The organism is Methanoculleus sediminis, assembly GCF_001017125.1.
GTDB classification, from domain to species: domain Archaea; phylum Halobacteriota; class Methanomicrobia; order Methanomicrobiales; family Methanoculleaceae; genus Methanoculleus; species Methanoculleus sediminis.
In genome coordinates, this window is record NZ_JXOJ01000002.1 from 547,136 (window position 1) to 604,278 (window position 57,143).

General features: G+C 55.2%; 56 protein-coding genes and 3 tRNA genes (2 of these 59 running past the window's edge). 38 read left to right on the forward strand and 21 right to left on the reverse strand.

Features of this window, described 5'->3' with window-relative positions:
• Together SZ63_RS05500 and SZ63_RS05505 are read left to right on the forward strand one after the other, a co-directional pair.
• A protein-coding gene (locus SZ63_RS05500) for an oligosaccharyl transferase, archaeosortase A system-associated (RefSeq protein WP_048182374.1) crosses the window boundary here: on the forward strand, window positions 1-224 show its final stretch. 2,422 nt of this gene lie to the left of the window's left edge; the window shows 224 of its 2,646 coding nt (coding positions 2,423-2,646); its start codon lies beyond the left edge, outside the window; the stop codon is at window positions 222-224.
• A gap of 5 nt (window positions 225-229) precedes the next feature.
• Window positions 230-1,198, forward strand: coding sequence for a histone deacetylase family protein (locus SZ63_RS05505; RefSeq protein WP_048182377.1), 969 nt, complete (start codon window positions 230-232; stop codon window positions 1,196-1,198).
• 145 nt (window positions 1,199-1,343) lie between these two features.
• Here SZ63_RS05505 and SZ63_RS05510 read toward each other — a convergent pair whose 3' ends face one another.
• Window positions 1,344-2,537, reverse strand: a complete 1,194-nt coding sequence (locus SZ63_RS05510; RefSeq protein ID WP_048182380.1) for a YcaO-related McrA-glycine thioamidation protein — start codon at window positions 2,535-2,537, stop codon at window positions 1,344-1,346.
• A 53-nt stretch (window positions 2,538-2,590) separates the two neighbouring features.
• Between SZ63_RS05510 and SZ63_RS05515 the strand changes: the two genes are divergently transcribed.
• The gene (locus SZ63_RS05515) at window positions 2,591-2,881 is read left to right on the forward strand and encodes a DUF2098 domain-containing protein (protein ID WP_048182383.1); all 291 of its coding nucleotides are present in this window, start codon (window positions 2,591-2,593) and stop codon (window positions 2,879-2,881) included.
• Here the strand turns inward: SZ63_RS05515 and nikR are convergent.
• On the reverse strand, window positions 2,878-3,300 hold the full coding sequence (gene nikR, locus SZ63_RS05520) for a nickel-responsive transcriptional regulator NikR (RefSeq protein ID WP_048182386.1): 423 nt from the start codon (window positions 3,298-3,300) through the stop codon (window positions 2,878-2,880). The genes SZ63_RS05515 and nikR overlap by 4 nt on opposite strands.
• A 208-nt stretch (window positions 3,301-3,508) precedes the next feature.
• On the opposite strand from nikR, the gene SZ63_RS05525 reads away from it, so the two are divergent.
• From SZ63_RS05525 to SZ63_RS05570, 10 genes are all read left to right on the forward strand, one after another.
• On the forward strand, window positions 3,509-4,744 hold the full coding sequence (locus SZ63_RS05525) for a translation initiation factor IF-2 subunit gamma (RefSeq protein WP_048182389.1): 1,236 nt from the start codon (window positions 3,509-3,511) through the stop codon (window positions 4,742-4,744).
• Window positions 4,741-5,121 (forward strand): type II toxin-antitoxin system VapC family toxin, encoded by a 381-nt coding sequence (locus SZ63_RS05530; RefSeq protein ID WP_241481253.1) that lies wholly within the window; start codon window positions 4,741-4,743, stop codon window positions 5,119-5,121. The genes SZ63_RS05525 and SZ63_RS05530 overlap by 4 nt, the downstream gene beginning before the upstream one ends.
• A gap of 8 nt (window positions 5,122-5,129) precedes the next feature.
• Complete coding sequence (locus SZ63_RS05535) at window positions 5,130-5,696, forward strand: DNA-directed RNA polymerase (RefSeq protein ID WP_048182395.1); 567 nt, start codon at window positions 5,130-5,132, stop codon at window positions 5,694-5,696.
• A gap of 1 nt (window position 5,697) precedes the next feature.
• Window positions 5,698-5,898 carry a transcription elongation factor subunit Spt4 gene (gene spt4, locus SZ63_RS05540; RefSeq protein WP_048182397.1) on the forward strand — a complete coding sequence of 67 codons (201 nt, stop codon included), beginning with the start codon at window positions 5,698-5,700 and terminating at the stop codon, window positions 5,896-5,898.
• On the forward strand, window positions 5,898-6,383 hold the full coding sequence (locus tag SZ63_RS05545) for a GTP-dependent dephospho-CoA kinase family protein (protein WP_048182400.1): 486 nt from the start codon (window positions 5,898-5,900) through the stop codon (window positions 6,381-6,383). The genes spt4 and SZ63_RS05545 overlap by 1 nt, the downstream gene beginning before the upstream one ends.
• 76 nt (window positions 6,384-6,459) lie before the next feature.
• Window positions 6,460-6,753: a 30S ribosomal protein S24e gene (locus SZ63_RS05550; RefSeq protein WP_048182402.1), complete on the forward strand. Its 294-nt coding sequence runs from the start codon at window positions 6,460-6,462 to the stop codon at window positions 6,751-6,753.
• Window positions 6,754-6,756: 3 nt separating this feature from the next.
• Window positions 6,757-6,912, forward strand: coding sequence for a 30S ribosomal protein S27ae (locus tag SZ63_RS05555; RefSeq protein WP_048182405.1), 156 nt, complete (start codon window positions 6,757-6,759; stop codon window positions 6,910-6,912).
• 79 nt (window positions 6,913-6,991) lie between these two features.
• Window positions 6,992-8,575, forward strand: coding sequence for a bifunctional N(6)-L-threonylcarbamoyladenine synthase/serine/threonine protein kinase (locus tag SZ63_RS05560; RefSeq protein WP_048182407.1), 1,584 nt, complete (start codon window positions 6,992-6,994; stop codon window positions 8,573-8,575).
• Entirely contained in the window at window positions 8,572-9,150 is a 579-nt protein-coding gene (gene rdgB, locus SZ63_RS05565) for an RdgB/HAM1 family non-canonical purine NTP pyrophosphatase (protein ID WP_048182410.1), read from the forward strand. The genes SZ63_RS05560 and rdgB overlap by 4 nt, the downstream gene beginning before the upstream one ends.
• Before the next feature lie 28 nt (window positions 9,151-9,178).
• The gene (locus SZ63_RS05570) at window positions 9,179-9,325 is read left to right on the forward strand and encodes a 50S ribosomal protein L40e (RefSeq protein WP_048182412.1); all 147 of its coding nucleotides are present in this window, start codon (window positions 9,179-9,181) and stop codon (window positions 9,323-9,325) included.
• Window positions 9,326-9,395: 70 nt separating this feature from the next.
• Here the strand turns inward: SZ63_RS05570 and SZ63_RS05575 are convergent, their stop codons facing one another.
• Window positions 9,396-10,046: a putative phosphothreonine lyase domain-containing protein gene (locus SZ63_RS05575; RefSeq protein WP_048182415.1), complete on the reverse strand. Its 651-nt coding sequence runs from the start codon at window positions 10,044-10,046 to the stop codon at window positions 9,396-9,398.
• Window positions 10,047-10,089: 43 nt separating this feature from the next.
• Window positions 10,090-10,854 (reverse strand): sulfide-dependent adenosine diphosphate thiazole synthase, encoded by a 765-nt coding sequence (locus SZ63_RS05580; RefSeq protein ID WP_048182418.1) that lies wholly within the window; start codon window positions 10,852-10,854, stop codon window positions 10,090-10,092.
• A 138-nt stretch (window positions 10,855-10,992) separates the two neighbouring features.
• On the opposite strand from SZ63_RS05580, the gene htpX reads away from it, so the two are divergent.
• The 5 genes from htpX (at window position 10,993) to SZ63_RS05605 (ending at window position 18,452) form a co-directional block, all read left to right on the forward strand.
• Window positions 10,993-11,883 carry a zinc metalloprotease HtpX gene (gene htpX, locus SZ63_RS05585; RefSeq protein ID WP_048182421.1) on the forward strand — a complete coding sequence of 297 codons (891 nt, stop codon included), beginning with the start codon at window positions 10,993-10,995 and terminating at the stop codon, window positions 11,881-11,883.
• A 73-nt stretch (window positions 11,884-11,956) separates the two neighbouring features.
• Window positions 11,957-12,027 (forward strand) — tRNA-Gly (locus SZ63_RS05590).
• A gap of 2 nt (window positions 12,028-12,029) precedes the next feature.
• A tRNA-Val gene (locus tag SZ63_RS05595) sits at window positions 12,030-12,103 on the forward strand.
• A gap of 969 nt (window positions 12,104-13,072) precedes the next feature.
• Window positions 13,073-14,308, forward strand: a complete 1,236-nt coding sequence (locus SZ63_RS12920) for a bifunctional DNA primase/polymerase (protein WP_156168387.1) — start codon at window positions 13,073-13,075, stop codon at window positions 14,306-14,308.
• A gap of 322 nt (window positions 14,309-14,630) precedes the next feature.
• The gene (locus tag SZ63_RS05605) at window positions 14,631-18,452 is read left to right on the forward strand and encodes a bifunctional DNA primase/polymerase (protein ID WP_156168389.1); all 3,822 of its coding nucleotides are present in this window, start codon (window positions 14,631-14,633) and stop codon (window positions 18,450-18,452) included.
• Window positions 18,453-19,044: 592 nt separating this feature from the next.
• Here the strand turns inward: SZ63_RS05605 and SZ63_RS05610 are convergent.
• Window positions 19,045-20,853 (reverse strand): hypothetical protein, encoded by a 1,809-nt coding sequence (locus tag SZ63_RS05610; RefSeq protein ID WP_048182431.1) that lies wholly within the window; start codon window positions 20,851-20,853, stop codon window positions 19,045-19,047.
• Between the two features lie 1,520 nt (window positions 20,854-22,373).
• Here SZ63_RS05610 and SZ63_RS05620 point away from each other — a divergent pair.
• Both SZ63_RS05620 and SZ63_RS05625 read left to right on the forward strand, forming a co-directional pair.
• Window positions 22,374-23,240, forward strand: coding sequence for a hypothetical protein (locus tag SZ63_RS05620; RefSeq protein ID WP_052959068.1), 867 nt, complete (start codon window positions 22,374-22,376; stop codon window positions 23,238-23,240).
• A 324-nt stretch (window positions 23,241-23,564) separates the two neighbouring features.
• Entirely contained in the window at window positions 23,565-24,020 is a 456-nt protein-coding gene (locus SZ63_RS05625) for a hypothetical protein (protein ID WP_156168391.1), read from the forward strand.
• 314 nt (window positions 24,021-24,334) lie between these two features.
• Here the strand turns inward: SZ63_RS05625 and SZ63_RS12635 are convergent, their stop codons facing one another.
• Window positions 24,335-25,315: a PEGA domain-containing protein gene (locus SZ63_RS12635; RefSeq protein WP_082122661.1), complete on the reverse strand. Its 981-nt coding sequence runs from the start codon at window positions 25,313-25,315 to the stop codon at window positions 24,335-24,337.
• Between the two features lie 333 nt (window positions 25,316-25,648).
• Window positions 25,649-26,689: a hypothetical protein gene (locus tag SZ63_RS05630; RefSeq protein ID WP_156168393.1), complete on the reverse strand. Its 1,041-nt coding sequence runs from the start codon at window positions 26,687-26,689 to the stop codon at window positions 25,649-25,651.
• A gap of 117 nt (window positions 26,690-26,806) precedes the next feature.
• On the opposite strand from SZ63_RS05630, the gene SZ63_RS05635 reads away from it, so the two are divergent.
• Window positions 26,807-26,876: transfer RNA gene (locus SZ63_RS05635), tRNA-OTHER, on the forward strand.
• A 508-nt stretch (window positions 26,877-27,384) separates the two neighbouring features.
• Window positions 27,385-28,254, forward strand: a complete 870-nt coding sequence (locus SZ63_RS05640; protein ID WP_048182440.1) for a M48 family metalloprotease — start codon at window positions 27,385-27,387, stop codon at window positions 28,252-28,254.
• A 362-nt stretch (window positions 28,255-28,616) separates the two neighbouring features.
• On the opposite strand, the gene SZ63_RS13225 is transcribed toward SZ63_RS05640, so the two are convergent.
• Window positions 28,617-28,742 (reverse strand): hypothetical protein, encoded by a 126-nt coding sequence (locus SZ63_RS13225; protein ID WP_277619443.1) that lies wholly within the window; start codon window positions 28,740-28,742, stop codon window positions 28,617-28,619.
• Between the two features lie 142 nt (window positions 28,743-28,884).
• Between SZ63_RS13225 and SZ63_RS05645 the strand changes: the two genes are divergently transcribed.
• Window positions 28,885-29,526 (forward strand): hypothetical protein, encoded by a 642-nt coding sequence (locus SZ63_RS05645; RefSeq protein ID WP_048182442.1) that lies wholly within the window; start codon window positions 28,885-28,887, stop codon window positions 29,524-29,526.
• Window positions 29,527-29,654: 128 nt separating this feature from the next.
• Here the strand turns inward: SZ63_RS05645 and SZ63_RS12925 are convergent, their stop codons facing one another.
• The 4 genes from SZ63_RS12925 to SZ63_RS05660 all read right to left on the reverse strand — a co-directional run bounded on the left by SZ63_RS12925 (window position 29,655) and on the right by SZ63_RS05660 (window position 32,898).
• Window positions 29,655-29,813, reverse strand: a complete 159-nt coding sequence (locus tag SZ63_RS12925; protein ID WP_156168395.1) for a hypothetical protein — start codon at window positions 29,811-29,813, stop codon at window positions 29,655-29,657.
• Between the two features lie 101 nt (window positions 29,814-29,914).
• Entirely contained in the window at window positions 29,915-30,469 is a 555-nt protein-coding gene (locus SZ63_RS05650) for a DUF3795 domain-containing protein (protein WP_048182446.1), read from the reverse strand.
• A 213-nt stretch (window positions 30,470-30,682) separates the two neighbouring features.
• Window positions 30,683-31,183, reverse strand: a complete 501-nt coding sequence (locus SZ63_RS05655; RefSeq protein WP_048182448.1) for a shikimate kinase — start codon at window positions 31,181-31,183, stop codon at window positions 30,683-30,685.
• A 464-nt stretch (window positions 31,184-31,647) separates the two neighbouring features.
• Window positions 31,648-32,898: a cation diffusion facilitator family transporter gene (locus SZ63_RS05660; protein ID WP_048182451.1), complete on the reverse strand. Its 1,251-nt coding sequence runs from the start codon at window positions 32,896-32,898 to the stop codon at window positions 31,648-31,650.
• Between the two features lie 411 nt (window positions 32,899-33,309).
• On the opposite strand from SZ63_RS05660, the gene SZ63_RS05665 reads away from it, so the two are divergent.
• The 3 genes from SZ63_RS05665 to SZ63_RS05670 all read left to right on the forward strand — a co-directional run bounded on the left by SZ63_RS05665 (window position 33,310) and on the right by SZ63_RS05670 (window position 36,252).
• Complete coding sequence (locus tag SZ63_RS05665) at window positions 33,310-34,122, forward strand: flavodoxin family protein (RefSeq protein WP_048182455.1); 813 nt, start codon at window positions 33,310-33,312, stop codon at window positions 34,120-34,122.
• A 343-nt stretch (window positions 34,123-34,465) separates the two neighbouring features.
• Window positions 34,466-34,969 carry an HNH endonuclease signature motif containing protein gene (locus SZ63_RS12645; protein WP_082122662.1) on the forward strand — a complete coding sequence of 168 codons (504 nt, stop codon included), beginning with the start codon at window positions 34,466-34,468 and terminating at the stop codon, window positions 34,967-34,969.
• Between the two features lie 149 nt (window positions 34,970-35,118).
• Window positions 35,119-36,252 (forward strand): hypothetical protein, encoded by a 1,134-nt coding sequence (locus tag SZ63_RS05670; RefSeq protein ID WP_156168397.1) that lies wholly within the window; start codon window positions 35,119-35,121, stop codon window positions 36,250-36,252.
• Between the two features lie 169 nt (window positions 36,253-36,421).
• Here the strand turns inward: SZ63_RS05670 and SZ63_RS05675 are convergent, their stop codons facing one another.
• Entirely contained in the window at window positions 36,422-36,913 is a 492-nt protein-coding gene (locus SZ63_RS05675; RefSeq protein WP_048182460.1) for a putative immunity protein, read from the reverse strand.
• Window positions 36,914-37,290: 377 nt separating this feature from the next.
• Between SZ63_RS05675 and SZ63_RS05680 the strand changes: the two genes are divergently transcribed.
• From SZ63_RS05680 to SZ63_RS05695, 4 genes are all read left to right on the forward strand, one after another.
• The gene (locus SZ63_RS05680) at window positions 37,291-37,773 is read left to right on the forward strand and encodes a GNAT family N-acetyltransferase (RefSeq protein WP_048182464.1); all 483 of its coding nucleotides are present in this window, start codon (window positions 37,291-37,293) and stop codon (window positions 37,771-37,773) included.
• Complete coding sequence (locus SZ63_RS05685) at window positions 37,770-38,333, forward strand: cysteine hydrolase family protein (RefSeq protein ID WP_206539409.1); 564 nt, start codon at window positions 37,770-37,772, stop codon at window positions 38,331-38,333. Before SZ63_RS05680 ends, SZ63_RS05685 begins: the two co-directional genes overlap by 4 nt.
• Window positions 38,334-38,600: 267 nt before the next feature.
• Window positions 38,601-38,873: an ACT domain-containing protein gene (locus SZ63_RS05690; protein ID WP_048183692.1), complete on the forward strand. Its 273-nt coding sequence runs from the start codon at window positions 38,601-38,603 to the stop codon at window positions 38,871-38,873.
• Window positions 38,874-38,882: 9 nt separating this feature from the next.
• Complete coding sequence (locus SZ63_RS05695; RefSeq protein WP_048182468.1) at window positions 38,883-40,247, forward strand: PFL family protein; 1,365 nt, start codon at window positions 38,883-38,885, stop codon at window positions 40,245-40,247.
• Window positions 40,248-40,263: 16 nt separating this feature from the next.
• Here SZ63_RS05695 and SZ63_RS05700 read toward each other — a convergent pair whose 3' ends face one another.
• Window positions 40,264-41,109, reverse strand: coding sequence for a GNAT family N-acetyltransferase (locus SZ63_RS05700; RefSeq protein ID WP_048182471.1), 846 nt, complete (start codon window positions 41,107-41,109; stop codon window positions 40,264-40,266).
• 159 nt (window positions 41,110-41,268) lie between these two features.
• On the opposite strand from SZ63_RS05700, the gene SZ63_RS05705 reads away from it, so the two are divergent.
• Window positions 41,269-41,661, forward strand: coding sequence for a VOC family protein (locus SZ63_RS05705; protein ID WP_048183696.1), 393 nt, complete (start codon window positions 41,269-41,271; stop codon window positions 41,659-41,661).
• A gap of 177 nt (window positions 41,662-41,838) precedes the next feature.
• Here SZ63_RS05705 and SZ63_RS05710 read toward each other — a convergent pair whose 3' ends face one another.
• The 5 genes from SZ63_RS05710 to SZ63_RS05730 all read right to left on the reverse strand — a co-directional run bounded on the left by SZ63_RS05710 (window position 41,839) and on the right by SZ63_RS05730 (window position 46,688).
• Window positions 41,839-42,762 (reverse strand): C1 family peptidase, encoded by a 924-nt coding sequence (locus SZ63_RS05710; RefSeq protein ID WP_048182473.1) that lies wholly within the window; start codon window positions 42,760-42,762, stop codon window positions 41,839-41,841.
• Window positions 42,763-43,144: 382 nt separating this feature from the next.
• On the reverse strand, window positions 43,145-43,756 hold the full coding sequence (locus tag SZ63_RS05715) for a hypothetical protein (protein ID WP_048182476.1): 612 nt from the start codon (window positions 43,754-43,756) through the stop codon (window positions 43,145-43,147).
• Complete coding sequence (locus SZ63_RS05720) at window positions 43,753-45,537, reverse strand: Ig-like domain-containing protein (protein WP_048182479.1); 1,785 nt, start codon at window positions 45,535-45,537, stop codon at window positions 43,753-43,755. The genes SZ63_RS05715 and SZ63_RS05720 overlap by 4 nt, the downstream gene beginning before the upstream one ends.
• A gap of 145 nt (window positions 45,538-45,682) precedes the next feature.
• Window positions 45,683-46,276, reverse strand: a complete 594-nt coding sequence (locus SZ63_RS05725) for a flavodoxin family protein (protein ID WP_048182481.1) — start codon at window positions 46,274-46,276, stop codon at window positions 45,683-45,685.
• A gap of 61 nt (window positions 46,277-46,337) precedes the next feature.
• Window positions 46,338-46,688, reverse strand: a complete 351-nt coding sequence (locus SZ63_RS05730; protein ID WP_048183700.1) for a cupin domain-containing protein — start codon at window positions 46,686-46,688, stop codon at window positions 46,338-46,340.
• A gap of 109 nt (window positions 46,689-46,797) precedes the next feature.
• Between SZ63_RS05730 and SZ63_RS05735 the strand changes: the two genes are divergently transcribed.
• On the forward strand, window positions 46,798-47,802 hold the full coding sequence (locus SZ63_RS05735; protein ID WP_048182484.1) for a YbgA family protein: 1,005 nt from the start codon (window positions 46,798-46,800) through the stop codon (window positions 47,800-47,802).
• A 103-nt stretch (window positions 47,803-47,905) separates the two neighbouring features.
• Here SZ63_RS05735 and SZ63_RS05740 read toward each other — a convergent pair whose 3' ends face one another.
• Window positions 47,906-49,354, reverse strand: coding sequence for an oligosaccharide flippase family protein (locus SZ63_RS05740; protein WP_048182487.1), 1,449 nt, complete (start codon window positions 49,352-49,354; stop codon window positions 47,906-47,908).
• A gap of 246 nt (window positions 49,355-49,600) precedes the next feature.
• Window positions 49,601-50,716 (reverse strand): carboxylate--amine ligase, encoded by a 1,116-nt coding sequence (locus tag SZ63_RS05745; protein ID WP_156168399.1) that lies wholly within the window; start codon window positions 50,714-50,716, stop codon window positions 49,601-49,603.
• Window positions 50,717-51,230: 514 nt separating this feature from the next.
• On the opposite strand from SZ63_RS05745, the gene SZ63_RS05750 reads away from it, so the two are divergent.
• From SZ63_RS05750 to SZ63_RS05775, 6 genes are all read left to right on the forward strand, one after another.
• Window positions 51,231-52,070 carry a class I SAM-dependent methyltransferase gene (locus SZ63_RS05750; RefSeq protein WP_048183707.1) on the forward strand — a complete coding sequence of 280 codons (840 nt, stop codon included), beginning with the start codon at window positions 51,231-51,233 and terminating at the stop codon, window positions 52,068-52,070.
• 147 nt (window positions 52,071-52,217) lie between these two features.
• On the forward strand, window positions 52,218-53,075 hold the full coding sequence (locus SZ63_RS05755) for a phosphate ABC transporter substrate-binding protein (RefSeq protein WP_048182490.1): 858 nt from the start codon (window positions 52,218-52,220) through the stop codon (window positions 53,073-53,075).
• A gap of 32 nt (window positions 53,076-53,107) precedes the next feature.
• Window positions 53,108-54,994, forward strand: a complete 1,887-nt coding sequence (gene pstC, locus SZ63_RS05760; protein ID WP_082122664.1) for a phosphate ABC transporter permease subunit PstC — start codon at window positions 53,108-53,110, stop codon at window positions 54,992-54,994.
• Window positions 54,995-54,997: 3 nt separating this feature from the next.
• Window positions 54,998-55,759 (forward strand): phosphate ABC transporter ATP-binding protein PstB, encoded by a 762-nt coding sequence (gene pstB, locus SZ63_RS05765; RefSeq protein WP_048182493.1) that lies wholly within the window; start codon window positions 54,998-55,000, stop codon window positions 55,757-55,759.
• Window positions 55,760-55,766: 7 nt separating this feature from the next.
• Window positions 55,767-56,417, forward strand: coding sequence for a phosphate signaling complex protein PhoU (gene phoU, locus SZ63_RS05770; RefSeq protein ID WP_048182496.1), 651 nt, complete (start codon window positions 55,767-55,769; stop codon window positions 56,415-56,417).
• A gap of 99 nt (window positions 56,418-56,516) precedes the next feature.
• Window positions 56,517-57,143: the beginning of an RNB domain-containing ribonuclease gene (locus SZ63_RS05775; protein WP_048182501.1), read on the forward strand. The gene runs 843 nt beyond the window's last position; only the first 627 of its 1,470 coding nucleotides appear in the window; its start codon is at window positions 56,517-56,519; its stop codon lies off the right edge, out of view.

A 57,143-nucleotide genomic window follows, 5' to 3' on the forward strand; every position in this document is an offset into this window, starting at 1 on the left:
CCACGATCAGGGGCGAGGGGATCATCGAAGTCCCCATCGTCACGAACACCGGCCGGGAGTTTACCTACCGGCAGGAGAGCGTGAACGGTACGTTCGTCGTCCCGTACGCGACGTCCGGGTGGTCGGGCGAGGTGAAGGCGACCGGGCAGTACCGGATTGCGGGCACCGGCCAGGCGTTCGACGTCACCGAAGAGGATATCCAGCAGGGACGCACCATCAACTGACAAGGATGCGGTCTTCAGTCATCTACGGTGACGTCTTTACCAGGCACGACATGGAGGCTCACCCCGAGTCGGGTGCCCGGTTACGGGCGGCCCTCTCGGGAATCCCGGAAAGCGTGCGGTGGCGTGCTCCCGTCCGCGCCACCGAGAGCGATCTCGAGCGGGTTCACGACCCCCGGTACGTCCGGTGGGTGCGGGAGATGGCGACGGGAACCTGTTTCCTGGACGTGAACACCTACGTCACCTGCCACTCCTTCGATGCCGCATCCTATGCCGCCGGGTCGACCTTCGCGGCGGTGGAGCGCACGCTCGAGGGCGAGCACCTCTTCGCACTGGTCCGCCCGCCGGGCCATCATGCCGAGCCCGATCGCGCAATGGGGTTCTGCATCTTCAACAACGCCGCCGTCGCGGCGGCGAAAGCACTTCAGTCGGTCGACCGGGTCGCGATCCTCGACTGGGACCTGCACCACGGCAACGGCACCCAGACGGCTTTCTACGGGAGCGACCGGGTGCTCTACTGCTCGGTGCACGAGGAGAACAGTTTCCCGAAGACCGGGTGGGTGGACGAGATCGGCACCGGGAGAGGCCGGGGCTACACCCTCAACGCCCCGATTGCGCCGGGCTCAACGATCTCCGATTACCAGTATGTCTTCGAGGAGGTCTTCGTCCCGGCGATCGCCCGGTTCCGCCCCGACGTCCTGATCATCTCGGCCGGGCAGGACGGCCTCGCCGACGACGAGCACGGCCGGATGAACCTCGAACCCGACGATTATGGGGTCCTCGCCGGGATACTGATCGACGGCACGGATCTCCCCCTTGCGCTGACGCTCGAAGGGGGCTACGGCCCGTCGATCGGGGAGGCGATTTACGCAATATTCAGGGCTCTATCAGGGAAGCGGTTTGAGCCCGGGGAGAAACCACTGAACCGTGGGACGAAAAGGGTTGTGGACCTCCTGAAGAAGGTCCGGTTCTGTTGAGTGCGACGCTCCGCAAGGAGCGGAGCTTGAGAAAACGCAAAGCGTTTTCGAGTTGCGACGCTCCGCAAGGAGCGGAGCTTGAGCACCGTCAGGTGCGAACGGAGTTCGATCGCGCCGCGGAGGTGGGGGGCAGGAACCTCCGGGACTAAAACCCGGGGAAATTCTCGCCCTGCGTGGATCGCCTCCGGTCGGGGTCCATGTGCGACACCTCAAACCCGGGGGCGACAACACGCACCACCGGCACCGCGGTCCTCGAAAGGTCGCAGACGCAGACCCGGTCGGTGTAGGGGCCCATCTCCTCGAGCCCCCGCTGGATATCGAGGTCGAACCGCCGGGTGCTCGCGTCGGGGACGGCGGCGATATCGACGGTATCCGCGTCGGCAAACCACATTCTGTTGATCCGCTTCAGCCGCTCGTATCCGGCCTTCCTGATGATCATCTCCCGCTGGGGATCGTTCGCGCCGCCCTGGAGGTAACTCCCCCGGCTCTGGGCGACCTCGGTCAGGGCACGGAGTGCCGCGATCTCCGGGGAGAGATGCGTCCCCGACCCCATGACGAGCATCGCCGGATCCTTCGTGACGGTGTCGTCCGCGGCCGCCGCGACCGTGGGGATACCGGTCTTCCCGTCGAGCAGCCAGAGGTGGATATCGATCCCGTTCTCCTCGAACCGGTCGAGAACCTCGCGGGCGGCGCACTCCTTCTCGATGATGAGACGGCGGCCGAGGTCGCGTTTCTGCTCGGCGATGCTGAGCGCGTCCCGCTCGATCACCTCGAGGAGAGCGTGCAGGATCGCCTCCTCGATGACGTTCCCTGATGCCAGCCCGTTCGTATCGCTCCGAAAGAGAGGAACCGCCATGCCGAGCGAGTCGTAGGGGTGGAAGACGGCGTTGCTCGGGACGCAGATCTCCTCGTCGTTTAAGATATCCCATGCCGGCGTCCAGTGAACCTTCTCCCCCTGCTCGAGTTTGCGCGGGAGAAGGAGGTCTTCGGGATGCACCGCCCGCCCCGGGCCGAGCTCCTCGTAGGTTGCGTACTCCATCCGGTCGCCCCGGTACTCGGCGCAGTAACGCTCGAGCGCCTCCATCATCGCCGAGACCCGGGCGTGAACCGGCTCCTTACCCTTTCCTGCGTGGACGCGAGCCGCTCCCCGCGCCGCTCCCGGCCGGACCGCCGCAAAAACCGGGATCCCGATACGGTCGAGAGGGGTGACGTCGATGATCTCGGTGACACCGATCTCCGTCATCAGCGGCTCCACGACGGCACGGGTCTCCTCCGGAGACCGCGAACGATGGGTTCCATCAAAGTACAGCTTCTCTACCGGGCGAATCGTGATTGCCATTGAAGATACCTTGGAGGTGATACCTTAATAGTATGGCAGATATACTACCTCGTATGAGCACGGATGACGTAGCAGTGGGCGCAGTCGTCCGGTACCCACGCACCGGCACGACCGGGAAAGTCGTGCGGATCGAGGAGATCGACGGTCGGAGGTACGCCGAGATCGACAGCACCGGACTCTATTACCGGGTGGACGAACTCATCGGCGCCGACAAAACGACCGGGAAGGTAGAGAGAGAGGACCGCTCTCTTGAGGAGTACCTCAAGGAGCACAGGGAACTCCAGGAGCAGCTCGAAGAAGTCTGGAGTAAAGGAACCGATCAGAGCTGCGAGGGCGGCGGTTAACCCTCGACCGGTATGGTGGTGAGTTTCACCGCCTCAACGCCTTTTTGCGCCATCAGTCTCTCGGTAATATCCTTCAGTACGGCTCCGTCCCCCCGGATCAGGATCACTTCGAGGCACTTGTTGTGGGTCACGTGCGAGTGCAGGGATGCCTGAATGCTGCTGGCATACTGGTGCTGGATCTCGGTGAGCGTCTGGAGCAGCCCACGCTGGTCATGGTCGTAGACCATGGTGATGACGCCCTGGCGCTCGCCTTTTACATCGGATATCCACTGGTAGTGAGTGATATAACTTCGTATTGAATCCCGTATTCCTTCGGAACGGGAGGAGTACCCCCGGAGGGTCAGGATCTCGTCGAACTTATCGAGGAGGTTCTTGGGGAGAGAGATCCCGATACGTGAAAGTTCAGTATCGCCTGGCATTGCGATCAATTTTCATATCTCTCTTCATAGAGTATAAATATTCGCTAACAACCAGGTTATTATTCATACTTCGTATGCCGAACCGGGGGTGACAGCCGGGAGATCGTCCGCGCGTAGTATGAAAGCGCGGTACCGGGCGGCAGAATAATCCCTACTGATTATGTATAAGTAGTGTCACTATATATTGGATAAGGAGGTTCGAAAACTTTTGCGAGATGCATTCATTCCCGGTGTCAATATTGGGCTCGTAGGTCATGTCGATCACGGCAAGACCACTCTGGTCAGCGCGCTGACCGGTACCTGGACGGACAGGCACAGCGAGGAGATCAAGCGCGGCATCTCCATCCGGCTCGGCTACGCGGACACGACTTTTTACCGGTGCGAGAACTGTGAGGGGGCTGATGCCTATACCTCCCAGCCGGAATGCCTGAGCTGTGGAGAAAAGGCGGTTCCATTCCGGACGGTCTCGTTCGTTGACGCTCCCGGCCACGAGACGCTGATGGCGACGATGCTCTCGGGTTCCGCGCTGATGGACGGCGCGATGCTCGTCATCGCTGCAAACGAGGTCTGCCCGCAGCCCCAGACCAAGGAGCACCTGATGGCGCTCGAGCTGATCGGCATCAAGAGGATCGTCATCGTCCAGAACAAGATCGACGTGGTTACGCAGGCCGAGGCACTGGAGCACTACAAGCAGATCAAGCGGTTCGTCAAGGGCACCATTGCCGAGAACGCACCCATCATCCCGGTCTCCGCGCAGAAGGGAGTCAATATCGGTGCCCTGATCCAGACCCTCGATGAGGTCATCCCGGAGCCCGAACGCGATCCGGAGGTCGACCCGCTGCTGCTCATCGCACGGTCGTTCGACGTCAACAAACCCGGCTGCAGCTGGCGGGACGTGAAGGGCGGCGTCATCGGCGGTTCGCTCATCCGGGGAGTGCTGCGCGAGGGAGACGACATCGAGATCCGCCCCGGCAGGCAGGTCCAGATCGAGAACCGGACGAAGTGGGAGTCGATCGAGACGAAGATCACCTCCATCAACGCAGGCAGGATCGGCGTGACCGAGGCAGCGCCCGGGGGCCTCCTCGGCGTCGCGACAAAACTCGATCCGGCACTGACGAAGAGCGACGCACTCGCCGGGCAGGTTGCCGGGCTCGCGGGGAAACTCCCGCCGGTCTGGGAACGGCTGAAGTTCGACGTGACGCTCATGGACCGGGTGGTCGGCGCGGACAGCGAGCAGATCATCGAGCCCTTAAAGCACAAGGAGCCGCTGATGCTCTCGGTCGGCACCGCCGTCACCGTCGGCGTGATCGTGAACACGAAGAAGAACCAGGTGGAGGTTCAGCTGAAACGGGCGGTCTGCGCGGAGGTCGGCGCACGGATCGCCATCAGCAGGCAGGTCGGCGGACGATGGCGGCTGATCGGCATGGGTGTTCTGGTCGAGTGAGGGTGCTCCTCGACACGAACGCCCTGCTGATGCCGGCCCAGTTCGGGATCGACCTGTATGATGAGCTTATGGGCCTCTTCGGGGATTTCGAACCGGTAACGCTCGAAGAGGTGGTCGGTGAGCTCTCGGGGCTCGCCCGGGGCCGCGGCCGCGATGCGGCTGCCGCCCGCGTGGGCCTTGCAATGGCCCGGCGATCGACGGTCGTCCCGAGCGGGAGTGCCGCGGAGCATGTGGACGACCGGGTGATCGAGTACGCCCGGCGGGAAGGATGCATCGTGGTGACGAATGATCGGGAGCTCCGGAACGCTCTCCTCCGCGAGGGGATCGACGTTGTTTCGATGCGGAGAGGGAGAACACTGGAGCTGATGAGGGGATAAGTGAAACCATGTATTATAAGATGACGCTGGAGGACAAGGTGCGCGTTCCGCCGCACCGCCTCGGGGAAGACCTGGAGAAGGTTATCCTCAACGTACTGCAGGAACAGCTGGAAGGCAGCATCGCGAAGGAGATCGGCATCTTCATTGCGGTGACGAATATTCTCAACGTCGGCGAGGGGGAGTTGATCCCCGGAGACGGTGCCGTCTACTACGACGTCAGGTTCGAGGCGGCGGTGCTCCGCCTGGCGCTCCAGGAAGTGATCGAGGGCCAGGTGGTGGAGACGACGAGTTTCGGCGCCTTCGTCAGCCTCGGGCCTATCGATGCCATGCTCCACGTGAGCCAGATATCGGACGAATACATCAACTACGACGAGAAGAACGGCAGGCTGATCTGCCAGGACTCGAAGCGGTCGATTGCCGTCGGCGACGGTGTCCGGGCCCGGATCGTTGCGCTTTCGCTGAACGAGCGCGAGCCGAGGGAGAGCAAGATCGGCCTCACCATGCGCCAGTCGGGCCTCGGAACCACGACCTGGCTGGAAGAGGAACTCGAAGAGGAGAAGAAGGGGGCGGCATAAGATGGTCGTCCGCAAGAAGGTGCTCAAGGTCTGCCGCGAATGCCACCGGGTCGTCGAAGGCGAGGCTTGCGTGATCTGCGGCACGTCGAATCTGAGCGATGACTGGGCGGGCTACGTCGTGATCATCGACCCGGAGCATTCGGAGATCGCAAAGAAGATGAACATTACCATGGCCGGCAGGTACGCGCTGAAGGTCCGCTGATGCTCCGGCTTCCCGAAGCGCACCGGGGTCTTTTCAAAAAACCGTTCGGCACCCTTTATGCGAGTGTCGACGAACTCCTCCCCCGGCTCGAAGGCCGGGCGGTCTACGCCGTCGGCGACGTGGTGACCCATAACCTCCTCGCCGCAGGGATCGTCCCCGACATCGCCATCATCGACGGCTACACGATGCGCATACCCTGCACCCGTTCGCCCCTGCTCCAGGCGAGACGATTGACGGTGAAGAACCCTCCCGGCACGATCACCGGCGAACTTGAGGATGCGATCGCGGAGGTCGTCGGACATCCTCCCGGGGTGATCTTCGTCGACGGCGAGGAGGATCTCGCGGTCATCCCGCTGGTCCTCGCCGCGCCGGACGGGGCCGCCGTCCTCTACGGCCAGCCGGGAGAGGGGGTCGTCCTCCGGCTCGTGGACGCGGCGGCGAAACAGGAAGCCGCATCGATGCTGAGTGTCTTCGTGCGCGGGTGAGGGATGCGGCAAAAGGAGTTCCCGCACCCCATCCCAGAGTATAAATAAACCGCCCAACAATATTTTAGGGATATCGATGGACTTCGAAATTACCCGTGATGTGAGGAACGAGCTGTTGAAGAGGAGAGAACTCGAGTTTACTCTCACTTTCGACGGACCGACGCCCTCGCGGAAGAGCATTCAGGAGAAGCTCGCCGCACTGCAGAACAAGAATGAGAACCTCCTCGTGCTGGACCTGGAGAGAACCCGGTTCGGGAAGATGGAACTCTTCGGCCGTGCCCGGATCTACGACGACGAGGAGACCAGGAAGTCGACCGAGCGGGAGTACCTGCTCAAGCGCGGCGAGCCAAAGGCGGAGAGCGAGGCGTAAAGCATGGCGGTCAAGAGATACGAGTGCTATGAAGTCAAGGGCGACGCGGCGGTTCTGCAGAAGCGGCACTGCCCCCGGTGTGGCCCCGGCGTGCTGATGGCCGCGCACAAGGACCGGGTAGCCTGCGGCAAGTGCGGCTACACCGAGTTCCAGAAGTAGATCCTCACCCGGATACAAGATACGGACGCGGCATCGGCCGCGGCCGGCCTTTTTCTCGTAACGGAGCGATACCTGTTTTATGCCTGATACGATACCCGACGACGGGCTGGTGCTGGGGCTCGAAGGAACCGCGTGGAACCTCAGTGCCGCTCTCTTCGGGGACGAACTCATCGCCCTCCATTCGTCGCCGTACGTCCCGCCGAAGGGCGGGATCCACCCGCGGGAGGCCGCGCAGCACCACGCCTCGGCGATGAAGGAGGTCGTCTCCCGGGTGCTCACGGAGCCGGAGCGAATCCGGGCGATTGCCTTCTCGCAGGGGCCCGGGCTCGGGCCGTCGCTCCGGACGGTGGCGACCGCCGCACGCGCCCTCTCGATCGCCCTCGGCGTGCCGCTCGTCGGCGTCAATCACTGCGTGGCGCACGTCGAGATCGGGAGGTGGGCGACCGGGTTTTCCGACCCGATCGTTTTGTATGCGAGCGGCGCGAACACGCAGGTGCTTGGTTACTTAAACGGCCGCTACCGGATATTCGGGGAGACGCTGGATATCGGACTCGGGAACGGGCTCGACAAGTTCGCCCGGAGCCACGATCTCCCGCACCCGGGCGGGCCCGCCATCGAGAGGCTTGCGCGGCAGGGGAACTACATCGAGCTCCCCTACACGGTGAAAGGGATGGATCTCGCCTTTTCGGGGCTCGTCAGCGCCGCCCAGGAGAGCGGCGCGCCGCTCGAGGACGTCTGCTTCGGCCTGCAGGAGACTGCGTTCGCGATGTGCGTCGAGGTGACGGAGCGCGCGCTCGCCCACGCGGGCAAGGACGAGGTGCTGCTGGTCGGCGGGGTCGGGGCGAACGGGCGGCTGCAGGAGATGCTCCGCGTGATGTGCGAGGAGCGGGGGGCGGCGTTCGCCGTTCCCGAACGGACGTTCCTCGGCGACAACGGCGCGATGATCGCCTATACGGGCAAGATCATGCTGGAGCACGGTGTGACGCTCCCCCTCGAAGAGTCACAGATCCGCCCCGGCTACCGGGCGAACGAGGTCGAGGTGGCCTGGCGGACTGAGCCCGGCGAGGTCTTTTCTATCGGGCCGCACGAGGGCGGCGTCGCCCGGGGTGCGGAGGCGGTCGTGGAGATCGGTGAGGAGGACGTCGTCAAGCGCCGGCCGAGCAAGCGCTACCGCAACCCGGCCCTCGACCGGCGCCTGATTGCGGAGCGGACCCGGGCGGAGGCGCGGCTGATCGCGACGGCGCGGCGGGCGGGCGTTCCCACTCCGGTGATCCGCGACGTCACCGCGGACACGATCGTGATGGAGCGCATAAAGGGCGAGGTGCTGAAGTACGTCGCCGCGCCCGAGACTATCCGGCTCGCGGGCGAGGCGGTCGGGAGGCTGCACGGGACGGGGATCGTCCACGGCGACCTGACGACGAGCAACATGATCGTCCGCGACGGCCAGTGCGCCCTGATCGACTTCGGGCTTGCGTCGACGTCGTCCGAGGTCGAGAGCCGCGGGGTCGATCTCCACGTATTCTTCCAGACGCTCGAGAGCACGACGGAGAACTTCGAGGAGCTGAAAGCGGCCTTCGTGGAGGGTTACACGGCCGTCTTCCCGGGGGCGGACGAGGCTCTTGCCCGGGAGCACGAGGTCGAACTGCGGGGGCGGTACCTGTGAAGGTCGCGGTGGTGACGAGCAACGCCAATAAGGCGCGGGAGGTGGCGGCCTACTTTGCGGGGGTGCTCACGGTCGAGCACGTGCCGCTCGCGTGCCCGGAGTTCCGTCACGCCGACGTGGGGGAGATCGCCCGGGGGAAGGCGGAGTTTGCCTATAAAACGCTCTCCCGGCCGCTGATCGTCGACGATACCGGGCTTTTCGTCGACGCGCTCGGCGGGTTCCCGGGGCCGTACGCCGCCTACGTCCACGACACCATCGGCAACGCCGGGGTCCTGAAACTCATGGAGGGCGTGGAGGACCGGAGCGCCCGCTTCGAGACGGCGATCGCCTTCGCACGCGAGGACGGCATCCGGGTCTTCCGGGGAATCCTGCCCGGGACGATCGTCCCCCCCCGGGGGGAGGAAGGGTTCGGCTACGACCCGATCTTCGAGCACGCGGGGCGGACGCTCGCCGAGATCCCGCTATCCGAGAAGAGCAGGATCTCTCACCGGGCACGGGCGCTCGAGGCGTTCCGCGCCTGGGTCGAGCGGGAGGCCGGAGACGACAGAACTGTTAATATGAGCAAGAACGAATAGTACCCAACTGACAAGTGGTGTTTTTAACATGGCGAGATTTCCCGAAGCTGAAGCACGTCTGCTCAACGTAAAGATCTGTATGAAATGCAACGCCCGGAACGCAATCCGCGCGACCCACTGCCGCAAGTGCGGCTCGGACGAACTCCGCGCCAAGTCCAAGGAACGGAAGGCGTAACGCTGCTCGTCCGGCCCCCGGCATACTCTTTTTTGGTGCTGTTTACGGGTGAGCGGGAGCGCCCGGTTATTCAGGCGCTGTAATAGGTGACTTTTCTGCCCTCTTCGCTGTACTCGCCCCGGTAGGTCTCGATGTTGCGCTTGTAGCCGATCCGCTCCTCGAATCCGAGTTCGCGGAGCCGTTCGCGAACCCGCATCACGTCGGCCTCGTCCGCCCAGTCCCGGGTGTAGACGTAGATGACCGACCGCTCGTCGCGCGAGTCCGGGTTCGGTTTGGCGGTGCTGACCTTCGCAGATATCCCGAGAGATCCCTTCACCGTTTCGTCCCGGATCTTCCGCCACGCCTCGTCCACCTCATCCGCGGCGACGAATATGAGCCATTTCCCCACCTGGTCGTCGTCGAGGCCTCTCCCCGAGGGCTCGGGGGCGTCCTGGACGATCCAGTACATCCGGGTCGTCTTCGAGGGGAGGACTCCTTCGCCTTCCCGGAGGGGGGCATAGATCGCGTCGATCCCGCCGAACCGGCTGAGGAGGGCTTCTGCGAGCTCCGGGTAGTCTTCCTCGAACCGCCCGAAGGTCTCGCGGACGTCGGCCTCGAAATCAGCTCCCCGTTCGACGAGTTCGAACAGGTACGGGCCGCGGGCGTGGAGTTCACGGTTGAGGTAGACCTCAAAGATCCCGTACGCGACCCCGGCCAGGGACTCCGGATCGATCTCTTCCATACCTAATGGTAACCGCCGGGAGAGTAAAAAGAATTTTGAAGTGTTACCGGCGGAGTCTTTCTGCGACAAGCTCCGCTGCCCGCTCTCCGGACAGAAGCATCCCCCCGAAGATCGGGCCCATGCGGCACTCCCCGGCAACGGCGTTCGCCGCCATACCGGTGACAAAGAGGCCGGGGAAGACCTCTTTTGTGTGGTCGAGGATCCGGGACTCGGCACGCTCGGCCCACATGAAACTCTCGCCCTTCACTTTGAGTGCGCCGCCTTTCTTCTCGACCATCCGGGCGATCATGGCGTCGTGGCCGGTGGCATCCACGGTGCAGGTGCAGGCCATGGTGAGCGGGTCGACGTGCAGCCCGGCCATATCGACCGGCGTCCAGTTGACGACGAGGCCGCCGATCCTGCCGTCGCCCCGGATCATGACGTCCTCGACGGTGGTGAGGTTGAAGAACTCGACGCCGGCGTCGCAGGCGGCTGCGGTGAGCTTCGCGACCGCTTCGACGGATTTCGCGACGTAGTAGCCCTCCTCGAACTCTTTGTAGGCGATATCGAACCGGTCGAGGAGCCGCCGTGCTTCTTCCTGGACGACGATCCGGGGAAACATCATCCCCCCGCCCCACATGCCGCCGCCGATGCTGAGCTTCTTCTCGATGAGTGCGCATGAGACACCCCGCTCGCCGAGGAGCGCGGCGCAGGCGAGCCCCGAGGGCCCACCGCCGATGACGGCGGCGTCCATCTCGAGGTGGTCGATGAGCGCCCGGTGCTGCTCCTCGAGAATGGCCCTGCTGATGGTCACTTCGTTCAGCGTCATCTGAACCTTATTTATATCACCGGAGAGTGATAAGGGCACTGGCGCGTGCGGGAAACGCACCGGATCGCGGTTCAAACGGAAGCAACCGGAGAGAGTGGCATAGACCTTAATAGCGATCCGGCACAATATATTCCCGTCATGAAGTGGACGCGCGACTTCGGTCTCACTATGAGGATGTTTCTCACGTCGTTCCTGCTCCTCATAGTCTACCTGATCTTCCTGGGCGTCCTTTCCGCCCTGGGATTCCCCTTTGAGTTCCTCCTGCTGGTGGCAGCCGGGATGGCGTTCCTCCAGTTCTTCTTCTCCGATAAGCTGGTGCTCTGGAGCACCGGCACCCGGATCGTCGAAGAGGACGAATACCCGGAGTTGCACCGCATGGTCGAGAGCCTCGCCACGAGAGCGGGCCTCCCGAAACCGAAGGTCGGGATCATGGCTTCCCCGGTTCCGAATGCGTTCGCGACCGGGCGCAGCCCGAAGAATGCCGTCGTGGCGGTCACCGACTCGATCATGCGGACGCTCAACCGCGAGGAACTCGAGGCGGTGCTCGCCCACGAGATGTCGCACGTGAAGAACCGGGATATGCTGACCCTGACGATGGCGAGTTTCCTATCGATGCTCGCCTTCCTGATCATGCGCAACTGGTTCTTCATGGGCCTCTTCGGCGGCGGCGGCAACCGCGACAGCAACATGGGCGCGCTGATCCTGGTCTACGTCGTCTCGATCCTTGTGTGGATCGTGAGCACCCTGCTCACCCGTGCGCTCTCCCGCTACCGGGAGTTCGCCGCGGACCGGGGCAGCGCCGCCCTGACGGACAACCCGCGGGCGCTGATAACGGCGCTCCAGAAGATCAGCGGGCGGATGGACTACGTCCCCGCCGAGAAGAAACAGGAAGTGGAGGGCGCAAACGCGTTCTTCATCATCCCGGCCCTCTCCGGGAAATCCCTGATGGATCTCTTCTCCACGCACCCGTCGCTGGAGAAGCGGGTGGCAGCCCTCGAGGAGCTGGAAGCGCAGCGGCGCGGGTATTAAACCCGCCCCGGCTCCTCTCCCACCCAATATTTAATATTCAGCACGGTCAATCTATGTAGGCATACCGTGCATTGCATCGATGGTCTAGTGGTATGACTTTGGCCTTCCAAGCCAATAGCCCGGGTTCAATTCCCGGTCGATGCATGGGGCTCGTGGTCTAGCTGGTTATGACGTCGCCTTCACACGGCGGAGGTCTCGAGTTCGAATCTCGACGAGCCCATCAGAATCGGAACCCTCTGGCGGGGCGCCAGAGGGGTCTGATCCAAAAAGAGTGCCCAATTCTTCGAGTTTCTTAATACGCCTTTCCAGTTCATCTACTCGGCCAGTTAGCTCAAGTTGTCCAACTTGAGGAATGGCGCCTCCCTCTTCAACCAAGACGAATGCGCGATGACCATTAGACTCGATTGCAAATATCCGCATATGCTTGCCAATCAGGTCTGCATTCTCTTGTGGGAAGCGAATGAAGGGATATGTTATACCGGGTTTAGGAGTCTTCCCCTGTACTTTGCATTGTCCAATCTCACGCATGTGGTTACCCCATTTAGGCAACGGGGCTTTTGACGACATAAACCTTGTGAAATGGGTTCTATCGGATAAAAATCCAAAATTTATGCACGTTTTAAATTATTAGTGATTATAGCCCCCAATAGCACCCAATGTAAAATTGCATCCACATTAAGTGAATTTTCACATCGGTGTTTGCGTAAATCCTTACAAAATTAACGATTCCCGACACCATACCGATCATCCAACTTTCATCAAGCTATCGGGGGAGCGATTTCACAACCATGGGCGCGCAAAATAATCATACTATATAAAATAATTCCAATAAACAATTTAAATGACCCAAACCCTACACCTAAATCTCATTAAGCGCGAAAAAAGCGGGAACCCCATGGAGAAGATATATATACAACTACATACAAAAATATATACAATGATTATTAAGCCAGGAGAACGGAAGCGTGCGGCTGAAATCGCCCGAATCGATCCAAAGCCATCTCCGGCTCATGGTCAGCCGAACAGAATGTGAAAAGCAAGTTTTCACACAGGGTGCAGAATAATCAAATACCGATACTGCTGCCCGACCAGAACTTGAAATAACTCGATTGGTGTGGATGATTATGAATTCACCCACAAAGAATCGAGAAACTCTCCGCACGCCGTAAAAATAACAGGTGAATAGTATATGAGTATTAGTAATATCAAAATCTCTAAAAAAATATCTTCGGATATTGAAAAAGCAGCGCCGACTGAACCCGTTCAAGTCAATACACTTGGATTGACTGTTGAGAGTGAAAGTTGGGAAAGTGATTGGGATAGTGAGTGGGAATATGCATGCGGTCATCGCAATCAAACCTTCGCAGATATGCGAGAACAGGAGTGGCTCAACTTCAATATCTTTGCCGCTGAGTTACAATTCAGATGTGAAGATAATGGATTTGATTTCGATTACTATCTTATTCCGCTTGAGAAAGAGGGTGAGAAGCCCGTAAACAGAATAGATTGGAAAGATCGAACCTCAGGCAGTATTGACGAAAGAAGTGTTAAACAACGCTTAAGGTCTAACCGTGGTAATTACGGGATCGTAGCTTGCGGTACACTCGAACCTTCAGACGAATCAATTTCTAATAAAGAATTTGAAAGGAGAGTGACCTTCGGTTTCATTGTTTTGGATCGAGATGAAACTGGTGAGTATAAGCTACCACAGGAAAAAGTCGCTGAATTGGTTCGTCGCTTCAAGACCTTCACCGTAAAAAGCGATTCTGGCGACCTATATCTCTATGTTGGTGTGACCGTACCTGTTTTGCGACATGTGTTCAAGAGGTGTGGATCGGAAAATCCCTCGCTAACTTATGAAGGGGCATGTGTTGGGAGACTCTGCTTCAGCAATCAGTATGTTGTTGGGGCCGGCTCATATATCCCTGCAACGGACCAAATGAGGATCTATGAGTGCCAAGATAAGACATCTGGTTTTTACCACAGCGAGAGTTATGCCCGTATTCGAGTTGTAACCAAAGCGGATATCGATTCGATGCCGTTGACTCTCAAAACGGATGGTACACCCTCTAGTGACGAGTATGCAAAGGGCAAAGTGTCCGCCGTGGATCTTACACTGGCCAATGAGAGCGATCCAGACACCATTGTCAACGCATCTGGATTGACTGTTGAAGAGGTAAGAGCACAGGTTCCAGAGCTCGACAACCTACTTTCTGGGCCGTGGGCATCCGCAACCTCAAAGCTTCGTTACAAGACCCCCATTAGATTTGTAATGGACGAGAAGACTGCATACTTGCTCAAGAACAATGGCTTCAGTATCGAGCAGGCATGGGTTATCCTCCGTAAATATCGCAGATCCATGAGGATGTTTCGTGTCCATTACCTCAACCGGCTGCTCAGTCAGGTATACGGGAGTAGTGCATAATTCAGTCAAAATCGCGGAGGATTTTCAGATTCATCCGCGAAAAACAAGTAAAAAGTGGTGATAAAAAAATGGTAATGATTCGTTATAGCGAAGGCTATGCAAAAGCGGCCTTCTACATTAATCAGTGCGCAGACTGTCGAATAAACGAATACGTCCCTGTGTTAGCGGGTAAAAAGGGGCGTTCGTCAATTGCGAATAGGAACCCGTTCACATCAGCTGATGGCCAAACACGCACGTCTTCTCACCATACCGATCAGTGTGAGCATAGACATTCACGGGTAGCCGATCTTAGAGGATATTTTTCAGAGGATAGGTGATTAAAATGGAAGATTCAATAAAAGATTCTAAGGATAAGGTTTCACTCCCGATAGGAGTTGACAATCTCCCCTCGACAGATGAGCAGAGCCCCTCAAAGGACAAACAAAGAAAGGAGTTAGAGAAGTTTTTCCAAAGACTCTCAGAACTGGAGACCACGTGCAAAAATAGGAATCTAGAGTTTGATTATTATTTTATTGCTCTTGAAAGGAGAGGAAAAAAACCTGTACCTTTATGTAATTGGAAATATAGGCCAGCAAGCTCACTCACTCGGACGGAGGTTCAAGATCGCATACTATACGATTACGGAAATTTCGCAATAGTAGCTACCAATGATCCAGAAAAATTGCATGATAACCGAGTGACGATCTGTTTTATTGATCTGGATCTGAACCAAGACGGTAGCTTCAAGCTGCCAAGGGAAAAGGTCTTTGAGATCCTCCATCGTTTTGACAGTTTCACAGTCAGAACGCGCTCTGGTGGCTTTCATATTTATTTCGCCATCACCGCACCTGAAGCGTGGGAAGTGTGTAAGCAGTATGGAGAGAACGCAGTTCTAAAACATGATGGTGTGAATTACGGAGAATTCCGTCTTACCAATCAATACGTTGTCGGCGTTGGCTCGTATATTCCAGTGAACGACCAATCACAGAGTCATGGATATCGAGAAGAGGCAACGGGGTACTATGAGGTAGAGATTGACAAGCCGATTCGCTTCATATCCGCAGACGATTTGGGAACATTGCTTCACAAAAAGACGTGTACCACACCACCCATCAGCACAGGTGGTGGGGTGTGGGCAGTGAATCATGACCAGATCAACGAAATTAAACCTGACAACATTATCAACGCGTATGGAAAGACCCTTGAGGAAGTTAGAGCACAAGACATAAAACTCGACAACCTACTCTCTGGTGCAGGAGCATCTTTAACGTCCAAGACTCCCGAAAAGGAACCAGATAAAAGTGAAATGGATTATGCAGCCGTGTCTATTTTAAAAGGCCACGGATTTACTCCAGAGCAGACGTGGGTAATTCTCCGTAAATATAGACCATACGCCAAGATGCTTGAACGTGATGACTACCTCGAAAGAACAATTGGCAAGGTGTACAAAAATGGGAGTTCGTTCACATCATCCCCCACTATCACATCGACTGCGGGAGACCCCTCTGACACGGAAACTGAAGAGATTGTTCTGTCACAGTTCCCCGACAAGCTCTCCACGACTCGCCCATGCATCCATTTGTTAGGTCTCCCGCGAACAGGAAAATCGTATTTCGCTCAAAAAATCTTGGGGACGGAATACAGTTCAGGAGTATATGTGGCACCCAGTCATGAGATACTCAAACAGCAGTATGCACGGTTTATACAACAATTCCCCAAGAAAACGTGCGTGAGGCTAGTGGGAAAAGGCCAGGAAAGCGTATGCACGTATGTAAATGACCAAGGCAAGAAGTGCGATTGTGCGCACTGCCTGAAAATGCCGAAATTCAATACAAATGAGACGAAAAAGGATGGTTCTAGCATCTCTCGCGACGACATAATCACATGGTGGGAGATGGAAAAGGTCGCAAAAAAAGTTGTTCTGCGATACAAGCACATTGACCCCACCACATTTACTCAAGAAGAATTTCACAAGTTGCTTGAAAGAGATGGGAAGAAGTATTGCCCATACTACTTGCTGCATTTTTGTGAAAGAGAGGTGGATTATGTCTTCACCACGCAGTATTATACAACAGTTCCCGACGAAAATGAAAGTATCACATCAATTAAAAAACGAGAAGTCTGTGTCATTGATGAAGATCCTTCGTTTAGGTTCTATTTGCCACGTGATTTTGCTTTGGTCGAGTATAGTTGTTATCCAGCGAGTACGAAGATCAAAAATAACCTATTTGAGTACGCAGAACCTCTCAACCACCTAAAATCGTACGTAATGCACGTTTATGAGAAAGATAAGAATGGAAAGATGATCCAAAAAGCAAAACAACGCCTGAAAGAACATGAGAAAATAATTCTTGATCTCATCAATTATGTTGAAACTGTCCAGAAGTGCATTAGCGAGTTCAAGGACAAATATGCGGAGATGGAGTTTAATGAGTTGGTCGATGCACTTGAAGAAATTCAGATTTTACCCAATGATGAGAGGGAATCTTCACTTTACCAAGACGAAGCGACAAAACAGATGATACTGAAGGAGATCGAGCAGTATGAAAGAAAGCAGGGATTTGGAGGAGAGCAGGAATCTGAATCAGGTTTCTTACTCCGTCCACTATTTGAAATACTTTTGTACCCGTTGATGCCAAGTCCATACTGCACCATAGGTAGAAATCCTCAAACCCTATATCTCGTTGGAGACAAGGAAAAAATCATTCGAGAACCCCGGTGTGCAGACAAATACATTTTGATTGGTTTTAGCGAAGCGGGGCAGTTTGCAAAGCAATTATTTCCAAACCCAACGGATAGAATTTGCTATCGCATTGATAGTTTTCCATACAAGCAGAACTTCACGCTTGTGGTAGTATGCGGCAAAGACGCAAAAGAACAGCAGAGGCTGACCATGTCATTCATACGAAAGTTGATAGAGAAAAACCGCTCAAGCGCTTGGAAAGTGCCTTCGATGATATTAACGTCTAGTCAGAAACAGCAAGAGGCTCTCGCGAAGAGGTTGCCAGATGGCACCACTTATGCCTGCCGTAAAGATGAAATAAACACATATCTCCAGAAATGGTGCGAAGGAAATGCGGAAATCTTCTACCAGAACTCGACTATTAGTCGAGGCATTGATATTCCATGGATGGATGTACTAATCGTACATAGCTGTAATTTTGCACAACCCTACCCCAAGGCAGTGATAGATAACTGTGACCGTGCCCTTAAACACATCCTGACAGATATCAAACAGGAGAAAGAAAGGCTCGACTCGCTCGACCCAAAGGAGCCAGGATATAGCGATCACGTCAGGGAGATCCAGAATCACATCGATGAACTTAAAGATCTGCATTTCGATATGGCAGAGCCTATGGAAGATAAAAAGTACCATGCGAAAGTTATTCAGCATTCAAGTCTTGTTGATGAAACCACCAATTCGGTTCTCCGTCCAACTCCAGTTAATGGGAAGCGGACTGAACAGGCGAAGTTCATCATTATACAAGGGAAAGAGGAGATGTATCTGAAGTCCGAACTAACACACGATATGCGGGAGATCTGTATCACATCTGAAAAAGAGGCTAGTGCTGTCATTGATCTTATTTACGACTCGGTGACGAAGGTTAACAGTGAGGCGATCATGCTAAAAGGGACAGGGCATGCGCTTACAGAGATCACCGATTACACAGACGCGGATATTGAAAGAGCAAGTGAGATCGATGGGATTCAATTCGGGAAATCCTATCATGAGGTCGCTCCCCTGATCGAGGAATTAAAGGCAGAACTTAAGGAATTGAATGAAGAAGTTGATTCACCAGACGGTCAAGACCAAAAATCCGATATCGTTGGAATTGTTGAAAAGCTGGTCAAGCATCCTGCGTTCGGAAAATGGACAAAGGAAAAACAACGCACAGGAAGCATCAGCGTGAGTGCACTTATTCGGTGGGTGCGTTCACGTAGAAGGGAACCTTACTCATTAGCCTCGTGTCGAGAGGCGGTGAATTTTTTGGTGCAACAGAAATGGGTCTCTGTGAAGCGCTCCAGCCTCGTGCGGGAACACTCGACACTGGAGCGCGATAACGCACGACGCAACGACACTCTCTACATGACTAAAGCGAACATCAATGCGATCCACGAGGGTTCATTGGGGAAGATTACAATCAACCCGAAACCCTCTAATTAAACTTCAATTTTTAGGGGCGCGCGGACAATAACGATATTGCACAGGCTGTCCGCCAAATCCTGAGTTATATTCGAGCAAAATTTAGTTTCCGTTGATTATTGTCAATATTTTCATTTTAAAATTATATATAATACATATTTATACTTAAAATTTTTGGAACAATTCCGCCAGAACACGGAGGTATTTACAATTTCCGTGAGAATTGGGGCGATTTTTGAAATATATCGCTGCAATATTATAATAATTAGATTTTAACCGCGGATTTACTTTCATTTATTCCATGTGGTGTGAGAGTATCCGTTCTCCGCCACGAGATATGTATGCGGAGCATATGTGGAGTAATTGTCGGGCTTGTTTGTCTTGGGGGAATTGGGTGCTGTGTACTCAAATCTCTAATTTAGAAGCCGTTTTCACGCGAAAAGGGGTTTCGATTAATGTCTATTAACAGAAAAACGAGGGGAATTAACGTTAATTTAGCCGTATACCCTGATTTTACACAAATTTCACAAAAATTGTGCACTTTCAGGGTAAATCACTGGCCAATCGCATTTTATGGATTAAAGGAATGGACTGTATATCTAGACCATTAAGATCAAACACCAAATAAAAATTTTTTAAACTTATCTTCAGAGCATGCTGTGCCCTTATTCTCCTTCAACATCGCGAGATGCGCTTCATGTTCAATTTTTACTAAATTGAACACGGATTCAAGAGAGTGGAAAGTATACCCATAATTTTCACGAATTTCTTTCACTAGGTCAATTACAGAGTGATAGTATGAGTGTGCATTCTCCAAGAGTGGCGAGACATATGAGATCTGCTCACCTTTATGAGTGATGAGATTTCTAGCCCGATATATCCTTTGCAATTGCCATCTCACCCTTTGATTATGGAGGACGATAGTTTCATGGATCTTACTTGCCGAAGACATTTTCTCCATTAGAGAGTAAATGCGGTTTATGAGCAGGGGATTGCGCCCGATTTTAGCATAAAGCTCATCTCGCAAAGGTTCATTCTTTTCCTTTAGAGCCACTAGTAAAGCACATTTCTCAAATTTCGAATAGTTAGAGGGCATCTTTGAAAATATCTCATTCAGATCGTTTTCGGACACGTTTAGATATAATGAGCGAAGAAGATCGTTAACCAACTTTTGAATATATTTACGTCCGAGAAGGGGTTCAAACGCGTCGGCAAACTGTAATATCCGTTGTCTCTGATCCGTTGGAGGAGGAAGCAAGGTCTCCATAGCGGTCCAGATGTTCATTAACTGATTTTCAGCGGTCTTTGACTGAACCGAACATGCATGTAGGTTTAAGGAGTTATAAATGAGATAACTCGAAGTACCGTCTGTATTTATGAAAAGAGAGGCCATTTCATCCATAGTATTCTGGAGCTCTTTTAATCCAGTATCCCTAATTTTCATCATTGGTGATACAGTAGGGGGTGCTACAGGTATCGCACGCCCCCCTTCAGAATATGCTAAACCACGGGACTCCCATAACAATTGTTCTTTATGCGTCTTGTACGTTACTAGGTTGCTGATTAAAAAGAAAAACCGTTCTGCAATTAACCTTGCCTGAAATGGATCAAGAGCCTTGATATTCTTAAACTTGATAAATATCTGATTTTTTCTTCTAGTTCGGATGAATTTAGACTCATATTGAGTCATTTGAGGAGAGATAGGGACTTCATCAAGAATTTCACATTCAGTGCCCAATTTCGTTTGATCTAAATTCTTGAATTGCTCGTCTACCCTGAATAAGACCTCCCATTCTTTTCGCTTCCCAGAAAACAGGCTTAAAAACCCATTAAGCTGGCTCACAGATTCAATCGGCTCATTAGAGAAAAAGAAGCGTCTTGTTTCATGAAAGAGATACTGTTGAGTATACCCTAGAGACTGTAATTCAGAGATAAAAACGCGTGCTAGGAACTCAATCTCTTTCTTCCCATTCCCCTCTGCTGTATGCGTTAAAAGATTCTTCTTAACCTCATCCAAATAATATACGTTAAAAATTTGATTTAGCGTCTCTATCTCAGACAGCACCTTTTTGATTGGAATATTAACTTCTGAATCTTCATCTTTGCTTGATATAGACTTGCTGGACGTTTGAGGTGAAGCCCCTTTTACAACCTTGTAACTGTTTAATCTCTCAATTACCTTTGGATATCGTAAACCTAAAATCTCCTTCGCCACAAAATCGTTTTTCAGATCCCATGTTAACTCCTCCAATATCGGATTCGCTGCTTTTGGTTGAAGAAAACCAGTCTCAATCTCAGACAAGACATCAAGCAACTCAGCACATAGAGCATGAGTATTAAACACTGGAGCCTTATAGGAATCAATAGTATAATCGAACAGCATTTCTTCCAAAAGCTGAGCGAAAAAGAGCAAATTATCCAAGTCTGGGTTAGAACTCCAGTTTTCAATTTGAGGTTTCCGCATGTGAGAGCACGAATTTTATATAGCTCTGTTAGAGTATATAAAGCATCGTTTTCGGGTGTGAAGCCCTAAAGCGCTGTATTAATTTAATCAACTGCCTTAAACGAGCGAGACTGACCTCACATAACAGACTTACACAAGTTCTCATAACTTACTCTTCAACTTGTTGTGATAGATCAAATTAACGATCTAAGATACCGCAACAAGGAAGAAACTATGTAGAGGCTAGTTTAAAACCAGTTCGAAAGATCGCTCTGATCAGGGTCACTCACTACGATGGGCCTCTCATAATAGAAATAATCTCTTTCAAGAGGTTGATCCTCGGTAAGATGATCAAAGTCAAACCTTTGTTGTAGTCTATCGATATCCATCTTTTCACAGGGGAAAAAAGTGACTTGATACGTTCGATAATAGTAACTTTGATAGTAACTCCCGATCATTGCACCGTGAGACTCATGTTTCCGGCGGTCCAGTAACGTCTCCAAGGTAGGTTTGAATAGGTAGCCGATCTTTCTCTTTTGATACTTTCTTTTCGGATCGCTATGGAGACACGAATAAACCGCTCCAAGAAGGATATCCACAAGTTGGATAAACTGTGATTCATCCATGTTGCTTTTCCTATGGTCAGAATTGATGAACTCTATCTCATAATCAAGAATTGTGATGTGCTCAGTTCGAATGTTTATTTTGTAAATCGAATGCCATGGGCAATACTTATGATTCTTTTGGCTCCCGTCATCATGATAGATCTTATGGATTGCAATAGTCCCATAATTCTTGAAAAAGTATTTTAGTCCACCCAACAGCGCCGTTCTGTAGAAACGGTTATAGATCGTCAATACTCGATCAGAATCCGTGCCAAATTGATCGAGGTTCAATTTTGTGAGATTGATACCCAGAATGTTGAAAAAAACCTTTTTACTCCTTGCACATGCACTTGACGATATGTATTCAATCCATCGGCATGCAATCTTAAATCTAGTATCTAACTTGTGGATCTCTTTGTAATGGACTTCAGTGTTATTTTTATCATGAAACCCACACATGTGTGAGCATTCATGCTCTGTATCCGACCAATCTTCATACTTCAAGCATCGATAATTCTTTAGAATCTGTAGGCAGGACTCCTTTTCACTAAGTGGGATGAACAGCACACCAATGTAAACCCACTTACTGTGATCTCGTGGATCGATGACTTCAAAGATTTCGTCGGAATAAACTTCGAGATCAAGTCGTTCGTATCTCTTATCAGCACTATCCTGCGGATCAAATACCTCTAATAGCAAAGGATCACTTGTTAATGATTAATAGATGGGGTATTTAATGTTTTTATTTCTGATGTCTACACGGCAATTACATCTAATAGAAACAAACGATTTAACAAACGGGAAACGCGTAATCGTAGAGGAGGAAATTCAACATGTTTATCTATTAAGTTACACACCATATGTGCTTACATTAATCGGAGCTGTGCGTTCTTTATGGAAGGACGAAGATATTATTCTGTCAGAAAAGGCATAAATCAAGGCGAACTGGATTTTGACTTGAATTTGTTAAAAAGAGCCTTTAATTCAATATATTCTGATTTCAACAATAAATATTACTTCCAAAAGGCATTCGGGTACAAGTGTGTTGATGATGGCACCGTGCCTGGAACAACAGGCAGTGACATAGAAATCTTCTTTCTAAGAAAGTTGCTGAAACCAAATCTTTGGCCAATTGGAAAGATGATAGACAATTACTCTGAGGATGATTTGTTCGATGTCATTGAATTGTTGTATGACCTAATTGCAAAGCCTCTCGTGGGGTATGAGCACAAGTGGAACAACTGCGGATGGCATTATCAGACCTTTGATGACGAAACTGGACAATCAGAATTCAGGAAAGAAATTAATGAGATCCTACGAAGTTACCGTGAAGGATATGAACTGTCTGCAAGTGGTGAAATCCTTTTAATTGGTGACAAAGGACTAGAGGACTTACATCAGGAAGAGGTGCCTGAGTTCGATCCAGACAACATTGACGAAAGGTTAAAGCAAGCAGTATTAAAATTCCGCCGATACAAATCATCAGATGAAGAAAAGAGGGAAGCCGTTCGCACTCTTGCTGACATCTTGGAATATTTAAGGGACAAGCTGGGTAAACATGGGACATATCTATTGAGCAAAGATGAAGATGCTCTCTTCAATATCGCCAATAATTTTGGGATTCGTCATCATAATCTCCGCCAACAGACCAACTACGATGCCACCACATGGCTGCCGTGGATGTTTTACATTTACCTTGCATCCATCCACCTGTCAATCCGATTGATTCAGCGAGCCAACAGTGAAGCGGACGAAGACTAAACCCGCTCTACTTTCTCTGCCCCTGGGCGTGAAATTAACACTCTTTAAGTTCGAATTTTGTTGACCACATTCCACTTTTTATAATGCCAAGTAATATACTTGGCACCTTGCGGTTACAACTTTTTGCGGAGACAAAAATTCGATTTTCGTCGGTAAAGCGGTCTGTCAGGGGTACAACTTGGCTATTCCAATCCGCTTCGGAATTTGTGAAATGCTGAAGTTGAGCGACCCTCTTAAAATGCGCTAATATCCTTGAAGTCATCCTTATTCGACCACATGTATTAGAAAGTATTATATATTATATACAACATAATAATATATTGTATGTTAAATAAAAATATTAAGGCTGCCTTTGGCAGTCATATGGCTTTAGAGGCTCCTGATGAGGAGTGTGAAAGATGTACGAAGATGGGGATAATTCATCAGTATGAGGATGAAGCGAACGTTGATCGGGTGAGCCAAGCATATAGACAAGTAATTAATGAGATTGAGCGTGGAAAAGAGCGCTCTGGCCAGCGCTTCTGCAATTATCTGTCTACTCCTCCCATTGAATTCTTAAAGACTCAGTGTGAAAACGTTATCGATGAGAAGGGGCGGAAATACTCTGTATCTGGCTTGATAGACGATCTTCTGTTCTACATGATTACTGATCCAAACCGATGGTACACATTTATGGACGAGTACTATATGGACATAGACGAGTTCGATGACGATATAGATGAATTTGATGAGCTGGATGAAGATGAAGATGATTTAGACCTCTTTGATGAGGAGGACTGAGTAGTGTTAAAGGTCAGTTGCACAAAACGAAGTCATAATCCGTTTAAGCGGAAAGTGACACCAAGTGATGCGTTGCAGTGCAGTCCAAAGCTCTTACAAAAGCCAAGATCTACCGTAAGTCATTCTCGCTGCCATTAATATTGAAATGAAATCGAAATGAAAAAGATAATCCCGAACTAAACAGAACCAAATTGACCCTCTCTTCTGAGCACACCTCTCCGGGCTGTCAGCATGTGACAACTCGTATATCTGCATAAATTTTTCCGTGGCCAACGCACCATCAAGACCACATAAGCAGGCCGTACTCAACTTAATCATGAAATCAAGGCGACAATCTGATTGCTAATCCGCGTGAGTGCGGCGTTTTCTGCATTTATTGTATTAGTAATCTGGTTCAGTTCGCCTAGTAAAGAGGAAACACGCATCGCTTGTGCCGTCATCTGGGATTGATATGACTGTGACGATGTTGAGACAGGCTGTCCCATATAGTAGGTGTTCCAATAATTAACCATATCACTGTAGTATGCAGATTCACGGTTGTAATCAGCCGCCTTAACGTTATATTGGTCATATAAGGTATTGCAGTATGAAACCTTATTACTATAATCTCGAATTAGGTTTAGATACTCCTTGAAGTCCTTTGGGGTATCAAAGAAAACCGCCCTGTAGTAGTTACTATTAGCGTCACCATAGACGAGGTAACCTCCAGTAGTTTCTAATGCCACCCACTGACTGGGATCAACTTCAGCTAGTACCCACGCATGGTTCCAATCAGACCAGCCTGAATTGGCACGCTCGATGTTTCCAACAGCAATTTTTGCATTTATGCCCGCTGTCTCCACCATATTCCAGACATCAATTGCCATATCAGCGCAAACAAAGAGGTCTACCATACTGTAGGTATGTGTATTGTGATAGTCTTCGACAATTTGTTCTAACCGTTGTACCTTGCTATCGCTTGTGTAAGCTCTCACTCCTCCCACGTTAGTCGAACTAGCGATGGTATCAGAGGCTGTGTTTTTAGACAAAGCCGTAGAAACGACTACCGATTCACCAGATCCAACTGTGACTTCACCTTTCCAAGTAATGTAGTCTGGATGCCGAAGCTCGATTGAATGAACGCCTACAGAAACATCACTAATACTACAAGGCGTCGAGCCGTGATATTCGGAATCGAGATAGACTTCCGCGCCATTCGGCTCTGACGAAACTGTAATCAACGAAGGACTAACACTGGTGCACCCACACGAGGCAATTAACGTTAGCAAAACCACTATGCAGATTACAGATCTCATGAGCAAACTAATTAGAGTGCCTTTATATTATCCTTTGGAATTGGGTGCTGTGTTGCATAAACCTTGAAATCCATATAACTTTCAGTGAGAGCCCAATCAAGATAAGTGAACTTATACTGGAAGATCTGATAACCAGTAGGCATTAGGTTTTGGGTATTTTGAAGCGTCGCACTGCTATTTACATACACCACAGACATTCTTTATTACGAATCGCCCTGACTCACTTATCATGGTACGTTCTAAGTCTGATTCAAAGGGATCTCTATTTAGAATATTTGGAGTTGGAATTATCCTCTGTTCGTTCGGCATAGTTTTGCTTGCTGATGATTGGTTTTATGACGATTGGCTTGGTTTCGCACTAATCCTTATAGGTGCTGCGATAATCGTAGTTTCATTATTGCTCTTCTTTGCCAAACACTGATTACTGTCATTTTTCAAATATGGAGGGATCTCCATTCTCACACTGATAATCGATTCCAAGACAGGTGGAACAAGGCGTGTGTCTGCCCAGTACTTCATGTACGCCTGATAGACGAATTCGGGCAGTGGGTGCTTATAATGGCCCCAATCAACACCACTGACACCATGTGTGAGGATATATGCTCGGTTACTCTGATCCCACTGTATGATATCACCATATTGTTCAGCGAATTTCCGCGTATCTGAACTGACAAAGTGTTTTCCTGTCCTAGACAAGGTGACTTTGTTCCGCTTTATCCACTGCTGATAACTCATGTAATGGAACAGTCGCTCCCCATCATCCCTGTGAAGTATCAATTGTTCAAGGATAGGGCGTAGATCAGGATGAATTGGCACATAGTGCTCCATTCTGATTTTATCCTGATCAGGTGCAACCTGTAAAACAGGTACCTCACTGTGAAGAGCCATCCGTGCTTGGCCGACAGTCAGTTTATCGATGGTTGCCTCAACACGCTGCCCTGTATATGCACCAAATAGGACAATCCCCACATGGTTCATGAATTTAGTATAGTCCAATTCTCCCTTTTGATACGCATTTGTAATATGCACGACAACGTTTTCAATGTCTTCTCGTGTCACAATGCGGGAGGTAATGGTTTTCCGTTCCTTGAGATACTTCGGCGGTTCGAGGAAGAGGGTGAATTGCTGATAGCGGGAATCGAGTTTAAGACGTGAAAGGTGCTTCAGGTACGATCGAACGAAGTTTAAGACTTTATTCCAAGAATCTTTGCTTTTGTATTTCTCAAGGATGTTTTGATAGAGGCTGTTCAAGACCTTCTGGCTGATAACCCCCTTGCTGAAGTCCCAGAACATCTGAGATGCGCGTTGTATCCAATCCTGTGATTTCGGGGACAGTTTATAAAGGCGGGTACTTGTGTATTGGGTCAGTTCCACCTCCAAGTATCGCAATTCAAGTGTTGCTAAGCTTGGTTGCGATTGTTCACCATGTGGGTATCCTCTGTAACTCCAGTCATCACCAAGTAAGCATGTAGCGTCCGGTCGATGCACTTGGGGCTCGTGGTCTAGCTGGTCAGGAGCCTTCACACGGCGGAGGTCTCGAGTTCGAATCTCGACGAGCCCACTCGTTTTTCGGGGATACGGCCACAATCGCAGACTGAATCCCCTTTTCCGCACCTTTTATCAACTCATCAACGAATCGGGACGCATTCGTAACGTTGTTCGCCAGAAAATTACGGGACTGATCTGATAGAGTAAAGGTGCATTTTCTCCGTTTACGCTCATATTTCTTTTCTTTCGACGGGCGAGGCATTTTCTCTTCTCCGTTCTACTGTCCATACAGTTATGTATCTGTTCATACAGGTTTTGATTACCTTATGCTCTGTTTAAGGGGTCTTAAAGAGGCGGTAACCAAAAAAAGGTGCAGGGTCCGCGCGGGACGTTGAAAGAAATGAGGGAAAGCAAACAGGAAGTACGTGCTCTCAGTAAATCATCTGCAACACCGCAGTCATACGGTGGCGATGATGATCCGGCTGCCTTCACCAATTAAAGCAATGAAAGCATTTTTCAGGCAGAAACAACTACAACATCGAATATAAAAATCTATTATACTCTATCCTGAATACACAAATATGAATGAGATCTTTTTAACAGAGAGTATCAAGTACATTGTACTTATTCTCATTGTATTGGGCGCTTCAATCTATTACATTACGCGCAAACAGTTTTGGCAAAGCTTTGTTGGGCTTATTGTGATGTCTTATTTTCAGGGTCTCCTGATCTCATTATGGCTATTTTCAGATGCGTTCCTTATATTTTTCACAGTGAGCGTTCTGATCGCGATATACTATTATCTTTTCTTCCACCATTTGTTAGGAATAATCGCTTCTTTGAAATCTAAGCGTTCTCCAGAAACAAAAGAATACGAGGACTCTAATGTCTTGTCACGGTTGGACGGCATATGGGGTCTCACAATTAAAGACTATGCAATTAAAGTATATGATGGACAGAACTCATTTGGTGCCTTTACAAACGTGTACGGCAGTCCAAAGGAGATCCTTATTGGAGAAAAATTGAAGGAAAAACTAAACACTGAAGAGACAGTTTTTGTGATTTCCCATGAAGCCGCTCACCATGCAAGGAAAAACTGGTATCGGGTTTTCTATTACCTCTTTCCGCTTATTTATATGATTCCATGCAGTATCATTGCATTTTTGTTAGTTTATTTGGGCATTGCAAACATTTTCTCATTCTGCGCAACTGCAGGACTTCTTTTTATCCTTGGTGTGATTACTGTGCATTATACCTTTTGGAACATGGAGTATATGGCAGATCTTGGAGCAGTAAGGAAAACAAGTGATAAGATAAATGCGATATCAGCACTTGGAAAAATAGCTGAAACAGTTGAAGAAAAGAGAATCAATAAATTAGTTAGTTTGCTGACTTCGGATCATCCCTCAACAGAAGATAGAATTTTGAAAATAAGTGCAGAGAAGATGTAATCTTAAGATTATATTTTTATGAATGGCAAATTCCTAATTTAGAAGTTGCCTCTGAATGTGATCCCGGAGTAACGACTTCTTTTCTCCTCATGAAACCCCTAGTGCACCGTGTCATCTTATTATAGAAATTTCTTGCATGTACCGGGACGGCAACCATGGTCTCACGCGAAGAGCGCGAAGCCGCGAAGTGAAGTTACCAGCAGGTATCGCTCAGTCTTCGCGCTCTTCGCGGCTTCGCGTGAGTTATTAGTGTAGATGACGATACGGTCTCACGCGAAGCCGCGAAGGTGATGTCGGATTTTAGGTTTAGATGACAACAAGTACTAGGATCGGATCGCAGTCAGCCTCCCCTGCGGCGACCACTACCTCTTCCACGCACTCCGCCGGGTGCCATAGAGCGCGGAGGTCTCTTCGACGATCTGCCGGCGGGGGATAACGTCGCGGAGCATGGCGGCAACGGTGCGCTTGAGATCATGAACGATACACAAGAGATCCCAATCCCCGACCCGAACCACCGTCCCACCCTCCCCGAACCCCACACACCCGATTGACTCCCCCGGCGAATCAAGAACTTTCCATGAACATTTCAAAACCCCTTTCACGCTGCCGCGAGAATCCTGTACACGTACCATGAACGACGGAACGACATCCTATTCAGACCGGGAGATCATCAACAGCTGGGCGGTTGCCGAGATCGGTCCCGGCATCTCCCGCGTCCTCTCCGCGAAGGGACTGATGCGGCCGAACGCGGACAGGTGCATCGGCTTCTTCTACGTCGATCACGAGGACGGAATCACCTTCCGCATCCACTCCCTCTGCCGGACCGGGGCGGGAAAGCCGCCGGAGATCGTCGTGAACTTCGAGAACCACGGCGAGGGGCTGATACTCCATTCCGACGAGGTAGGGGCGTATACGCTCCTCTCGAACGACGAAGCGAACCGCCTCTCGCTGCTCGAAGAACAGCGATGGCGCATCTATTATGAACCGGAACCGCTCCAGGCAGTAAGGAAGAGGGCCGACCTCGACAGGTTCAGGGCTCCGGGGTATTTCGACGACGTATCGGTGATCCTTGTCTCGAAAGACCGGGAACTGATCCCCGAAGGCGTGTGGGTCCGCCTGGAAGGCCAGTCGGACGACGGCGCCTCATTCCGGGGAACGCTCCTGAACGAACCCTACTCGGACTTCGGCGTGCATGAAGGGGATATGGTCACGGTGAGCTTCGCCGAGGATGAAGAAGGGCGGTTCCTTGTCGCAGAGGTAGAATCGCGCTGAACGGGACTCGCCCCACCCCCGGATGGCCGGGGGCCGGACATCATCCGGGAGAGTGGATCTCTTGCCGGGGTCTCTGCTGCAGGAGGCGAAGGAGAGCAAACGAGAAGACTTCGCTCTCTTTACCCCGGTTACCGGATCGCGATCCTGTAGCCGATGTATCCTCCCACAAGCGCCCCTACAAATCCGCTGAACAGGAATCCGGTAATTTCACCGGAACCCAGGATGCCCATGAGTGAGGCGATGCCGAAGAGTGCTCCTATGAGTGCAACGGTTATTCGCCTGAGCATTGGTAAGAACGCCTTGTACTCAAGAGCAGAAACGGCAATCGGAACGGTAAGGAAGGTTCTTCAGGTGTTTGATGGTGCGAAGCGAAACGCTGCTACCGTGCCTACTTCCTCAATTTCAAGCGATAGTCCTTCTTTGAAGCGATCTCATCGAGAATCCGGTGAAGAGCCTTCGACCTCGCCCTGACGTCAAGCCCCGCGGATTCTTCTCCTGCCCGGGAGAGCGCTTCCTCAAGTTCCTCGAGTTCCAGAACGGTTGCAGCAATACAGTAGTAGGTTTTTGAACGGCCTTCGTTGAAGTTGTCCAGCATCTCCCTGAGGAACAACCCCCGCTGTTCCTGTATCTTCCGGAATGCGGGCACTCCATGCCGGGATATAAACGAGATATCCTCCTCGAGTGTCTGGTAGCACTTAAAAGAATCGTGCTCTTTACCGGCTTCCCGGTGTCTCTTCCATCTTTCGCACGTATCGCTCTCTGCGCACTCCCAGCAGAACTCGATCCCCTTTCTCTTCACGGCGCACGTGATAAACGGGCAACCGACAGCCATCCGGGTCGGACTCTTGCACCCGAAACATCGGCTCTCCGCGTCGGTGTTGTACATGGGGCAGAGCCGACAGGAGAGTCCGCAGATGCCGATATCGGGATACTCGATATGCATGATCGTTGTTACGTGCGACACCTCTCCGGATATCTCTTATGATAGCGTCGCGAGAGTTCTGTAAACTTCAACCGGGCCCGGCCTGAAATTCCGGCAGCAGACCTCCGGCGCTGAACCGTTCTCAAAAAGGGGATCGGGAACTTCCAGGCGATCCCGTGCGAAACCCGGAGTTCCGCCTTTCGTCCGGCACCCCCGCGTGCAGCCCCGGATCCTTCACAACGCTTTGATCACGTTCTCGACCACGGACTCGAGATCCTCGCCCGAACACGCGACGGTGAGATCGGCATACCTCTCATACAGCGGGACGCGCTCGTCGTACATCCCGCGAAGACTCTGGCCGGGAAGGAGGACAATCCCCCGGGTCGTGATGTTCTTGAGCCTTGCCTCCATCTCCGCATACGGGATCTCCAGATACACGACCAGCCCCGCCGACTTCAGGTGCGCCATCGCGTCCTCGCTGCAGACCACGCTGCCGCCCGTCGCGATCACCGCACGGCTGGAGTGAAGGGAGAGGATCGTCTCCTCCTCGATCCGCTTGAACGCGTCCGGCCCGTCCGTATCAAGGATCTCCTGCAGCATCCTCCCGGCCCGTTCCTGTATCAGGATATCCGTATCGATGAACTGCATGCCGAGGGTTTTTGCAAGGACGACGCCCACGGTGCTCTTCCCCGCACCGGGCATTCCGATGAGGACGATGTTTCTGTGGTGATGCATGCTGGTTTCCCGGGACCCGATGGGGAGAGGGGCCCTTTGCTGATACCCAGGTGGGATCTCGGCGGGGATGAAGGTTTTGCCCGGGTCGTGCCCGTATCACAGAATGGAAGGCGGGGCAGTCCGATAGATCAGGGTTTCAGGGTCTTCTGGCACCTCTCACACTTACGAAGACGACGATAACCCCGATAGTGAGAGCGATCAGCCCTGATGCCGCCCAGAACGGAGATGGACCGACAATCTCCTCACAGTTTGCGAGACAGAGTATGGGACGCATCCGAAGGATTCCCGTACCCTGCAGGAACCATAACAGGCCAAGAAACGCTATAAATGCGCCGATAAGTGTTCCGGCGAGTTGTTTTGCTTTCATGCTCGATCGAACGCCCTCTTCGACGCGGGTTAAGATAATCCCTCCGTCCTGAAGGACCGGGATTCCGTTCGGCACCGGCCGGGCATGCGACGAGGGATCAGCGGGGCGAAGTCCTGGTCTCCTCCCCATGACGCCCCGTCACTTCGTCGCTCGCTTCCGCAAGCGTTGCCGCGGGGGTCATCCTCATCTCGACCCCCGCCGCCTCGAGCGCGTAGCCTGCCGCCCTTCCCGAGAGCGAATGATGCAGGAGAACCACATCGATCTGTTGCGCGAGCAGCATCTCCGCCACCTGCCCACCCTTCCGCTTCTCCAGGTCCGTGAAGGGGTTGGCAACGATATCCTGCCGCTCGATGCGGTTCTTCTCGGTATCGACGTCGAGGATTGCGAAGTACGGTGCTTCGCCGAAGTGATCGCTGATCAGGCCCTCCCGGTCCTGTAGCGGCACCGCATACCGCAGATGCGTCTTCTCCTCGGGCTCATAGTGAATGACAACCCTCTCGACGTTCTGAACCCGAATCCGTATCTTCTCCTCGATTCGTTCGCTCGCACGGTGTGCCTCCTTGAGATCCGATGTCGCCATCTCGACCATCGCCTCCACAAAGATGTAGCGGCCGGAGTTGCGGCCCGTGATGCTCTTGATGTTGCTCACCACCGGATCCGATTGGATGATGGTTCGGATCTCGTCGAGCGTATCGTAACCGACCGAGGCGTCCAGGAGGGTCTTCATGCTGTCTTTCAGGATTCCCCAGCCCGACCGGACGATGAAGACAGCGACGACGACGGCTGCGACCCGGTCCAGCGGTATGCCGAAGAACTGGCCGAGGAGCGCGAAGAAGACGACCGAGGAGGAGAGGACGTCCACCCGGTGCTGCCTCCCGTCGGCGATCAGGCTCGGAGAGTTGTACTTCTGTCCTACGTTCACCTCGTATGTGCCGAGGATGTAGGGCACCGGGATGAAGGCGGCGACGGCAAGGAGGATCCACCCGCTGTAGGGCCGGGCGGCGGCATCGCCGGTCAACGCCTCCGCCGCAATCTCGAAGGCGGTGAAGAAGATGAGGAGGGCAATGGCTACCGCGACGACGTTTTCGACCTTGTAGAGCCCGTATGGGAAATCCCGGCGCCTGCGCGAGGAGAGGAGCACCCCGACGATCAACGCAAGCGAGGCGACGACGTCCACGAACGAGTGGATGCCGTCCGCACGGAGGGCAAGGCTCCCCGAATAGACCGAGAGTGCCAGTTTCGTGACGACCAGCCCGGCGTTGACGGCAAGGGAGAGAAGGGCGACACGCAGGATGACGGACTCCGGCGTCCGGTAAGATCCTGCCGTCTTCCGAACCGCTTCCTGCATGCCGGATCGCCCCTTAATGCATTCTATGGCACGATGTTTCCATTAACCTAACCATTATGCCCTATTTGATAGGAAAGAGGGGACGGCGGCATCGCAGCAGCTCCTCATGGCGGAGGATACGGCGGTACGGCTCCGCAGGCGTGAAAGACCGCCGATGTCCGACGGGGCGCCTCACCCATCGGGGATATCGGCCCCCCTCGGGATAGTCCTGCAGGCTATCGGTGACGTCCGGCCATGTTCTCGAAACATCGAGCATCCGCATGACGGCCATCTGCGGCGATGCAGAGTTGACAGGGGCGGATCTGTTGGCGAATCCTCTTATTCTCCCCCCTGGTTTTTCCCTGTAGCCGCACACGTCCGTCGGCGCCGGGGAAGAAAACTTATGTATGGGAAATATGCTTCTACTGTTATATGGAAGATCGGCCCATAAAGGTCCTCGTCATCATGGGCAGCGCCCGGAAGGCAAACACCTACCGCGCAGCCGAACGGGTCCGCGAGATCCTCAAAGAGACCGCACCGGTGGAGTGGGAGTACGCCATGCTCGGGGACGTCGGCCTGGAGCAGTGCCGCGGGTGCTACACCTGTTTTGACCGGGGAGAGGAGTTCTGCCCCATCAAGGACGATTCGGCCCTCCTTGAGCGGAAGATGCACGACGCGGACGGGGTGATCTTCGCCACCCCGGTGTACGGGTTCCAGGTCTCGGGGCTGATGAAGGTCTTCATCGACCGCCACTCCTACATCTTCCACCGCCCCCGCTTCTTCCGGCAGAAAGCGCTCCTCCTCACCACCGTCGGGGTGATGGGAGACAAGGACGTGCTGGATTACCTCAACGCGGTGGCCCGCATCTGGGGCTTCGAGGTCGTCGCCCGGGCGGGGATCTTCTCCCACGCGAAGATGGGCCCGCTCCCCGCCTACCGGCTGCGGGAGAACGAAGAGAAACTGCAGGCGGCGGCAAAGGCCTTTCTCGCCGCGCTCCGGAGGGAAACGCCGAGGAGGCCGGGGTTCTTCGACGTGATGGCGTTCCACATCGGGCGGGCGCCCTGCGACGAGCTCGGCGACCGGAGCCCCGCGGACCACGCCTACTGGGACGGGAAGGGGTGGTTCGAGAAGGGGAGGCGCTACTACGTGGACGTTCCGGTCAATCCGGTCTACCATGCGTTGGGCACGGTGGCGGAGTGGTACCTGCGGCGGCGGTTGCGGAGGGATCTGAGGGAGGTGAGGTGAGCAAGGCGGAGGGTTTGGTTGCCACGAGCAAAACCACCCTCCATCTAAAAATTACAGTCATTGATTAAAGTCGTCCAATCACAGACCAAGACCACCCCCCCAGTGAGATCCAATAAACCGATATATAATTTCTCCAAACATGCCACCATATATATATATGGTTACGTGCAATTGCCATCTGTGAAGTACTATGGCGCGCGAACCCAAAACCTTCAAAGGCACTATGAGAAAGTGGGAAACCGGTGACGGGAGAAAGAAAGGACAATCTGAAAAGATGTTCGAAAATCTCATGGGCTCCGGAACTACAAAAAGGAGAAAGTAGACGGTTTGTAGGACGAGATTTATGGCCCCTTCAATTTTTGATGATAGGACTGATGCAGAAAGGACACGGCAAGCACTTACTTCAGCCAAACAAAGGAGAATCAAAGAGGCAGTAGGGAGCAAATGTGAATTATGTGGGAAGAAATATCCACTGCGCAATTTGAAGATCCACCACATCGTAGAAGTCCACAAAGCATCGGGAAGTAAAGATCTAAATTCACCCGGAAATTTACTTGTTCTTTGTTCCATTTGTCATGATGATGTACATCATAAGCCGGTCCCAAAAACAAAGCAGAAAGAGATCGTCAGAAAAAGATCTGAAAAAGTAAAGAAAGAAATAAGTGCTATTCTGAGGGATAGAGCAAAAGTAAATGCCACTTCTGACACATCAGGCGTTCTAAAAACTCCGAAGATCGCTCCTGTAAAGATTAAACCTCTTGATGTGGACTTTCCAGATGTACTGGGCAGTAACTCACCTAAAAGAAAAATTCGAAAAAAAAGAGATGATGATTGGAGCATGTGGTAGGAAAAAAGAACATCATTGAACTGCATTATAGTGCGTGAACTATCATTCTTCCGCGAATAAAAGGATAATCTAGCTAAATTATAGGCAGAGGTTTCTCCATGTCCCTTTCATCTAATACTCTTAAAAAAATTCTACCTCAAGATATGAGAATGAGCAATTTCGTCCGTGATGAGAGAGTAAAGCCATTCGCATCGTATATGCCAATTCTGAGTTTTCTCAGTGCAAATATTGTAATGGTTTTTCTCTTCGACTATTTCTTCCAAATATCCACTTTATTCGAACTGTTTTCGGTTCCTCTCTACGCTCTGGGCATTTTTGCCTCATTTGCAGTTATAAAAACAAGCCTCTTTTTTAGATTTAAGGATACGACTATAGAACGCGAGGGTATAAGAGAAAGATTACCAGAAAATTCAATCGAAAAGTATAATTCGTGTCCACAGTTAGGTTGGGTAAACAATTATCTTATTCTTCAAAGACTGTTCTTCTTTAATGTCCTCAATGATCTTTTCATTTTAACCCTATTTTGGGGCTCGCTGTTTTTCATCTTCTACTTTGTCCCATTTAGTTTTGGCCGAATTCCATTGCCACAGGGTTTTAGCGTTACCAATTTTGTCGCTTTGATCACATTAATAGGCGTTATTGCAGGTTTTTTCCAACTTTATATATCCAATTATAAGGAAACAGTCGTTCAGAGAATGCAAAACACGGTCAGTAAACATCTGAAGAATTGTTTAAAAGAAGTCTCTCCGTGGGACTTTGTTGAACATCTTAAGGAAGCTTCAAAGAACAGTGAACTCGCGAAAAAGGTAGAAAATTTCTTAGAGAATGATGAGAACATCTCGCAAAAATACATGAAACGGTACAAGAGCGTGATCAACTCAGGGGGACGACGGGATTACCCCAATCTAGTTATATACAACCTACTTTCCCCTGCCACAAGCGATCCAATCAATATCTTCCGAAATATTGACCGTTATGCAGAGTACGAATTACCTGAGCCAGAAAGAGAGGAATTGAAAGAAAATTACCGATCATATTTCAACCTGAAGAGACAACAATTCATCAACGAACTCCAAAAGATGGATCTTAACGGTGTTAGAAAAGTTGTATTTTCAAGTATCATTTTCTTTGACGAAACCTTTTCAGACTACATTTCTCTTAACTTTGAATCAAGTAATCGCACAGAAAATTTGGAATTTTTTGAAGATTTCTTGCAGGACTATGCCTTGAACTGTGTTTTCGAGTTTTTTGATATCCTATATAATATTCAAGAGATCAAGTAGGGACAAATCTTCTTTTCCTATGTTCCTTTCTTTTCAGAGTGGTTTCATTACAGTACCCCGAAGTCATTCAGTCCTTGTAACAAAGCTAGGAAGTAATACTTGGTTATTTCCCCACCGATCTCACCACAGCAAAACAGCCTCTGCATCGTAACAAACAAAAAAGAAGTCATCAAAACCCCTCCCCCTTCCTCAATTTAACAGAAACCCCGCCCCCGCGCTCCAGAACAACAATCCTCTCCATGATCTCCTCCCGGAGCCCCTCAGGGAGCCGCTCCGCCTGCCAATCCCGCTCCGCAGCAACACTCGCCACGGCGTTCGCCGGGTCCGCCGCCGCGACGGCCTTCAGGGCATAGTACGCACCCCCGTAGGCGTGCTGGGGGACGTGCGCGGTCGCCACCGCCTGGCCCGCGGCCCGCGCAGCGAAGTGAGCCGCGTCGTTTCCCTTCGCGTCGCGGGCGGCGGCATGGGCGGCGAGGGAAGCACCCCGGATCTCGGCCATCCGAAACACGCCCGTCCTGACCCAGGTGCGGCATACCTCGATGGCGCTCCGCGGCCGGTCGTCCCCGGGATAGGCCGCTTCAAAGAGCGGAAGCACCCGCCCGGCGCAGTCCGCGGCCCAGGCCGCCATCAGCATCTGGTCCTGCTTGCTGTATTTTTTCACGAACAGGTAGTATGAACTTCCAATATGTTGGTTCTTGAGGTACCGCAGGGAAGGCTACGTCAACGCAGGTTGACATAGCGTCGACACCCTCTTCTAAGTCAACTTGCGTTGACTTACACGGATCCGCCTCACCCATGAGCACCGCAACGGAGAGCGGGCCGGTCCTCCTACCGAACCCCCGGACCGGCACCACAGTCGCAAAAGGGGGCGGGAGAGAGGTTGTGAGACGGAATTGCTTCCGTTTTCCAAAATCCCCTGAATACTTGTTTTCCCGCTTCCTGCAACCGCGTCGGGAACTTCTCTTCGTACGGCGGTATTTATGGTCAGTCGCCATCATCTCTAATAACGAATAACAATAAGATCACGTTCTACCGAGAATGATCTTCCTTCGTCAAATCAATCAGGACGACATTGCCGTCATCAAAGGATGGCCTCCCTACCCTGCTGAATTCGGCGATCTCGATTACGCGCTCAGAGACGGGGGCTGGCTGGACGAATACTCGCAAAAACCCGGCGCGGATATTCTTATCGCCGACGATGAAGGAACGATTGCCGGTTTCTCGATCATTGCACGAGAGCCCGGCGGGATTGCCGAGTTCCGGATCGCACTCCACCCGGAGAGATGCGGGCGAGGGGTAGGGAGAACCGTCACCTATCTCTCACTTGTGCATGGATTTTCCGATACTACAACCGGCGCCGTCCGGCTTATTGTAAGGAAGAATAATCCGCGTGCAAAAAGACTGTATGAAGAGATGCGCTTCCGAAATACCGGCGAGTGCATAGAGGAGATCCGGGGAAAACCTGTGGAGTTCTATCGGATGGAGATCAACAGGATTGCATTTTACAGGGCGGGTGCATGATGAAAGAAGCATTACTGGTCATCGATGTCCAGAACGAATATTTCTCCGGCAACCTGCCGGTAACATACCCGAAGGCGAGCTTAACCAACATCCTTCAGGCGATGGATGCCGCACGTGCCGCAGAGATCCCGGTCGTGGTGATCCGGCATACCAGCACCGCTCCGGATGCCCCGTCGTTCCGGTTCGGGACCCCGGCATGGGAACTGCATCCCGAAGTGAAGAAGCGGCCGTACGATCTGCTCATCGAGAAGGCCCTGCCCGGGAGCTTCACCGATACCGGCCTTGATGCCTGGCTTAGAGAACATTCCGTCAGTTCCGTGACCATCTCCGGCTACATGTCCCAGATGTGCTGTGATTCGACCGGCCGGCAGGCATTCCATAACGGGTACGGCGTGAAGTTCCTTTCGGATGCCACCGGGACGCTCTCCGTTGCCAACCGGGCCGGGACGATCTCCGATGCCGACCTTCACCGGGCGGTCCTCGTGACCCAGCAGATGCGGTTCTCGCAGGTGATGACGACCGCAGAATGGATCCGGTCGCTGGAAATTGCGTATGGGTAGGAGGACTCTGGTGACCCATGCGGCGATCGGCGCACGCCCGTACCTGCGATCCGTCTCCTCTTCTACCGGGCTGTCCGCCCGGGATACGATCCCGCATATGCGGGGGTATGCAGGATCGGGTTGTCGGGATTTTGCAACTGCAGAGAATAGCAGCCGGTTTGAAGAAACCGCGATGCTCCTTTTTCCGGGAAGGATATCCTTACCCCCGATAACGCCTTAATCGGATTAATGCCGGAAGAGATCAATACGATACAGGGACAGGAGAGCATGAGCAAGACAATCATTACCGTCGTCGGGAAGGATACCGTGGGAATTATCGCGAAGGTCTGCACGTATCTTGCCGAGAACCAGGTCAACGTCGAGGACATCTCGCAGACGATCGTGCAGGGATACTTCAATATGATGATGATCGTCGATACCGGCGGATCGACAAAACCGTATGCCGGGATGGTGATCGAACTCGACGAACTCGGTGAGGAGATCGGTGTCCGGATCCGGTGCCAGCGGGAAGATATCTTTACGAAAATGCACCGGATCTGAGGGGATTCCATGATCAATATTCTCGAGGTGAACGAGACCAACCAGATGATCGAGCAGGAGAAGCTCGACGTCCGGACCATCACGCTCGGCGTCAGCCTTCTCGACTGCTGCGACGCCGATCTCGACGCCCTGAACCGGAACATCTACGACAAGATCACCCGACTGGGCAAAGACCTCGTCTCGACCGGGAGGGAGATCGAGCTCGAGTACGGGATCCCGATCGTGAACAAGAGAATTGCCGTAACCCCCATCGCGCTCGTCGCCGGGCGGGCCTGCAGGTCTCCGGAAGATTTCGTAGAGGTTGCAGCGACGCTTGACAAAGCCGCACGGAACACGGGGGTCAACTTCCTCGGGGGGTACTCGGCGATCGTCTCGAAGGGGATGACCCCGACCGACGAAGCCCTCATCCGCTCGATCCCGGCGGCTCTCGCCTCGACCGAGAGGGTCTGCAGCTCGGTGAACCTCGGCTCGACGAAGACCGGGATCAACATGGACGCCGTGAAACTGATGGGGGAGATAGTACGGGAGACCGCCGAGGCGACGAAGGAGAACAACTCCCTCGGCTGTGCGAAACTCGTCGTCTTCTGCAACGCCCCCGACGACAACCCGTTCATGGCCGGAGCGTTTCACGGCGTCTCCGAGGCCGATGCGGTCGTCAACGTGGGCGTAAGCGGCCCGGGGGTCATCAAGCACGCGCTCGAGGGCGTCCGGGGCAAGAACTTCGAGGTGCTCTGCGAGACGGTCAAGCGGACGGCCTTCAAGGTCACCCGTGCAGGCCAGCTCGTCGCCCAGGAGGCGTCGGAGAGGCTCGGGATTCCGTTCGGGATCGTCGACCTCTCCCTTGCCCCCACGCCCTCCGTCGGGGACAGCGTCGCCGGGATTCTCGAGGAGATGGGGCTCGAGTCGGTCGGTGCCCCGGGGACGACAGCCGCACTCGCCCTCTTAAACGACCAGGTGAAGAAGGGCGGGATCATGGCGAGCTCGTTTGTCGGGGGGCTTTCGGGCGCGTTCATCCCCGTCAGCGAGGACCAGGGGATGATCGATGCGGTGAACCGCGGCGCCCTCACGATCGAGAAACTCGAGGCGATGACCTGTGTCTGCTCGGTCGGCCTCGATATGATCGCGATCCCGGGCGACACACCTGCCTCGACGATATCCGGCATCATCGCGGACGAGGCGGCAATCGGGATGATCAACCAAAAGACGACCGCCGTCCGGCTGATCCCGGTGATAGGGAAGGATGTCGGCGAGACCGTCGAGTTCGGCGGACTGCTCGGGTATGCACCGGTCCAGAGGGTAAACGGGTTCGGCTGCGCCGACTTCATCAACCGCGGCGGACGGATTCCCGCACCGATTCACAGTTTCAAGAACTGAGTGCCGGGATACCCCCTCACCCGGTCTCGAAACTCGTGACGCCGTAGCACTCATCAAGCGGAAGATCGGGGATCTCCTTCGTGTACATCCGCGCCGTGCCGAAGACCGGGACCATCCCGTGCCGCTCTGCGAGAAGAATACCGGCGCCGTTCGGCTCCGGCACGTCGAGGAAGAGCGGCTGGCCGGGCACCGCCGCCGCAAGGCCGCAGTAGATCCGTTCGGCGATCTCCGGCGTGTCGGCAAAGAGCGGACCGATCTTCGCGCCCCTGCGGCACGGCCGCACCTGCCCGTAGCCGCGGACCTCCCCGTCCTCGAGGACTGCCAGCGCCGTCGCGCCCGGCTGCGCCAGCCAGTGGCGGAGGAACGCCGGCCGTTCTGCCGGGAAGTGGCGTGCGTCGTAGCGGACGAGGGCGTCGAAGGGGACGCCCGCGGCGTCCGTGAGACCCGGGGGACGGGAGCCCCCGCCGAGACCCTCGTACCTGATGTTCCGGTGCGAGAAGAGGAAGCCGTGGGCCCTGTAGCGATCCTGCATCTCGAAGACGCCGTCGATCCCGAAGTTGTAGGACTCGGCGAGCCGGTCGGCGCACTCCTGGATCGCAAGACCGACACCCTGGCCCCGATACCCGGGTTTCAGGATGTAAAATCCGCCGAAGGCGAACTCGTCCGAGTAGACCACGATCGAGAACGAGCCGACCAGGCGGCCGTCGAGAAGCACCGCGAAGAACGCCTGCGGGTCGACCGCGTAGTAGCATTCTCCGTCGGAAAGGCCGGGGTTCCAGCCCTCCCGTTCCGCCCAGTCGACCGCGATCCCGACTTCGGTCTTCGTCATCGGGCGAATCGCAATCTCACCTGATGCTGCCATACCATACTATGCGTACAACACAGCGATGAAGGTTCGGAACCGTTCGCGCTCCGGCCGCACGCGATATGCCCCTCACCGGACTCCGCCCGCCGTGAGCGATCCGTGGCAAACCTTTTCCTCGAAGAAGTCGCGCAGGGGGATCGGAAGAGGAGATCCGATATGCCGACAATAGATGTGACCGTACAGTACCCCGTCGTCATCACGCCGAATCTCGAGGAGTGCAGGGATTTTTACGTCGAACACTTCGGTTTCGACGTCGTCTTCGATGCCGACTGGTACGTGCAGTTGAAGCACGCAAACGGCATCGAACTCGGGTTCATGAAACCGAACCTCTCCACCCAGCCCGCGTTTCTTCACGACGCATACGGCGGAGAGGGCATCATCGTCACCTACGATGTGGCGGACGCCGGAAGGGAGTACGGGAAAGCGCAAAAGATTGAGGGCGTAGAGATCGTATACCCCTACACCGAGGAAGAGTGGGGCCAGAAGCACTTCATCCTCAAAGATCCGGCCGGGATCTTCGTCGATATCGTCCAGCAGCTCCCTCACTAGAAGACAGCCGAACGGACATGGTTCTGAACCGGAGAAATACGCAGCATTTTCGCCATCGGGTGCGTGCAAGGCCGATACTTCGTTAGCACTTCAACATCACGCGAATCGGGCTCCGGCACCGTCGGCGAGTTCGGAACCCTTCCGGCGCAACCGCGCGTGGACAAAAAGGGGTTGGGTTCAGACCTCGATTCCGAACTGTTCCGTATCGATCCAGTCCATCTTAACCAGGGACCAGAAATCTATCGCGAGGCCGTGAAGGACGTAATCATAGGGGAGCCATCCGTAGCCCTCTTCTCCCCAGTCGTCTCCCCACGAATTGCGGATCAGGAACGCCCCCTTTGTCGTTTTGCCGCACCGTGTGTTTTTGATCTCCATGTCGTCGTCATAACCGGCCGCGACGACGGCATGCCCCCACTCCGCCCGCTCTCCGGGGCAGGGGAACGGGATGCCCCCCTCGGCGTCCGCCGCCGCAAAGGAGGGGAACCCGTAAAACCCGAACATGGAGGGGATTCCTGCGGCCAGGTATTTTTTAACGCTGAACAGTACCTCTTCCGCGGCCACGCTGCCCCCCAGCGGATCGTGGCAGAAGTAATCGACCGCGGCGTATTTTCCTGCAACCGCACACAGAAACGGCGACGGATCCAGGTCGAACTCCGGCGTGGTATCCGTGTACGGCCAGTACATCTCGGGAGGCACCCCGCAGAGCGCCAGGGCGCCCATCGTGTTCCGGAGCCATGCCCCCGTATTCCCCGTAACCCCCATCAGGTTGCGGGTCATCTTGTACACGAAAAGACGCGATCCGTTGATGTGCTTATTAAAAGCCCGTCTCTGAAAATATTCGACGATACCGACGGCGGCGTGCGCCGTACAGGATCCGAGAGTCAGCTGGTCCTCGACTTCGGAGAACCATTCCCGGAGGTCCATGCTGGAGAGCAACGACTCGGACTTCATCCCGGGCGCGATACCCAGTTTCTCGGCCATCTCAGGGATGTTCGCATCCCGTTCCGTATAATCCCGGAGATCCGGATACGGCGGCAGCCACCCGGTTGCGTGTTTCTCACCGGTCGTTCGATCGAACGCCATTTTATAGAAGCCTAACATGAGAAGTCACCTCATCATCTTACTGCGGCCGGCTGCGCGATCCGCTGATTGCCGGCCAGAAACGTACATGGCTGAACCGACCTTGTTCGGTCGCGAGCGGCCGATATTGAAAAGAATGGATGGAGTGCTGTAATAGGAAACTGCTGATATTCGCGGACGCCTTTACGCTCAACAGATAAAACACTTGCGACGACAGATGCTACCCGATCGGCCTGATCATCCGGTTCGGTTCTACTCCGTGGGGCCGGCGACTCCGCAGGCCTGGACGAACCGCTTCCGCTCCGCACCGGCGATACCTGCCCTTCACGCGGACGTGCGTGGTCTCGTAGTGGAGCCGGACGATCCCACCGACACCGCTCTTCTTCCGGATAGCGCGTACGGGTTACGTTCTGTCCGCGTCGGCCGGGCTCAGGTCGATCGTCCCGGGCATCTCCACAGTTCCTTTAATGGAGCAGATCTTCAGGCTCTGGCTCCCGAGGAGGAGATTGAGCGTGAGATTGGCGACAAGCGTGCCGAACAAGATGCTCTCCGGCTGATCATCCTTCAGTGTTATCTTCGCATCCTGGACGGTGACGTTGGGCTCCGCCTCGAAACGGTAGCGGATGTTCGTGAGAGCCATGCACCCGCACTTCGTCGTCACATCCACATAGGCCCGAAACGGCGGAAGATCCCGGCTGAATTTTGCAATAATAGCCGTCTCCTCCTTTTTTTTGACCGCGTCCCGGTACTCCTCCTCCTTCATCATCTCCTCGACGGTCACCTGTATCAGGCCCTCCGCAAGGTGTGCTGTCAGTGTCTGTGCGATCTTTCGCGTCACGGATCTCCTGGCGGCCTCCGCCGTCCGGCCGGAACCCTTCGCATACTCCGTATAGCCGTCGGCCTCCGAGAAATCCTTCACCGTTTTGTTCTCCATCGCGGTGGTCAGGTTCATCTCGAGTTCGTGGTCGAACAGGGCTTCTTCAAGGCTTTTGCATCGCAGTGCCGCCTGCGTCATCGTTCCTCGCCTCCTTTCTGGATACCGCCGGTGACCTCTACATCCACGGCGGGTCTCGATCCCGGTGCCGCCTTTGCGGCCTCCACGCCTCCCCCCACTTCGACGTGCACGGGGAGATGTTCGCGTATACGGGTACGCGGACGGCCTTTCAGGTACCTCTGGATCCCGTACGACGCGGTTGCCCCCGTAACCACGGCAAGGATCGCCAGGAGAACCGGATCGACCGGAGACGGGGAGCCGCCGACCACCACCGTCGCCGAGCCCGCGACACCATCTGCAGTAGCATTGATCGTGACGTTGCCGGCATTTCTCGCAGTGAATAAACCGGCTCCATTCACGCTGCCGACGCTCACATTGCTGCACGTCCATGCCACGTCGGCACCCTCCACCACCCGGCCGTCCCGGTCGTAGCAGGTTGCGGTAAGCTGTCGATCTCGGTCAACTTCAAGTGCGCACGATTCCGGCTGTACCTCGATACGTGCGATCAAGGATTCCCGGGCGACCCGGAGATTCGATCCCCCCTCGATTTCTCCGGATCGGGCTGTAACGACCGTCTCTCCTTCGGCAACCGCGGTGAAGAGGCCTTCGTCGTCGATCGTCCCAACCGACTCGTTCGCCGACGCCCAGGAGACGGGGGTGCCGGGGATTTCGCGGTTATTCCGGTCATAGACCGCGGCCTCCAGCCGCACCGTTTCGCCGACGCCGAGAGTCCCCGACGACGGGGAGACCGCAATGAATGCAGGCTCCGGTTCAGGCAGTTCGGTTACGATGGTGGGCGTTTCGGGTTCGGGGGTGGATTCGATCACAGTGATCGTTGCCGAGCCCCGTGCACCGTCGGCCGATGCGGTCACGATCGCCGTGCCTCCCGCCCGGGCATGGAAAAGACCCGTGAAATCCACGGATCCGATCGCAGCATCGCTGCTCGACCACGTCATCGTAACGTCGGGCATGACCTCTCCGTACTGGTCTGAGCAGCTCGCGTTCAGCTGCAGGGTATCTTCAACGCCGACACGCTCCTCCTGCGGAGATACCTCGATCGCCGCCGGCACCGGCGGAGAGCGATTGACCTGAACGATCGCGGACTCAACGACGCCTTCCACGGATGCGGTGATCTCCGCCGATCCCTCGGAGACGCCGGTGACGGTGCCGCCTGCATCGACCGCCGCAATCGCCTCGTCGCTGCTCTCCCAGGAAACGGCAACATCCGCGATCGGGTTGTCGTTCTCGTCGAGGCAGGTTGCTTCAAGCTCCCGCGTCTCGTGAGCATCGAGGGCGACAACCGGAGGCTGTATGATGATGGTCGTGAGCCTGCGTGACGGCGGACTGACGACAACCGGTGCGGTTGCCGTGATCGGCCGCCTCCCGGGCGCTACATTCGGGGGATAACTGGCGGTAACGTCTGCATGGCCGGGAGCTCCGGGGGTAAATATCCCTCCCTCCACGGTCCCGACAGATGTGTTGCTGCTGGACCAGTTGCAGTTCCCGGTAACATCCGCGGTATAGTTCGCTCGACTCAATGTCGCCGTGAACTGCAGGGGCGCATCGCCGAGGGCCAGCGTTCCGGCATCCGGAGAGAGGGAGAGGTTTTCAGGGATCCGGCTATGTGTCAGAATTTCGGGGGACAGGTTGCCCGTCGGTTCACTGTCGACGGCCGGAGCGACGGCTGACCCCTGCACAACCCCACCCGGAAAGAGGAGGAAGGCAAAGAAGCATGCGACTATCAGGGCATACGGGATGATCATCGGCCGGCCTTCGGTATCTTCTCCGCACGATGCTGCCACCAACCGCCGGGATCCCTCCACCGTTCGGCATTTTATCGAGTTACGCGCACGACGGTGCGAATCCCCCGAGACACGATGGACGCGAGGTAGGTGACTTCGTGCTACTTATACCTTGGCATGACCCGCGGGCGGAAAGACCCGCATATCAGGCCCCGGAAAGCGCCGCCGCAAGGTCCCGGCCGCACCGGTATGCCTGCTCGAGCACCTCCTCCCTCTCCCCGACGATCCCCGGCTCAAAGCAGCTTAAGACCGGGAGTTCGGCAACCACCTCGTAGCCGAGCGGCCGGAGCGGCAGGGAGAGCGCCTCCAGCGCAACGCCGAGATCGGCGGCGTCCGCCTGCTCGCCCACCGCAAAAACCACGGCCTTGCGCTTCCGGTCCGCAAGACGGCTGGAGTAGCCCCGGGGACGCTCGTCGGTGAAGTCGTAGAAGGCGTAGAGCCGGTCGATGAACGCCTTCATCTGGCTGGTGACGTTGTAGTGGTAGACCGGCGAGCCGAGAACGAGCGCATCCGCTTCCGCGATGCGGGGATACAGCAGGGTCATGCCGTCGTTGAAGCGGGTGCAGGTCAGGTCACGCCTGCACCGCTCACAACCGACGCAGCCGGCGATGACGTAGCCGGATAAACTGACGGCGCTCACTTCGCCGCCTGCATCGGAGACCCCGCGGAGAACCTCCGCGAGGAGGCGGGCGGTGTTCCCCCTCGACCTCGGGCTTCCGCTGATGCCAAGCACCTTCATGCCAGGATCTCATTGTAGCGGCGGATAAGGGTTCCGGGGGTGCGGCGAGGAACCGGCCCGCTCACACCGCAACATCCCGGATATGCCGCTCGCCTGACTCCTCCCACGGGGGGACGGTGACGAGCACCTGCCGAAGACGGCCCCGGAAATAGATGCTGTTTCCCGGCGGCACGACGACGACATCTCCCGCCCGGACCCGGTGCTCGACGCCGCCGATGACGTAGACACCTTCCCCCTCGACGATGTAATAGATGAACGCACTCTTCTCGTGGCAGAACTCTTCCGCATGCCCCGATTCCGTCTCCTGGTAGACGACCCCGGCCGGGGCGCCCTCTGCCGTATAGACCCGCATCCGGACGCCGTGCTTCTCGAGATGATCCGCCTCCTCGCGCCTGATGACCGCCGGTTCCATGAGAGAAGGGTAGCGCCGCGGGGCTATGAAGGTGATGCATCGGCCTTCAATCCGGGACACCTCCTCGAGATCCAAGGATTCATATGCATCCACCGTATCGTGATGCCCCATGACCCGGGAATACCCCCGCCCCCGCCTCGTCGTCAGCCGCTGCATCGAGTTCGACCCGTGCCGCTACGACGGCTCGAAGATACCGTCCCCCACGGTGGCACGCCTGAAGGAGTATGCCGACTGCATCCCGGTCTGCCCGGAGGTCGAGATCGGGCTCGGCACCCCCCGGGCGACCGTCAGGATCGTCCGGATAGGGGGTTCCGATCGCCTCGTGCAGCCGGCTACCGGGCGGGACGTTACGGAGGAGATGACCGCCTTCGCAGCACGATTCCTCGATTCCCTGCCACCCGTCGACGGTTTTATCCTCAAAGGCGGCTCCCCCACCTCGGGCACCCGGAACGTCCGGGTGTACCCGTCAATGGAAAAGTCCGCGGCGATAGCAAAGTCCGCAGGATTCTTCGCCCGCGAGGTGCTGAAGCGATACCCGGACCTCCCCGTAGAAGACGAACTGCGCCTGAACAATGCGCGGATCCGCGACCACTTCCTCTCCGCGGTCTTTACCCTGGCGTCGTTCCGGGGCATCGCAGCAACCGGGAACCGGGAAGCCCTCGTGCGGTTTCATACAGACAACAAGCTCCTCCTTCTCGCCTCGAGCCAGAAGATGCTGCGGGAGGCAGGAAGGCTCGTCGCAGACCGGGCAGAGGTCGGGCCGGGAGAACTCTTCCTCCGGTACCGCCGGATGCTCTCTATCGCGCTCGCACGGGCTCCACGGTATACCGGCAACGTCAACGTTCTCCAGCACGCCCTCGGATACTTCAGCGACCGTATCTCAGACGAGGAGAGAGCCTACTGCATCGGGCTGATCGACCGCTACAGATACGGTCATGCCACCCTGGCCGAACCCCGCGGCCTGCTTCGTTCGTGGGTTATCCGATTCCAGGAGCCGCACCTGATGCACCAATCGTTCTTCGCACCGTACCCCGCCGAACTCGTAGACCTGCCGGGAGACGTTACCGATCGGGGACGGGATGTCTGGAATATCAGGGCAGATCCGTCATCGTAATCGCGGCCCTCGCACGGCAGGCAGGATACCATCATCCGGTATGAGGACTCCCCGGCCCCATAGAAGCCTTTTTCCGGGGTGATCCGTCGTCGGTTCGACGGATTCATTTATTGAGAAGAAGTTTCTTCAGCGAATCCAGTTCCCTCCTGTCCAGACCCTTTATCAGGACCATTATCATGACGTACAGAACCATGCCGCTCCCCACCGCAAGGAGGAGATTCTGCACCGAACAGACCGGGATAAGCAGTATAATCCCGGCCATGACCCCGGATGCGGCGACGCTCTTGAAGATGGACGACCAGTATATCCTGAATCTGATATACCTAACGGAGAAAAGAACCGCTACGGCCGCCGTAATCGTGTAGGATATCAGGGTAGCGATTGCAGCACCGATAAAGCCGACGAACGGGATGAGCAGCAGATTGAGAAGAAGATTGGAGATCGCCGCAAGCACGTGAATAAACAGGTTGAACTGGTTCTTCTTCACCAGATGGGTGATGTTGATGACGATCTGGTAGATCCCTGCCAGCAGACCGGAAAGCGCAATAAAGGGGATGACGACCGCTCCCGACGCAAACTGGGGGGTGGTGAAAAGATCCAGGATCGGGCCGGCCAGAGCGGACAACCCTACCACGGCGGGTATGGCCGCCAGCAGGAAATATTTCAATGAAATACTGAGATAGAATTTCACCGACTCCATCTCCAGCCGGTCATACAGTCGCGAGAGCTCGGGAAACAGGATCAACTGAATCGGATACATCAACTGGAAGATCAGCCCCCCGATGACGTATCCCGCAGAATAAATCCCGACGGCAGTAACCCCCAGGAAGAAGCCGACGATGAACCGGTCGCTGGACTCGGTGATCCACCGGATGAGTGAATTCGGGGTTATCGGCGCCGAGTATCTCAGATATTCCTTAATATAGGTAAACCTCGGCAGGGCAAACCCGATACGGCGTACGATGAGAGCAAGGGATATCATAATCTCCAGCAGCATGATGATGAAGATCCCGCCGATCACGCCGATGAGGCCGAACCCCAGTACAAGAAGGATCAGGATGAGTATCAGCCGCCCGAAACTGTTGAACAGGGACAGGGCCGCGTAGATTCCGGTCTCGCGGCTGATGCGGAAATAGAATGTCGCCACCAGGTCGACGGCGGTGAGCAGGATCAGAAACGAGCCGGCTTTTACGAAATACGAGGCCTGAATATCGCCAAACAGCGTCACGGCCAGGAGATCCGAGAGTAGATAGACCGCGAGCGATATCGCAAACCCGGTGAAACCGACAAAGAAGACGATCGAGTAAAAACCCTCCCGGATAACACCCTCATCTTCTTCTGCGGCCAGAAACCGGAGAAACGCCATATGAAGTCCGACCAGGGCAAGGGGATAGAGGAGAGAGATCGTGACGTTGATCTGTGCCCAGATCCCGTAGCTGTCGGGCCCCAGCATCTTGGTGACGATCGGGAGGAGGAAAAACCCCCCGAGACTGATGAGCATCTGGGTTATCGCTATGAGGCCGATATCCCTCGCGACTCTTTTATGTGACATATTGTGGCATCCCGGTGTTCCGGAGGAGACGGCAGCACTGGTACCGTTCACGGCTAAAAGGTAACCCCTCATCCGGCCGATGGGCATGGACACACGGTGCGGGAGAACGACGGCGATCGAAGGCTGCGCGACGGGAGGGGTCGGCATGCCCGGACCGTGGGTTTTACTCTGAATGATGCCCACGCCGGCCGGCTGCGATCGCCGATGATGACGGGATGCATGAGGCGATAGAATCCTATCGCCCGATCATCGTTTCGTCCCCGGTCTGCCGTGAGGATAACGCAGCCCGCCGCTGCCGACCAGCCTCGCCAGACGACTGCACGTTCTCGGGATCTGTACCATGTTCGGAAGAGGGTCGTCGAGACAGAGGTTGGTCCGCGATCGCGCGTCAAAGCACTCCCGTATGATATCGATGCCGGATGCCGGGTGAGCGCACAGGTGGACCGTGTCTTCGGGAAACGGCCACCGGAACGTTATCCCGGTGTCGTACCGGAAAACCGGCTCGATATCGCCGTTTAATGCCATGTTGGCCAGCAGAACCGGGAAATTAACGCCGGAGGCGATGGACAGATCGAGAGATCCCCAGAACTTCGGATTGATCTCCATCAGCTTGAACACGCCGTCCCGGTCGTCTTTCTTAAATTCGACCATGGCTACCCCGTGCCATTGTAACGATTCGAGCAGTTTCAGGCCGATTCTTTTCACGTTCTCGTCGTAGATGCTCTCCGCACAGGTGCTGGGGCCCCCGGTTACGGGGAACTCCCGTTTCCGCCTGTGCATGAAGTATGCTCTCACCTTACCATGGTTGAAGAGGGCGAAGAATCCATACCCCGCTCCCGGAATATATTCCTGGAGCAGATACCCGGTGAGATCGAGGCGCTCAAATCCCTGTGGGGAGTCGATATAGCGGATTTTGCCGGATCCGTACGGATCCTTTGCCACGACGGGAAACTCGGTGATATCCTCGACCGACATATATTCACCGGGAATGGGAACATCAAGAGTTGACGCAAACTGCATCGTCTTTTGCTTATTGCACGCAACCTGCATCGGCTCATACTCCGCCACGGGAATCCTGGCGAAAGGGAGCAGTTCCTTCTTATGTCGTGAGATTGCAATAGTGGAGAGATAGCCGACCGGAACAAGGACGTCGACCGGATTTTCCTGGATGTAATTCCCGATGAAGTCGATGAACTGTTCTTCGTCATCGGGATCGGGGCACAAAACTCTGTCATGGCAGTACCGTGAATAAAATGAGACGGCTCTGTGATCGGGCGACACGGCTGTGACATGAAAGCCAGCTCTCCCCAGACTTCTCACCGCCCCCAGAGTATGCGTGTACGCGGCGTCGGTGATCAGCACCTTTACCTGTCGATCCATGTTCCCCCTTCATTTCCGTGTGATACAGTAGCGGACGAGATCGTTCCCGCAGATCACCCACGTTCTTCCCTCTTTCCATACAGCAGGATTTACCATGAGGCAATAATGAGGATGCGGCATACACGACAACAATCAAAAAGATTTCTGCCGGGCAGGATCTGCACGAGAAATGTCTTCCAAAAGACGCGCGAGAACCATCTTCCTCTAATAAAGCCCCAAATTCACCGTCTCCGGTGCGGCCTCGGCAACGATGTAACAGCACATTATACGTCCTCGACCCTCGGATGCACCGGGTGGAATACCGCCGGACAACCTGTTCCCATGAGCGGAGCGAATACGCTCGTATGATGCGAAGAACCGCTCCCCATCCTACCGCATACCGGGTTTGCACGGTTAATCCCGGTACGGCGTCAACTCATACCCCGGAAAGCGGGTGCGCCGGGTGGAACCGCCCGTGAAAGTGAACCGTATATACTCGCGGAGAGGAAAGGAATGTATGCACCGGATCATCGACTGGAACGAACTCTGGAAGGCGCTTCACGCGGGTTCGTCCGAACGTGCCGAAAAAGACCGCGATCCCGCCGCCCACTGGGACAAACGCGCCGCCGCCTACCGGCGGATCACCCAGGACGAGAAGAAAGCGACCGAACATGAACTCGCGATCCTGGACGTACGATCCGGCGACACCGTGCTCGATATGGGTGCCGGGACAGGGAGGCTGGCCGTGCCGGTTGCCCGGACCGCCGCCCACGTGACGGCCCTCGACCCCTCGGAGGGCATGCTCTCCGTCCTCCGGGAGCGGATGGCGGAAGAGGGGCTCACGAACTACTCCACGGTCACGATGCGGTGGGAAGATACGGTTATCTGGAAGGATATCGATCCGCACGACGTCGTCGTCGCGGCGTTCTCGCTCGGGTTCTACGACCTCGCCGCCGCCCTGGAGAAGCTCGATGCCGCGGCTCGCCGGTCGGTCTACCTCTTCTGGCACGCGGGAGAGTGGCGGAACCCCGACGAGATGGCGCTCTACCGGGCGGTCTTCGGAGAAGAAGCGACCATGCAGAAGGGCTACCCGGACTACATTTACCCCGTCAACATCCTCCACGACGCCGGGATCTACCCGAACGTCACGATATACCGTGCCGTCTGGGACGCGGTCTACGACTCCCCCGAAGAGGCCGTCCGGACCTGGGTGGCGATGCACAACCCCGGGATGGAAGACCTCGCCCCCATCAGGGAGTACTTCACCCGGGCACTCCGCAAAAACGAGTCCGGGAGGTACGTCGAGACGACGGTGCGCCCGACCGCAGCGATCTGGTGGGAGAAAACGAACGGTTAGCGAATACACCGTAGCAGCCCGGCAGGATGCAGGCATCCGTTCCGAAGAAGCGCCGTCTCCGGAAAAACAATACTGCTATTGTGATTATGGAGTCACCTATATCCGACGTCGAGAACCAATATACCTTTTCGTATTCTCGTTCATACCATGACAGGAAAAAGTCTGTCTGGTGCGACCACGGTTGCCGTCGCCGGCATCCTCGTGGCATTCCTGGTGGCGGCCGGGTGTGTCGGCGGCCAGCCGTCCGATTCTTCGGTATCACAACAGATCACGGTAACGGGCTCGACGACGGTGCTGCCCATCGCAGAGAAAGCGAGGGAAGCGTTCGAAGACGAATACCCCTCCGCCGGAATCATGGTGAGCGGGGGAGGCTCGAGCGTCGGGATCAAAGCCGTCGGCGAGGGCACCGCGGATATCGGCATGACCTCGCGCGACCTCAAACCCGAAGAGGTTGCAGGCTACCCCGGTATCGTCAGGCACCACGTCGCCGACGATGCGATCCTTCTCATCGTTCACCCGGAAAACACCGTCGACCGCCTCACGCTTGACGGGGCGCGGGGCATCTACAACGGCACCTACACGAACTGGAACCAGGTGGGAGGATCCGATCGGCAGATCGTCGTCGTCGGGAGAGACAGTGCCTCGGGGACGCGGGAGTTCTTCTCGGAATACGTGCTGGAGAAAGAAGACTTCACCAAAACGCAGGAAGAGTTCAACTCGAACGGCGGAATCCAGCAGAAGGTCTCCCGGACTCCCGGCGCGATCGGCTACGTCGGCCTCGGCTACACCGAAGGCGTGAAGGCGCTCTCGCTGGACATCGACGGAACCGCCGTCGAGCCCACGCTCGAGAACATTACGGGTAAAAACTACCCGATCAGCCGGCCGCTCTTCATGCTGACGAACGGAGAGCCGGACGGTCTCGCACGGCAGTACCTCGACTTCATCATGAGCACGGAAGGACAGCAGATCGTGGCGAGCGTCGATTACATCCCGGTGCAGGGGTGACCCCGCCTCTCTTTTGATCGACCGGAGCGACCATGAAGAAAGAACAGGCTGCACCGGTTCCGTTCCAGAGCTTCGGGCGGCTCCGGCGACCCGGGATCGGCCTCATCTCAGCCGGGGCAAAGAGACAGCTCGTCGATAGAATCGTCGGCAAACTGCTCCTCTTCGTCGCGCTCTTTGCGATCGTCACCGTCTTTTTCATCATCGTCTTCCTGCTCCGCGACGGCTACCAGATCGTTCTCGAGACCGGCATATGGAACTTCCTCGTCGGCCAGGACTGGAACCCGGCGGGGCGGGATCCGGCATACGGCGCATTCCCGCTCATCGTCGGCACGGTCCTGGTGACCGCGCTCGCGATGGCCATCGCCGTCCCGCTCAGTATCGGTACGGCCGTCTTCACCGCGGAGATCGCCGGTCCCCGGACGAGATCGGTCGTCAAACCGGCCGTCGAGTTGCTGGCCGGCATCCCCTCCGTCGTCTACGGGTTCTTCGGCCTGATCCTCCTGGCCGACTGGATCCGCATCGCCTTCGACCAGCCGTCGGGGTCGAGCTGGCTCGCAGGCTCGATCCTCCTTGCAGTCATGGCCATCCCGACGATCACGAGCGTCGCCGAGGACGCCGTCAGTTCGGTCCCCCGCGAGTTCAGGGAAGGCAGCCTCGCTCTCGGGGCAACCCACTGGCAGACGATCAAGAATGTCGTCGTGCCCCGTGCGCTCTCCGGCATCGGCGCGGCGATCATCCTCGGGATGGGGCGCGCCATCGGCGAGACGATGGCGGTGCTCATGGTCACGGGGAACGCCGCCGTCATCCCGGACCCGATAACCGACATCTTCTCTCCCGTGCGGACGCTGACCGGGACGCTGGGGATCGAGATGGGCGAAGTCGCCTTCGGAAGCACGCATTATCACGCGCTCTTCGGCGTCGCGGTGATCCTGCTCGTCATCACGCTCGCCGTCAACGGCGCGGCAAGGGTCATCGTCAACCGGATGCAGGCTACGGCGCGGCCCAAACCGCATCGGGCACTTACAGCTGCGGCCTCGCGCATAACCCACGCCGCATCGGCACCGTTCGGGAGGCTCGCCCACCCGAGGACCTCGCAGCGATGCGCGTTTCTCCTGATATCGCTCTCGGCTGCGATCGTGCTCGCGGCCCTCGGGGTGATCCTCTTCGAGATCGTCGTCAACGGCGCCGGGGCGATCACCTGGGAGTTCCTGACCGGGTCCCCGAGAGACCTCGGGCGAGCGGGGGGGATCTTCCCCGCGATCGCCGGGACGTTCTGGCTCGTCACGGGGGCGCTCGCGGTTGCGTTGCCCCTCGGGATCGCGACCGCCGTCTACCTCATCGAGTACACGGCCGACACCCCGCTGACGCGGGGCATCCGTGCCGCGGTGGACCTGCTGAACGGGACGCCGTCCATCGTCTTTGGGCTGTTCGGGTTTGCATTCCTCGTCCTCTTCCTGAACTTCGGCGTCTCGCTGATCGCCGGGCAGATCACCCTCGGCCTGATGATTCTCCCCACGATCATACGGACGACCGAAGAATCGCTCCGGTCGATCCCCGGCTCACTCCGGGAGGGAAGTTACGCTCTCGGGGCGACGAAGTGGCAGACGATCCGGCGGGTGGTTCTCCCCCCGGCGCTCCCCGGGATCCTCACCGGAGCGATCCTCTCCATCGGGCGCGCCGCAGGCGAGACCGCTCCAATCATGTTCACCGCGGCGGTCTTCAGCAGCAGATACCTGCCGTCGTCGCTCGCAGAACCGGTGATGGCCCTTCCCTACCACCTCTTCGTCCTCACCACGAGCATTCCGGGGGCGAGCACGCAGAGCTACGGGACCGCGTTCGTGCTTCTGCTGCTGGTCCTCGCGATCTATCTCGCCGCAATCCTTGTACGGCGGCGATACAACCGGGAAAAGGTGATGTAAAAAATGGATGAATCCACGATCCTCGAGACAAGAGACCTCAACCTCTGGTACGGGCAGAACCACGCCCTCATCGATATCTCGATCCGGATCCCGAAAAACAGGGTTACGGCGCTCATCGGGCCGTCGGGATGCGGGAAATCAACCCTGCTCCGGTGCTTCAACCGGATGAACGACCTCATCGACTCATCGCGAATCACCGGAGAGATCCTCTTTAACGGGAACGGTATCCACGACTCCCTTGCGGACGTATACGCGATCCGCGAGAAGATCGGCATGGTCTTCCAGAAACCGAACCCGTTCCAGAAGAGCATCTACGAGAACGTCGCCTACGGCCCCCGCATTCACGGGGTGAGGGAGAAGAAGGCGCTCGACCGTATCGTCGAAGAGAGCCTGAAGGGTGCCGCGCTCTGGGACGAGGCAAAAGACCGCCTTCATGAACCCGCGCTCGCCCTCTCGGGCGGGCAGCAGCAGAGGCTCTGCATCGCGCGTTCCCTCGCGGTCGAACCCGAGGTGATCCTGATGGACGAACCCTGCTCCGCCCTCGACCCCATCGCCACAGCAAAGATCGAGGACCTCATCATCCGGCTTGCCCGGAACTACACCGTCGTCATCGTCACGCACAACATGCAGCAGGCGGCACGGGCCAGCGACTACACCGGGTTCATGTACATGGGAAAACTGGTGGAGTTCGATATGACCACGAAGATCTTCGAAGATCCCGGCGAAGAACTGACGGAGAACTACATCACCGGACGGTTCGGGTAGGGAGACTATGGTAGAGAAATTTCATACGGAACTTGCGTCCCTGAAAGGGGACGTCCTCGTGATGGGCCGCCTCGCGCAGGGCATGCTGCACCGGTCGATGGAAGCGCTCCGGACACGGGACGCGACGCTCACCGGATCGATCGACCGCGACAAGAAGGATCTCGCGGATTACGACCACGAGATCGAACAGAAATGCCTGAGACTCATCGCCCTCCACCAGCCGATGGCAAAGGACCTGCGGACGATCGCAGCCTCGATGAAGGTGATCACGAACCTTTACCGCATCGGCCGTTACGGGAAAGACATCGCCATCGTCGTGCCCGATCTCGCCGACGCTCCGCATGTGGGAAACCTCGTCAGCATCCCCCATATGGGGAATCTCGTCGAGGGGATGATCGCGGATACGCTGATCGCATTCGAGCGCGAGGACCTCTCCGTGATAGACAACATCATAAAGCAGGAGGAGGTCGTCGACGCCCTCAGGTACTCCATATTCCGCGAGTGCCTCACCTACATGATGGAGGACCCGAAGAACATCACGCGGTGCACGAACTACGTCATGATCGCCCGGTACCTCGAACGGTGCGGGGACCACGCGTGCAAGATCGCGGAGAAGGTGCACTACATGGCGACGGGGGAGCGGATCGAGATCCGGTGAACCGTCCGGCACGATAAGAGCAGGTCGAAACCGCCGTGGATAGAGCAAAGGCCCCCACAGGCCATTTTTTATACCCGTAAACGAATCACTCAAGCAGAGATGCAGAACCAGCAGCCCGTCAACCTCAAGGGCATCGCATGGGCGGCGATGCAGCAGTATGGTTTTATCCCCGGATTCCCGCCGTCCGTCCTCCGCGAGGTCGGGGGGCTCGACGCAAAGGTCTTCCCGGAGACCCTCGACGACCCCCGCGACCTCCGCTCGCTCCTCTGGTCCTCGATCGACAACCACGACTCACAGGATCTCGACCAGATCGAGGTCTGCGAGGAAGGGCCGGACGGTGCGATCCTGGTCAGGGTCGCCATCGCCGACGTCGACGTCTACGTCCCGAAAGATTCGGAGACCGACCGGCACGCCGCCCACAACGGAACATCGGTCTACACCGGGGTCACGACCTTCCCGATGCTCCCCGACCGCCTCTCGGCGGGCATCACCTCGCTCCTGCCCGGACGTGACCGGATGGCGATCGTCATCGAGTACACCGTCCTTCCGGACGGGAGCGCGGTGCCCGGCGACGTCTACCGGGCAATCGTTGCGAACCGGGCAAAACTCGTCTACGAGGAGGTCGGCGACTGGCTGGAGGGGAAAGGGCCCGTCCCGGAGACGATCGCGGAGACACCCGGCCTCGCGGAGCAGGTTCTCCTCCAGGACGAGGCCGCGGTGCGGATG

Excerpts from the sequence above, each read along its gene's own strand:
- SZ63_RS12920 (WP_156168387.1), top strand. The coding sequence starts at position 13,073 with ATGAGTATTAGTAATATCAAAATCTCTAAAAAAATATCTTCGGATATT.
- SZ63_RS05645 (WP_048182442.1), top strand. The coding sequence starts at position 28,885 with ATGAACGACGGAACGACATCCTATTCAGACCGGGAGATCATCAACAGC.
- pstB (WP_048182493.1), top strand. The coding sequence starts at position 54,998 with ATGGATGAATCCACGATCCTCGAGACAAGAGACCTCAACCTCTGGTAC.
- SZ63_RS05730 (WP_048183700.1), bottom strand. The coding sequence starts at position 46,688 with ATGGAACCGGCGGTCATCAGGCGCGAGGAGGCGGATCATCTCGAGAAG.
- SZ63_RS05625 (WP_156168391.1), top strand. The coding sequence starts at position 23,565 with ATGTTAAATAAAAATATTAAGGCTGCCTTTGGCAGTCATATGGCTTTA.
- phoU (WP_048182496.1), top strand. The coding sequence starts at position 55,767 with ATGGTAGAGAAATTTCATACGGAACTTGCGTCCCTGAAAGGGGACGTC.
- SZ63_RS05685 (WP_206539409.1), top strand. The coding sequence starts at position 37,770 with ATGATGAAAGAAGCATTACTGGTCATCGATGTCCAGAACGAATATTTC.
- SZ63_RS05655 (WP_048182448.1), bottom strand. The coding sequence starts at position 31,183 with ATGCATCACCACAGAAACATCGTCCTCATCGGAATGCCCGGTGCGGGG.
- SZ63_RS05680 (WP_048182464.1), top strand. The coding sequence starts at position 37,291 with ATGATCTTCCTTCGTCAAATCAATCAGGACGACATTGCCGTCATCAAA.
- SZ63_RS05620 (WP_052959068.1), top strand. The coding sequence starts at position 22,374 with ATGGAAGGACGAAGATATTATTCTGTCAGAAAAGGCATAAATCAAGGC.
- SZ63_RS05515 (WP_048182383.1), top strand. The coding sequence starts at position 2,591 with ATGAGCACGGATGACGTAGCAGTGGGCGCAGTCGTCCGGTACCCACGC.
- SZ63_RS05705 (WP_048183696.1), top strand. The coding sequence starts at position 41,269 with ATGCCGACAATAGATGTGACCGTACAGTACCCCGTCGTCATCACGCCG.
- SZ63_RS05670 (WP_156168397.1), top strand. The coding sequence starts at position 35,119 with ATGAGCAATTTCGTCCGTGATGAGAGAGTAAAGCCATTCGCATCGTAT.
- SZ63_RS05535 (WP_048182395.1), top strand. The coding sequence starts at position 5,130 with ATGTATTATAAGATGACGCTGGAGGACAAGGTGCGCGTTCCGCCGCAC.
- SZ63_RS12925 (WP_156168395.1), bottom strand. The coding sequence starts at position 29,813 with ATGCTCAGGCGAATAACCGTTGCACTCATAGGAGCACTCTTCGGCATC.
- spt4 (WP_048182397.1), top strand. The coding sequence starts at position 5,698 with ATGGTCGTCCGCAAGAAGGTGCTCAAGGTCTGCCGCGAATGCCACCGG.
- SZ63_RS12645 (WP_082122662.1), top strand. The coding sequence starts at position 34,466 with ATGGCCCCTTCAATTTTTGATGATAGGACTGATGCAGAAAGGACACGG.
- SZ63_RS05505 (WP_048182377.1), top strand. The coding sequence starts at position 230 with ATGCGGTCTTCAGTCATCTACGGTGACGTCTTTACCAGGCACGACATG.
- SZ63_RS05555 (WP_048182405.1), top strand. The coding sequence starts at position 6,757 with ATGGCGGTCAAGAGATACGAGTGCTATGAAGTCAAGGGCGACGCGGCG.
- SZ63_RS05640 (WP_048182440.1), top strand. The coding sequence starts at position 27,385 with ATGAATGAGATCTTTTTAACAGAGAGTATCAAGTACATTGTACTTATT.
- SZ63_RS05750 (WP_048183707.1), top strand. The coding sequence starts at position 51,231 with ATGCACCGGATCATCGACTGGAACGAACTCTGGAAGGCGCTTCACGCG.
- SZ63_RS05665 (WP_048182455.1), top strand. The coding sequence starts at position 33,310 with ATGGAAGATCGGCCCATAAAGGTCCTCGTCATCATGGGCAGCGCCCGG.
- SZ63_RS05755 (WP_048182490.1), top strand. The coding sequence starts at position 52,218 with ATGACAGGAAAAAGTCTGTCTGGTGCGACCACGGTTGCCGTCGCCGGC.
- SZ63_RS05575 (WP_048182415.1), bottom strand. The coding sequence starts at position 10,046 with ATGGAAGAGATCGATCCGGAGTCCCTGGCCGGGGTCGCGTACGGGATC.
- SZ63_RS05650 (WP_048182446.1), bottom strand. The coding sequence starts at position 30,469 with ATGCATATCGAGTATCCCGATATCGGCATCTGCGGACTCTCCTGTCGG.
- htpX (WP_048182421.1), top strand. The coding sequence starts at position 10,993 with ATGAAGTGGACGCGCGACTTCGGTCTCACTATGAGGATGTTTCTCACG.
- SZ63_RS05605 (WP_156168389.1), top strand. The coding sequence starts at position 14,631 with ATGGAAGATTCAATAAAAGATTCTAAGGATAAGGTTTCACTCCCGATA.
- SZ63_RS05550 (WP_048182402.1), top strand. The coding sequence starts at position 6,460 with ATGGACTTCGAAATTACCCGTGATGTGAGGAACGAGCTGTTGAAGAGG.
- SZ63_RS05740 (WP_048182487.1), bottom strand. The coding sequence starts at position 49,354 with ATGTCACATAAAAGAGTCGCGAGGGATATCGGCCTCATAGCGATAACC.
- SZ63_RS05695 (WP_048182468.1), top strand. The coding sequence starts at position 38,883 with ATGATCAATATTCTCGAGGTGAACGAGACCAACCAGATGATCGAGCAG.
- nikR (WP_048182386.1), bottom strand. The coding sequence starts at position 3,300 with ATGCCAGGCGATACTGAACTTTCACGTATCGGGATCTCTCTCCCCAAG.
- SZ63_RS05545 (WP_048182400.1), top strand. The coding sequence starts at position 5,898 with ATGCTCCGGCTTCCCGAAGCGCACCGGGGTCTTTTCAAAAAACCGTTC.
- SZ63_RS05580 (WP_048182418.1), bottom strand. The coding sequence starts at position 10,854 with ATGACGCTGAACGAAGTGACCATCAGCAGGGCCATTCTCGAGGAGCAG.
- SZ63_RS05735 (WP_048182484.1), top strand. The coding sequence starts at position 46,798 with ATGACCCGGGAATACCCCCGCCCCCGCCTCGTCGTCAGCCGCTGCATC.
- SZ63_RS05710 (WP_048182473.1), bottom strand. The coding sequence starts at position 42,762 with ATGTTAGGCTTCTATAAAATGGCGTTCGATCGAACGACCGGTGAGAAA.
- SZ63_RS05715 (WP_048182476.1), bottom strand. The coding sequence starts at position 43,756 with ATGACGCAGGCGGCACTGCGATGCAAAAGCCTTGAAGAAGCCCTGTTC.
- SZ63_RS05560 (WP_048182407.1), top strand. The coding sequence starts at position 6,992 with ATGCCTGATACGATACCCGACGACGGGCTGGTGCTGGGGCTCGAAGGA.
- SZ63_RS05660 (WP_048182451.1), bottom strand. The coding sequence starts at position 32,898 with ATGCAGGAAGCGGTTCGGAAGACGGCAGGATCTTACCGGACGCCGGAG.
- SZ63_RS12635 (WP_082122661.1), bottom strand. The coding sequence starts at position 25,315 with ATGAGATCTGTAATCTGCATAGTGGTTTTGCTAACGTTAATTGCCTCG.
- SZ63_RS05725 (WP_048182481.1), bottom strand. The coding sequence starts at position 46,276 with ATGAAGGTGCTTGGCATCAGCGGAAGCCCGAGGTCGAGGGGGAACACC.
- pstC (WP_082122664.1), top strand. The coding sequence starts at position 53,108 with ATGAAGAAAGAACAGGCTGCACCGGTTCCGTTCCAGAGCTTCGGGCGG.
- SZ63_RS05690 (WP_048183692.1), top strand. The coding sequence starts at position 38,601 with ATGAGCAAGACAATCATTACCGTCGTCGGGAAGGATACCGTGGGAATT.
- SZ63_RS05700 (WP_048182471.1), bottom strand. The coding sequence starts at position 41,109 with ATGGCAGCATCAGGTGAGATTGCGATTCGCCCGATGACGAAGACCGAA.
- SZ63_RS05510 (WP_048182380.1), bottom strand. The coding sequence starts at position 2,537 with ATGGCAATCACGATTCGCCCGGTAGAGAAGCTGTACTTTGATGGAACC.
- SZ63_RS05570 (WP_048182412.1), top strand. The coding sequence starts at position 9,179 with ATGGCGAGATTTCCCGAAGCTGAAGCACGTCTGCTCAACGTAAAGATC.